This window comes from Pseudoalteromonas sp. APC 3893 (assembly GCF_030408095.1).
Classification (GTDB): domain Bacteria; phylum Pseudomonadota; class Gammaproteobacteria; order Enterobacterales; family Alteromonadaceae; genus Pseudoalteromonas.
Window position 1 is genome coordinate 57,233 of record NZ_JASDCD010000005.1, and the last position, 57,671, is coordinate 114,903.

55 protein-coding genes (2 of these 55 running past the window's edge) are annotated in these 57,671 nt (G+C 40.3%); 38 read left to right on the forward strand and 17 right to left on the reverse strand.

Annotated elements, in window-relative coordinates:
- A protein-coding gene (locus QMA12_RS08795; protein WP_290209804.1) for a hypothetical protein crosses the window boundary here: on the reverse strand, positions 1-173 show its 5' portion. It extends 142 nt beyond the left edge of the window; only the first 173 of its 315 coding nucleotides appear in the window; the start codon lies at positions 171-173; its stop codon lies beyond the left edge, outside the window.
- A 205-nt stretch (positions 174-378) separates the two neighbouring features.
- Here QMA12_RS08795 and QMA12_RS08800 point away from each other — a divergent pair, with 205 nt between their 5' ends.
- The gene (locus QMA12_RS08800; protein ID WP_087532610.1) at positions 379-972 is read left to right on the forward strand and encodes a hypothetical protein; all 594 of its coding nucleotides are present in this window, start codon (positions 379-381) and stop codon (positions 970-972) included.
- Between the two features lie 9 nt (positions 973-981).
- Here QMA12_RS08800 and QMA12_RS08805 read toward each other — a convergent pair whose 3' ends face one another.
- Positions 982-1,353 carry a hypothetical protein gene (locus QMA12_RS08805; RefSeq protein ID WP_087532609.1) on the reverse strand — a complete coding sequence of 124 codons (372 nt, stop codon included), beginning with the start codon at positions 1,351-1,353 and terminating at the stop codon, positions 982-984.
- Between the two features lie 95 nt (positions 1,354-1,448).
- On the opposite strand from QMA12_RS08805, the gene QMA12_RS08810 reads away from it, so the two are divergent.
- Positions 1,449-1,892 (forward strand): TerB family tellurite resistance protein, encoded by a 444-nt coding sequence (locus QMA12_RS08810; protein WP_290209803.1) that lies wholly within the window; start codon positions 1,449-1,451, stop codon positions 1,890-1,892.
- Between the two features lie 23 nt (positions 1,893-1,915).
- On the opposite strand, the gene QMA12_RS08815 is transcribed toward QMA12_RS08810, so the two are convergent.
- The gene (locus QMA12_RS08815; RefSeq protein ID WP_290209801.1) at positions 1,916-2,485 is read right to left on the reverse strand and encodes an NAD(P)H-dependent oxidoreductase; all 570 of its coding nucleotides are present in this window, start codon (positions 2,483-2,485) and stop codon (positions 1,916-1,918) included.
- Positions 2,486-2,606: 121 nt separating this feature from the next.
- On the opposite strand from QMA12_RS08815, the gene QMA12_RS08820 reads away from it, so the two are divergent.
- Both QMA12_RS08820 and QMA12_RS08825 read left to right on the forward strand, forming a co-directional pair.
- Complete coding sequence (locus QMA12_RS08820; RefSeq protein ID WP_290209799.1) at positions 2,607-3,503, forward strand: LysR family transcriptional regulator; 897 nt, start codon at positions 2,607-2,609, stop codon at positions 3,501-3,503.
- Entirely contained in the window at positions 3,503-3,733 is a 231-nt protein-coding gene (locus QMA12_RS08825; RefSeq protein ID WP_290209797.1) for a hypothetical protein, read from the forward strand. Before QMA12_RS08820 ends, QMA12_RS08825 begins: the two co-directional genes overlap by 1 nt.
- Positions 3,734-3,736: 3 nt before the next feature.
- Here QMA12_RS08825 and norR read toward each other — a convergent pair whose 3' ends face one another.
- Positions 3,737-5,296: a nitric oxide reductase transcriptional regulator NorR gene (gene norR / locus QMA12_RS08830; RefSeq protein ID WP_290209796.1), complete on the reverse strand. Its 1,560-nt coding sequence runs from the start codon at positions 5,294-5,296 to the stop codon at positions 3,737-3,739.
- Between the two features lie 158 nt (positions 5,297-5,454).
- Between norR and QMA12_RS08835 the strand changes: the two genes are divergently transcribed.
- The 3 genes from QMA12_RS08835 to hmpA are packed head-to-tail and all read left to right on the forward strand — an operon-like array spanning position 5,455 to position 8,153.
- Complete coding sequence (locus QMA12_RS08835) at positions 5,455-5,712, forward strand: hypothetical protein (RefSeq protein ID WP_087532603.1); 258 nt, start codon at positions 5,455-5,457, stop codon at positions 5,710-5,712.
- A complete protein-coding gene (locus QMA12_RS08840) occupies positions 5,712-6,944 on the forward strand; it encodes an NnrS family protein (RefSeq protein WP_290209793.1) in 1,233 nt (410 codons plus the stop codon). Before QMA12_RS08835 ends, QMA12_RS08840 begins: the two co-directional genes overlap by 1 nt.
- A gap of 27 nt (positions 6,945-6,971) precedes the next feature.
- Positions 6,972-8,153, forward strand: a complete 1,182-nt coding sequence (gene hmpA / locus QMA12_RS08845; protein WP_290209791.1) for an NO-inducible flavohemoprotein — start codon at positions 6,972-6,974, stop codon at positions 8,151-8,153.
- Between the two features lie 42 nt (positions 8,154-8,195).
- On the opposite strand, the gene QMA12_RS08850 is transcribed toward hmpA, so the two are convergent.
- Positions 8,196-8,849 carry an endonuclease gene (locus QMA12_RS08850; protein WP_290209789.1) on the reverse strand — a complete coding sequence of 218 codons (654 nt, stop codon included), beginning with the start codon at positions 8,847-8,849 and terminating at the stop codon, positions 8,196-8,198.
- A gap of 134 nt (positions 8,850-8,983) precedes the next feature.
- Positions 8,984-9,685 carry a hypothetical protein gene (locus QMA12_RS08855; RefSeq protein ID WP_290209787.1) on the reverse strand — a complete coding sequence of 234 codons (702 nt, stop codon included), beginning with the start codon at positions 9,683-9,685 and terminating at the stop codon, positions 8,984-8,986.
- 160 nt (positions 9,686-9,845) lie between these two features.
- Here QMA12_RS08855 and QMA12_RS08860 point away from each other — a divergent pair, with 160 nt between their 5' ends.
- Positions 9,846-10,226, forward strand: a complete 381-nt coding sequence (locus tag QMA12_RS08860) for a hypothetical protein (RefSeq protein WP_087532597.1) — start codon at positions 9,846-9,848, stop codon at positions 10,224-10,226.
- Here the strand turns inward: QMA12_RS08860 and QMA12_RS08865 are convergent.
- On the reverse strand, positions 10,223-10,666 hold the full coding sequence (locus tag QMA12_RS08865) for a hotdog fold thioesterase (protein ID WP_087532596.1): 444 nt from the start codon (positions 10,664-10,666) through the stop codon (positions 10,223-10,225). The two genes, QMA12_RS08860 and QMA12_RS08865, sit on opposite strands and share 4 nt — an antisense overlap.
- 112 nt (positions 10,667-10,778) lie before the next feature.
- On the opposite strand from QMA12_RS08865, the gene QMA12_RS08870 reads away from it, so the two are divergent.
- From QMA12_RS08870 to QMA12_RS08895, 6 genes are all read left to right on the forward strand, one after another.
- Complete coding sequence (locus tag QMA12_RS08870; protein ID WP_087532595.1) at positions 10,779-11,552, forward strand: hypothetical protein; 774 nt, start codon at positions 10,779-10,781, stop codon at positions 11,550-11,552.
- A gap of 94 nt (positions 11,553-11,646) precedes the next feature.
- Positions 11,647-12,264: a transcriptional repressor LexA gene (gene lexA / locus QMA12_RS08875; RefSeq protein WP_087532594.1), complete on the forward strand. Its 618-nt coding sequence runs from the start codon at positions 11,647-11,649 to the stop codon at positions 12,262-12,264.
- A gap of 410 nt (positions 12,265-12,674) precedes the next feature.
- Complete coding sequence (gene coxB, locus QMA12_RS08880) at positions 12,675-13,817, forward strand: cytochrome c oxidase subunit II (protein WP_290209785.1); 1,143 nt, start codon at positions 12,675-12,677, stop codon at positions 13,815-13,817.
- Entirely contained in the window at positions 13,817-15,418 is a 1,602-nt protein-coding gene (gene ctaD / locus QMA12_RS08885; protein WP_290209783.1) for a cytochrome c oxidase subunit I, read from the forward strand. Before coxB ends, ctaD begins: the two co-directional genes overlap by 1 nt.
- Complete coding sequence (locus QMA12_RS08890; RefSeq protein WP_290209782.1) at positions 15,418-15,945, forward strand: cytochrome c oxidase assembly protein; 528 nt, start codon at positions 15,418-15,420, stop codon at positions 15,943-15,945. Before ctaD ends, QMA12_RS08890 begins: the two co-directional genes overlap by 1 nt.
- 11 nt (positions 15,946-15,956) lie before the next feature.
- Positions 15,957-16,832, forward strand: a complete 876-nt coding sequence (locus QMA12_RS08895) for a cytochrome c oxidase subunit 3 (protein ID WP_290209781.1) — start codon at positions 15,957-15,959, stop codon at positions 16,830-16,832.
- On the opposite strand, the gene QMA12_RS22205 is transcribed toward QMA12_RS08895, so the two are convergent.
- The gene (locus QMA12_RS22205) at positions 16,732-17,097 is read right to left on the reverse strand and encodes a DUF2909 domain-containing protein (protein WP_356948021.1); all 366 of its coding nucleotides are present in this window, start codon (positions 17,095-17,097) and stop codon (positions 16,732-16,734) included. The two genes, QMA12_RS08895 and QMA12_RS22205, sit on opposite strands and share 101 nt — an antisense overlap.
- Between QMA12_RS22205 and QMA12_RS08905 the strand changes: the two genes are divergently transcribed.
- From QMA12_RS08905 to QMA12_RS08965, 13 genes are all read left to right on the forward strand, one after another.
- Positions 17,048-17,785 (forward strand): SURF1 family protein, encoded by a 738-nt coding sequence (locus QMA12_RS08905; protein ID WP_087532588.1) that lies wholly within the window; start codon positions 17,048-17,050, stop codon positions 17,783-17,785. The genes QMA12_RS22205 and QMA12_RS08905 overlap by 50 nt on opposite strands.
- 1 nt (position 17,786) lies before the next feature.
- The gene (locus QMA12_RS08910) at positions 17,787-18,281 is read left to right on the forward strand and encodes a transmembrane cytochrome oxidase associated protein (RefSeq protein ID WP_087532587.1); all 495 of its coding nucleotides are present in this window, start codon (positions 17,787-17,789) and stop codon (positions 18,279-18,281) included.
- 20 nt (positions 18,282-18,301) lie between these two features.
- Positions 18,302-19,291, forward strand: a complete 990-nt coding sequence (locus QMA12_RS08915; protein WP_087532586.1) for a COX15/CtaA family protein — start codon at positions 18,302-18,304, stop codon at positions 19,289-19,291.
- 9 nt (positions 19,292-19,300) lie between these two features.
- Positions 19,301-20,209, forward strand: coding sequence for a heme o synthase (gene cyoE, locus QMA12_RS08920; protein ID WP_087532585.1), 909 nt, complete (start codon positions 19,301-19,303; stop codon positions 20,207-20,209).
- Positions 20,206-20,832: an SCO family protein gene (locus QMA12_RS08925; protein WP_254911189.1), complete on the forward strand. Its 627-nt coding sequence runs from the start codon at positions 20,206-20,208 to the stop codon at positions 20,830-20,832. The genes cyoE and QMA12_RS08925 overlap by 4 nt, the downstream gene beginning before the upstream one ends.
- Before the next feature lie 280 nt (positions 20,833-21,112).
- A complete protein-coding gene (locus QMA12_RS08930) occupies positions 21,113-21,385 on the forward strand; it encodes an STAS domain-containing protein (protein ID WP_087532584.1) in 273 nt (90 codons plus the stop codon).
- 9 nt (positions 21,386-21,394) lie between these two features.
- On the forward strand, positions 21,395-21,757 hold the full coding sequence (locus QMA12_RS08935; RefSeq protein ID WP_290209780.1) for a response regulator: 363 nt from the start codon (positions 21,395-21,397) through the stop codon (positions 21,755-21,757).
- Between the two features lie 15 nt (positions 21,758-21,772).
- Positions 21,773-23,857, forward strand: a complete 2,085-nt coding sequence (locus tag QMA12_RS08940; protein WP_290209778.1) for a chemotaxis protein CheA — start codon at positions 21,773-21,775, stop codon at positions 23,855-23,857.
- Positions 23,854-24,339: a chemotaxis protein CheW gene (locus tag QMA12_RS08945; RefSeq protein ID WP_087532581.1), complete on the forward strand. Its 486-nt coding sequence runs from the start codon at positions 23,854-23,856 to the stop codon at positions 24,337-24,339. Before QMA12_RS08940 ends, QMA12_RS08945 begins: the two co-directional genes overlap by 4 nt.
- Positions 24,340-24,386: 47 nt before the next feature.
- Entirely contained in the window at positions 24,387-26,717 is a 2,331-nt protein-coding gene (locus QMA12_RS08950; protein ID WP_290209777.1) for a methyl-accepting chemotaxis protein, read from the forward strand.
- A gap of 76 nt (positions 26,718-26,793) precedes the next feature.
- Positions 26,794-27,624: a protein-glutamate O-methyltransferase CheR gene (locus QMA12_RS08955; protein ID WP_087532637.1), complete on the forward strand. Its 831-nt coding sequence runs from the start codon at positions 26,794-26,796 to the stop codon at positions 27,622-27,624.
- Positions 27,608-28,225: a chemoreceptor glutamine deamidase CheD gene (cheD, locus tag QMA12_RS08960; protein ID WP_290209776.1), complete on the forward strand. Its 618-nt coding sequence runs from the start codon at positions 27,608-27,610 to the stop codon at positions 28,223-28,225. Before QMA12_RS08955 ends, cheD begins: the two co-directional genes overlap by 17 nt.
- A gap of 8 nt (positions 28,226-28,233) precedes the next feature.
- Positions 28,234-29,265, forward strand: a complete 1,032-nt coding sequence (locus QMA12_RS08965) for a chemotaxis response regulator protein-glutamate methylesterase (protein ID WP_087532578.1) — start codon at positions 28,234-28,236, stop codon at positions 29,263-29,265.
- Positions 29,266-29,275: 10 nt separating this feature from the next.
- On the opposite strand, the gene QMA12_RS08970 is transcribed toward QMA12_RS08965, so the two are convergent.
- Positions 29,276-30,307 carry a polysaccharide deacetylase family protein gene (locus QMA12_RS08970; RefSeq protein WP_290209774.1) on the reverse strand — a complete coding sequence of 344 codons (1,032 nt, stop codon included), beginning with the start codon at positions 30,305-30,307 and terminating at the stop codon, positions 29,276-29,278.
- Here QMA12_RS08970 and dinF point away from each other — a divergent pair.
- From dinF to QMA12_RS09000, 6 genes are all read left to right on the forward strand, one after another.
- Positions 30,284-31,621: an MATE family efflux transporter DinF gene (gene dinF / locus QMA12_RS08975; RefSeq protein WP_290209773.1), complete on the forward strand. Its 1,338-nt coding sequence runs from the start codon at positions 30,284-30,286 to the stop codon at positions 31,619-31,621. The genes QMA12_RS08970 and dinF overlap by 24 nt on opposite strands.
- 99 nt (positions 31,622-31,720) lie before the next feature.
- Positions 31,721-35,734, forward strand: coding sequence for a two-component regulator propeller domain-containing protein (locus QMA12_RS08980; protein WP_290209772.1), 4,014 nt, complete (start codon positions 31,721-31,723; stop codon positions 35,732-35,734).
- Between the two features lie 598 nt (positions 35,735-36,332).
- Entirely contained in the window at positions 36,333-39,839 is a 3,507-nt protein-coding gene (locus QMA12_RS08985; RefSeq protein ID WP_290209771.1) for a hypothetical protein, read from the forward strand.
- 52 nt (positions 39,840-39,891) lie between these two features.
- Positions 39,892-40,269: a hypothetical protein gene (locus tag QMA12_RS08990; RefSeq protein WP_290209770.1), complete on the forward strand. Its 378-nt coding sequence runs from the start codon at positions 39,892-39,894 to the stop codon at positions 40,267-40,269.
- 72 nt (positions 40,270-40,341) lie between these two features.
- The gene (locus tag QMA12_RS08995) at positions 40,342-40,956 is read left to right on the forward strand and encodes a trimeric intracellular cation channel family protein (RefSeq protein WP_087532573.1); all 615 of its coding nucleotides are present in this window, start codon (positions 40,342-40,344) and stop codon (positions 40,954-40,956) included.
- A 33-nt stretch (positions 40,957-40,989) separates the two neighbouring features.
- The gene (locus tag QMA12_RS09000) at positions 40,990-42,501 is read left to right on the forward strand and encodes a YifB family Mg chelatase-like AAA ATPase (RefSeq protein WP_290209769.1); all 1,512 of its coding nucleotides are present in this window, start codon (positions 40,990-40,992) and stop codon (positions 42,499-42,501) included.
- 7 nt (positions 42,502-42,508) lie between these two features.
- Here QMA12_RS09000 and QMA12_RS09005 read toward each other — a convergent pair whose 3' ends face one another.
- Positions 42,509-43,213: a response regulator transcription factor gene (locus QMA12_RS09005; RefSeq protein WP_087532571.1), complete on the reverse strand. Its 705-nt coding sequence runs from the start codon at positions 43,211-43,213 to the stop codon at positions 42,509-42,511.
- A gap of 138 nt (positions 43,214-43,351) precedes the next feature.
- Entirely contained in the window at positions 43,352-45,847 is a 2,496-nt protein-coding gene (locus QMA12_RS09010) for a prolyl oligopeptidase family serine peptidase (protein ID WP_290209768.1), read from the reverse strand.
- Positions 45,848-45,929: 82 nt separating this feature from the next.
- On the opposite strand from QMA12_RS09010, the gene QMA12_RS09015 reads away from it, so the two are divergent.
- Complete coding sequence (locus QMA12_RS09015; protein WP_087532569.1) at positions 45,930-46,997, forward strand: hemolysin family protein; 1,068 nt, start codon at positions 45,930-45,932, stop codon at positions 46,995-46,997.
- Here QMA12_RS09015 and QMA12_RS09020 read toward each other — a convergent pair.
- Complete coding sequence (locus QMA12_RS09020; RefSeq protein ID WP_290209767.1) at positions 46,994-48,211, reverse strand: EAL domain-containing protein; 1,218 nt, start codon at positions 48,209-48,211, stop codon at positions 46,994-46,996. The two genes, QMA12_RS09015 and QMA12_RS09020, sit on opposite strands and share 4 nt — an antisense overlap.
- 144 nt (positions 48,212-48,355) lie before the next feature.
- Between QMA12_RS09020 and QMA12_RS09025 the strand changes: the two genes are divergently transcribed.
- A complete protein-coding gene (locus QMA12_RS09025) occupies positions 48,356-49,372 on the forward strand; it encodes a site-2 protease family protein (RefSeq protein WP_087532567.1) in 1,017 nt (338 codons plus the stop codon).
- 39 nt (positions 49,373-49,411) lie between these two features.
- On the opposite strand, the gene QMA12_RS09030 is transcribed toward QMA12_RS09025, so the two are convergent.
- Together QMA12_RS09030 and QMA12_RS09035 are read right to left on the reverse strand one after the other, a co-directional pair.
- Complete coding sequence (locus tag QMA12_RS09030; protein WP_290209766.1) at positions 49,412-50,725, reverse strand: TIGR00366 family protein; 1,314 nt, start codon at positions 50,723-50,725, stop codon at positions 49,412-49,414.
- A 76-nt stretch (positions 50,726-50,801) separates the two neighbouring features.
- A complete protein-coding gene (locus tag QMA12_RS09035; RefSeq protein WP_087532565.1) occupies positions 50,802-51,752 on the reverse strand; it encodes a chemotaxis protein CheV in 951 nt (316 codons plus the stop codon).
- 156 nt (positions 51,753-51,908) lie between these two features.
- Here QMA12_RS09035 and QMA12_RS09040 point away from each other — a divergent pair, with 156 nt between their 5' ends.
- Together QMA12_RS09040 and QMA12_RS09045 are read left to right on the forward strand one after the other, a co-directional pair.
- Entirely contained in the window at positions 51,909-52,976 is a 1,068-nt protein-coding gene (locus QMA12_RS09040) for a potassium channel family protein (protein ID WP_087532564.1), read from the forward strand.
- Positions 52,976-53,182 (forward strand): PLDc N-terminal domain-containing protein, encoded by a 207-nt coding sequence (locus tag QMA12_RS09045; protein WP_290209765.1) that lies wholly within the window; start codon positions 52,976-52,978, stop codon positions 53,180-53,182. The genes QMA12_RS09040 and QMA12_RS09045 overlap by 1 nt, the downstream gene beginning before the upstream one ends.
- Before the next feature lie 25 nt (positions 53,183-53,207).
- Here the strand turns inward: QMA12_RS09045 and QMA12_RS09050 are convergent, their stop codons facing one another.
- Entirely contained in the window at positions 53,208-54,239 is a 1,032-nt protein-coding gene (locus QMA12_RS09050) for a cytosolic protein (RefSeq protein ID WP_290209764.1), read from the reverse strand.
- 66 nt (positions 54,240-54,305) lie between these two features.
- Positions 54,306-54,764 (reverse strand): EVE domain-containing protein, encoded by a 459-nt coding sequence (locus tag QMA12_RS09055; protein WP_290209762.1) that lies wholly within the window; start codon positions 54,762-54,764, stop codon positions 54,306-54,308.
- 74 nt (positions 54,765-54,838) lie between these two features.
- On the opposite strand from QMA12_RS09055, the gene tesB reads away from it, so the two are divergent.
- The gene (gene tesB / locus QMA12_RS09060; protein WP_087532560.1) at positions 54,839-55,696 is read left to right on the forward strand and encodes an acyl-CoA thioesterase II; all 858 of its coding nucleotides are present in this window, start codon (positions 54,839-54,841) and stop codon (positions 55,694-55,696) included.
- Positions 55,697-55,740: 44 nt separating this feature from the next.
- Here the strand turns inward: tesB and plsB are convergent, their stop codons facing one another.
- Positions 55,741-57,671, reverse strand: the 3' portion of a protein-coding gene (gene plsB, locus QMA12_RS09065) for a glycerol-3-phosphate 1-O-acyltransferase PlsB (RefSeq protein WP_290209760.1). Its footprint extends 511 nt past the window's final position; 1,931 of the gene's 2,442 nt are visible here — the last part of the coding sequence; its start codon lies off the right edge, out of view; it ends in the stop codon at positions 55,741-55,743.

Below are 57,671 nucleotides of genomic sequence, written 5' to 3' on the forward strand. Positions count from 1 at the left end.
TTAGCTGCCACTGCACAGTGTGAAGTATCGCCTAGTGTATTTTGCGCTAATTGCTCCCACTGAGTTGGATGTGTCTGCGCTAAGTGTGTAAGTAAGGCGTTATATTTTCGATTTTGTATAATAAATAGTGCACAAATTAAAATGAACGACAGCAATGGGTAACTTCCCATCATTCCTTCCTTATTTTTGTTTATCTTTTATTAACCGAACATAAGTTGTTTTTCATTTAAGTTCAACAGTGATGGCCGCTTTTGTTTTATTTTTAGACTCGCTAACTTTTATCTCACCTACTTATAGCTGAACTGCTATTCACCGCGATTACTTCCTTTGTCTTTAGTAACAAGCTAAGGTGGGCTTTTTATCTATTAGGAACCTGCTATGAAGTTATTAACTGCTGCAACCTTATTTTTGGCATCAACTGCTGTGTTTGCACGCCCAGCACCGTTAGTGTCTATCCCTAGCCATGATGGCTTTTTTGATAATATTGCCGCCCATTGTGGTAAAGCTTACGAAGGAACCGTAACAGTTGATAATGCTGCTGGTCCTAGTTCGTTTGCGGGTAAAAAATTAATCATGCATGTTCGTAAATGCACTGATAGTGAACTGCAAGTGCCATTTCACGTTGGCGATGATGCCTCACGTACGTGGATAATTACAAAAACAGGCAGTGGCTTGAGTTTAAAGCATGATCATCGCCATAAAGATGGCTCTGATGATGTATCTACTATGTACGGTGGTCATACGATTGATGCGGGTTTTGAGAGCGTGCAGTCTTTTCCTGCTGATCAATACTCAAAAGAATTGTTTGTTAACCAAGGTATTCCACAATCAATGGGTAATACATGGCAAATGTATATTTACCCTGAAAAGTTTACTTACCGCTTGATTCGCCAAGGCCGTGAATTCCGTGTTGATTTTGATTTAACTAAACCAATTACTCCACCTGCTGCACCTTGGGGTTATAAAGATTAAAAGCAAAGACTAGTCTTTTGTGGGCTCAGTCTCACATTGCAGTAATACAGTTAAAGGTGGCTGATATTTACGAGGTTTGGTCGGGAAACGGTCATATTCTTGTACGCCGTCAGTCACTTTTAACATAAAGGTATTGCCACGACATAGACGGTTAGCATGACGAAGTAAAAACACGCTTTGGTTTTTAAAATGCTGATAGTCGTCAGATTGAATTTCTAAGTGGTAGTTATTATCGTCAATTTGAGTTTGGTAGTAATGCACTTTTTCGTCAAAGTCGTAGAGCTTTTCGGTTTCTCCTTTTTCTGCATAGGCAGTATTACACCCCGCTAATATCATAAGAATAAAGATACTTGTGAGGTTTTTGCTCCATTTTCCTGTCATAAACCTTGTACTCCATTATTGTATTGCGCACGCGATTTAACTACAGTGGTGCTTCAGCTATGAGTTAAGTCTAACACCCCAAAAGGGAAAATGTGATGTTCAAACAAATAAAACAGCTATTTTCAACTTTTAATGATCAGCCAAATCAGATGCAAGAGCATGATCTGAAAACAGCGGTCGCGGCATTATTGATTGAGGTCATGCGTGCAGATACCCAGCAGCAAGATGATGAACTTAAAACGTTAACCTTCACACTTAAAAAGTATTTTCAGTTAACGGATGAAGAAGTTGACGAGCTGATGCAAAGTGCAGGAAAAAGTTTAGATGAAGCCATCGATTACTTTCAATTTTCTAAGCAAATCAATAATCAGTGCAGTGCACAGCAGCGTATTGAGATAATTGAACTACTTTGGCGCTTGGCTTATGCCGATGGTGAGCTTGACCCGCAAGAAGAGTATGTAATACGTCGTGTTGCTAACTTACTTTACGTAACTCATGAAGACTTTATCGCCGCTAAGCTAGCCGCGACAAAGCTTTAGTTAGTTGTAGTTGTGGTGGCTAATTACTTATTTAGTTTACTGGCAACGCTTACAAGTTGTTGCGCCAAGCCTGCTACTTTGTCAGCGGTAACAGGGTCGCTAATGCGGCCAGTTTCATCAAGTACAGTATGAATGGCAGGCACCGCTAGTTGATCAGCTAACACTAAGCTACCAATACCCGATAAAATATCGCGTACATGATTCAAACCACGTAATCCACCTAAACCACCAGGTGAAGAGGCATATAACGCTGTCACCTTGTTACGAAATGCAGGTACTGCGCCTTGCTCGGTGCGTGAAGCCCAGTCAATCGCATTTTTAAGTACCGCAGTGATTGAGCCATTGTATTCTGGGCTGGCAAGTAAAATACCATCAGCCGCGCGAAGCTTGTCTTTTAAAAGTTGTGCTCCTGCTGGTGTTCCTTGTGCTTCAATGTCTTCATCAAACAATGGCAAATTTAAATCAGCGAGTTTGATTACCTCTACTTCTGCGCCGCTTTCTAATGCAAAGCGGGCTGCTTCGTTGATCAATTTTTGATTGAAGCTATCTTTACGTAAGCTGCCTGCTAAGGCAATAATTTTTGGTACAGTCATGGTGTTCGCCTTAATTAATTTAGTTTGTCTGTTAGCTACTTTAGCAAATATTTACTTGCAGAAAAGCCAAATAAACGCAAAACTTATGTGCATAAATGCACATAAGTGCAAAGGAGCTTATATGGCAATACAATTTGATGACTGGCAAGATGTAAAGGTTGCTTATGAAGTGGCGCGATTGGGCACGCTCACCGCTGCGGCGGAAAAGCTCAACGTACATCATAGTACGGTACTTAGGCGTATTAATAACTTAGAGCAAAGCGTGAATGCACGTTTATTTCATCGCCATGCTCGCGGTTATAAAGTGACAGAGATCGGCGCTAAGTTATTTACAACAGCGCAATCTATTAATAGCGAACTTGAGCGGCTACATAACGATATAATTGCGGCTGACAGCACCTTGCGTGGCAGTTTATTGCTTACCACCGTGAGTGGTTTTATTGATGTGTTAAGTGATGTGTGTGAACAGTTTCAAAGCTTACACCCGCAAGTGCAATTAGAAGTGATACTTGACCAAAAACGTTTGCGGCTGGACCATGGACAAGCGCATATTGCAGTACGTGCAGGCCCGCGTCCAGATGAAGGTGACTATATTGCTCAGCACTTAGCGCATTTATCATCAGGCTTTTATGCGTCTAAACGCTATATAGCCAAACATGGATTGCCTAAATCATTAAAGCAGCTTGAATTACATAATTTTGTCTCGGGGGTTGCAGGCTACAATGGCAAAGTACCTTACTTTGCGTGGGTTGATCAGCACATTCCAGCTGCGCAAGTGAAACTAAGAGTATCAGAAACCTCCGAGGCAACACGAGCAATTGTGAAGGGGCTGGGTATTGGCGGCTTACAGCATGATGTTGCGGCACAATATCCAGATTTAGTGTCGGTATTAGCCAGTGAGTTAAGTTGGCCCACCGATTTATGGCTTGTAACGCATCATTTAGTGCATCGTACTGCGAAAGTGCAAGCGTTTAGTCAGTTACTAAAAGCATATTTCAAGGAGCGTAAATTAGGCTGATGTGGCATTGCAAAAATTTAGGTGATGCGATGCTGTCAGGTATCGAACTTGATAAAATAAAACAACAAGCTAAAGCAGCCGATGCGCCTTTATTTGTGCGTTATGTGGCAAAACATGGTTTGCATTGTGAAGTGATTGTTTATTTTCCACCAGCGGCAAGTGAGCTGGCTAAACAGTGTTTAGCCAGTGCGTGCTTAGCGCCTGAACAGCAAGATTTAACGGCACTTTAAATATTACAGTGTCTTTTTAATTGTAATTCCGAGTCGTTTAGCAAGTCTCACTAAGTTGGCTCTATCAATATTTAAAGTACGTGCAGTTGCCGCCCAATTAAACTCATGATGCGCTAATTGTTGAGTAATTAGATGGTGGGTAAATGTGTCAGTTGCTTGCTTTAACGAAAGCTCTGAATCATGCGGTTTTGGTGTCGGTATTAATGGCGAAACCGTTTTACTGGTTGTCAGGTTTAGCTCACAATGTTCTGGCTCTATGGTGATGATTGCTTGCTGCCATTGGCTTTGCTTAGCTTTTAAAGCCGCACGGCTAATGACATGTTCAAGTTCACGCACATTTCCTGGCCAGCTGTATTGCGCTAGTGTGAGCTGTGCCTCGACACTGAGTTTGAGTTGTTCAATCGCCAATTTACGGGCGGTTTTTTCGATAAAAAATCCCGCTAACAGTATCACATCGTTTTCGCGCTGATTTAAAGGTGGAACATGCAATGGGTAAACACTTAAGCGGTGATATAAATCGGCCCTAAAACGTCCTTGTGTTACTTCATCTTTTAAATTGCGATTTGTTGCGGCAATTACTCGTACATCAACATATTTTACCTTATCTTCGCCTACGGTTTGAATTTCACCACTTTGTAATACACGTAATAATTTACTTTGCATTGCCAATGGCAGCTCACCTATTTCGTCTAAAAACAGCGTCCCTCCGTCTGCTAGCTGGAATTTTCCTTGGCGGGCACTTTCAGCGCCTGTAAATGCCCCTTTCGCGTGGCCAAAAAACTCACTTTCGGCTAGGTTTTCCGGTAATGATGCGCAATTTAAGTGGATAAGGGGTTGTTGGCTACGTTTTGAATGCAGGTGAATATTACGTGCGACGAGCTCTTTGCCTACTCCAGTATCGCCTTGAATTAATACACTAAACTCAGAGCCTGCCACGAGTTTTATATCATTTTTTAAGCTTTGCATCGCAGCGCTTTGCCCTATTATTTCAACGCCATCACGAGTAAGTGCCTCACGGTTTAGCTCTTGTACTAATGCATTACTGTGCTGCGCGTGATTTTGATATTGCTGTAACAACAAAGTGGTTTTTAACTGGGTAGCACAGAGCTGACTCAATACGGCTAACTGTTGTAAATCATACTCATCAAACGCTTTTGCATTGAGGCTATCTAGGGTAATCACTGCGAGTAAATCATCGTTTTTATCGAGTAAAGGCATGCCTAAGCAGGCGTGTACCGGAATATCTCCTTGCTTACAACTGAGCAAACCATCGTATGGGTCTGGAAGTGGACAATCTTGAGCAAATTGTAGTGGCTGGCTTGCGTTGCAAATCGCATGTAGGCGAGGGTGGTCGTTGATCACAAACCGTCGACCTAAAGTGTCAGGCATCAGGCCGTGAATAGCCATTGGTTTTAAGACGTCATCTTGGCGAATGAGTAAAGCGATAGCATCACTAGGCAGCGCTTTTTTTACACACTCAATAATATGTTGGTAGTGGCAGTGAGGTTGTTCAATAACAGCGAGCTGCATTGCTGTCTTAAGAAGTGTTTCAGTAGTGAGCATGTCAAATTGACTCTTATGTGTTTTTGCCTTTCACTACGATAGGTCATTATGACTCATCTGTCAAAGGGTTAAATAGTAACCTGTTGATAGTAAGGTTATTTTAAACTTGGCTCGCTCCATGCAGTACATCGTGTAGATATTTAAATAATGGTGATTGTATGACTGCCCACACATCGATTTATAACGATTTAACAGATTTCTATATTCGTTTACTAAGTGCTGCTAATTGGGCCTTGGTATTGAGTACAGTTAGCTTAATTATCACCGTGCTATTAAGTTATCCACTTGCAGAGTTGTTAACGATAAAGCTGCAAATTTCAGCTCATATTTCAACCATCATCGCTGCCACTATTTTAAAAATTAGTTATGTACTTCGCTGTATTGCACTCAATAGCTTAGGTAGAGAGGTACGATAATGCGACCTATTAATTTAACCGAACCCATGCCTAAACAGATCCGTTTTTATCAAGTAGGACAGTGGCCGCTTTGGGGGTTAGCATTTCGGCCTTACTTTTTAGGCGCGAGTTTACTCGCTGTTTTATCCATGGCTTATTGGCTGTTAATTTTAACGGGTAACGCGAGTTGGCAATTAAGCATGCCAGCAACATTATGGCATGCTCATGAAATGCTATTTGGTTTTGCAGGCGCCGTTGCGGTGGGGTTTTTATTAACCGCAGCACAAACCTGGACTGGCGTAGCAAGTATCAGCGGCAATAAATTGATGTTGCTAACTTTTGTGTGGCTGGCAGCCCGAGGTGTGTTCTTCATCACCGGTACTGACATTGAAAACTTTAATTTGTATGGGGTGTTATTACTGCAATTACTTTGGTGGTTAGCAGCAATTACGGCGCTGGCTAACATGTTGCTTAAAGCAAATAACAAAAATAACTATCAATTTTTGCCGATTTTAAGCGCCTTGTGTGCGTTAAATATCATCTATTTATGGTTGGTTATTGAGCAGAACATGCTGCTGGCACTTGCTGTCGTTGATACGGCTGTGTTGGTAATGACGCTACTCGTTGGTGTGGTTGCGGGGCGAGTGCTGCCCTTTTTTACCGCCCGCGGTTTAGGTTTAGCTGAGCAAGTGCGTACGCCACGTTTAGATAAAGTGCTGCTTTATAGCTCGTTGTTTGCTGTTGCGCTTTATTTTATCAGTCAGCTGTTTATATCAAGCGTTAATCCTGGTTGGGCATTGGCTGTTGTGGCTGTATTACATGTATGGCGTTCAGTATTGTGGTGGAATAATAAAACGCTCAAAGTGCCATTGCTCTGGTCGTTGCACTTTTCGTATTTAGCACTTGGCGTCGGCTTAGTATTACTTGCATTGAGTTTTTATAACCCTGTTATTTTGTTTAAAGATGCGCTGCATATGATCACTATCGGAACCATTGGCATGATGATTTTAGCCATGATGACACGTGTATCTCATGGTCATACAGGACGTCCTTTAACTATTCCACATTTTATGGCTGTGGCATTTGCTTTAGTGCTTGTTGCAGCGATTGTTCGTTCGTTATTACCCTTTGTTATTGGGCCGCATATTGCGTGGCAGCTTAGCGCTGTATTGTGGTTGGTGGCATTTGTGTTGTTTCTACTCCATTGCATTCCTATTTTAACGCGGCGTCGTGTTGATGGGCGGCGTGGTTAATTATTATTTTAGTTATAGGAAAGTAGTATGTTATCTGAAAAAACCATCAATATTGTAAAAAACACTGTGCCTTTGCTCGCACAAGCTGGGACCGTTGTTACGGAGCACTTTTATAATCGCATGTTTAGCCATAACCCTGAGCTGCAAGATATTTTTAATATGGCGAATCAGCGCAGCGGACGTCAGCAGTTTGCTCTTTTTAACGCATTGGCGGCATATGCGCAAAATATTGATAATCTGGCCGTGTTAAAAGAAGCATTAGCACGTATTAATCATAAGCATGCCAGTATGCATATTTTGCCTGAGCATTATCCGATTGTGGGCGGACATTTAATTGGTACTTTAAAGGAGCTGATCCCAGAGCAGTTTACGCCAGAGGTTGAATATGCATGGCGTGAAGCGTATGCGTTACTTGCTGATATTTGTATTACTGAAGAGGCTGTTCTTTATGAGCACAGTAAAAATAATCACGGTGGCTGGTCAGGAACACGTCAATTTATGATCACTAAAAAGCAACCAGAATCAGCATTGGTAACAAGTTTTACACTTACTCCTGTAGATGGTAAAGCAGTAATCGCCCACAAGCCGGGGCAATATTTGGGAATTAAAGTTAAGCCTGAAGAGGCACAATATAGCGAAATACGTCAGTATTCTATTTCCCAGCAAAGTAATGGTGAAAATTACCGTATTAGTGTGAAAAAAGAATTGCTACCAGCTGCAGGTATTGTATCAAATTATTTGCATTCGCTAGACGAAGGGAGCGTTGTAGAGCTCTACCCGCCAGCAGGGGACTTCTTTTTACGTGTAAATAATAAACCTGTGGTGTTAATTTCAGCGGGGGTTGGTCAAACACCTATGTTGCCAATGTTACAAACGTTATTAAGCGATACGTCGAACCAAGCCGTCACTTACTTGCATGCTTGTGAAAATGCTCAGCAGCATTCGTTTAATCAATTTTTGGCTGAACAAGCCGCAACGCATGAGCGTTTAAATTGCTATACATGGTTTAATCAAGGTGGAGAGGGAGCTGATTTTATTGGTTTAATGAATATCAGTGCAGTTGCTCAGCAGTTACCATTAGTGGACGGTGATTTTTATATTTGTGGACCTAGCGGCTTTATGGCTGCTATTAAACAGCAATTACTTGCACTTGATGTAGATGCTGCGCGTATTCATTATGAAGTATTTGGCCCACATCAAGATATTTAATTTATAAAAAGCTCAAGGCGCACACTGCGCCTTGTTTATCTTTTAAAGTGCAGCTTTACTTTCTTTTTCAGCAAAAGCTTGTTTTTGCCACGCTTTGAATAACTGCTGTTGCTTATTAGATATTTTTAATCCGTAGGTTTTTTGCATGTAAAAATAAGCATCTGCAATACGTTTGCGTGAATAGGCAGGTGGTTCAACTACCCGTTGTTTAAAATTCACCTTTACTTGGCAGCTACCATATTGAGTTGCGTTACCTGCAACCATACCAAAACGATAATTCGATCTATCTGCGTTAATTTCACCAATAGCTGGGGCTAGGTTATTAATATCGGCTTCCATTTTTCTAAATTGTTCACTGGTTTTCACGCAGTTTTTACGGCCGCCATTTTGCCAGCATTGTAACTGATGGCCGAACTCCCATGCCGGTACTATATGCTCCCACTCAATACGCACTGCCCGTGCATTTGGTTTACCTGAGCGGGTAATGGCATTACGTGGTTTATAGCCGCATGCTGAAGGGTCGGGTATTAATTTTTTACCTTGGCGTTTTATATCGCAGTCACAGTAAATGCTTTTGGCATCACTCGGTAACGTTTTTATTAAATGTCTTTTCGCTGTTGAGAAGCGGGTGAACTGCTCGCTGTGAAGGTTAAAGCTTGCAAGGGAAATTACTAACGCAATAATAAAATAAGGCATATCCAATCACTTAAGTGAACTACAGGAAACGCTATTTTAGAGTGATTGTTCTATTTGGTAAATCGGTTGAATGGGTTGAGTTGTTATAAATGCAATGATAAGCGAGGCAGAGATTCTGCCCCGATAGGGTTTATTTAGCGTTTACGACGACGAAGACGAACATTTTGCAGTAACAAAGTAATTCCTGTGAGGCAGAACAGCACACTGGTTGCCGAAAAGCTAATCAACAAAGGGTTATTAAAGTCTTCTCGTTCATCGTAGTCCATGATATGTAACATCCAGAAAAAGTCAAAAATCCGCCAAATAGTGCTACGAACAGTGATAACTTTGCCACTATCAGCCCATAAATACAGGGTTGTATTAAAATTATCATCGAAGCTAACTTGCCAAATATTTTCTTTATAGCCTACTTCTCTTGGGCCTATTTCGAGTTTAGCCGCTGCATTTACTTTGGCATCGATTAATAAATGAGCTTGTGCATTAGCAATTATTTGCGCTTTACTTGGCGCAATGAAAGGGCGGCCAGTTAAGCCGTTAAAACTGTGCTCTTCATTTTCACTCGTCACAGTAATAATAGGTGTTGTTAAAAAGTGGGTGTAATTTATTTTTATTGGCTGCGCCACCTGAGAAACAATGTTATCAAGTGATGTAGGGTAGTCGACCTGCGTAAACGGGTTTTCAAGGGAGCGCAATGCTAAATGTTTGCCATGTACTTTATCGAGAGGAATTGCACTCATCACTAAACCACCTAATAGCCATGCAAAGATTTGTAGTGCGAGTATGTAACCAAGCCATTTATGAATTTTTCGTGCATGCTTGAAAATGCGTTTGTTCATTACTTACTCATTTATTGTTATTTTTCAGTGCGATATTTTATAGGTTAGGGGGCTTTTGCCAATGTGGCAAATTGTCGCAGGTAATAGATGATTTGGTATATATACAAATTTAGGTTAAAGTTTGCGGTGTATTTAACATGGGTTAAGGGTAAAGCTACAAATGTCGGAAATTCAATTTTTAAACGTAGATCTAGAGCTTGAGTCTAAACAAGATATTAGTGCGCTAGTGGCTGACTTAAAAAAAATTGCCACAGTTTTACATTATGACCACGATGAATATCGTCAATTAGCGCGTGTAGAAGCAAATATTGAGGTATCTACACCGGATAAAGCGATTAACCACTTATGTGAGTTAATAGAATCATGCTCACGTAATGCATTAAAACAGTGGTTGTCGTGTTCTCGGCGTACATTTGATATTGGCTTTGAGTCGGGTACTTCACCGAAATGCTTTAATCAAGCACTGCAAGCAGACACTCTACTTAGAATATCTGCAATTGGTGCGGGTGTTGAAATAACTATTTACCCTATCGAAAGCTAATTTTTACGTTCAACCACTGCTGCGGTCATTCTTGATACGCAGCATAGTTCGTTGCGACTATTTGTTATTTTAATTTCCCATACTGAAGTACGTCTACCTAAATGAATAGGCTTTGCTATTGCGGTTAAAGTTCCATTGCGTGAAGCTTTTAAGTGATTAGCGTTGATTTCTTGGCCTACACAATAGAACTTAGTAAAATCAATCACAAAGTTTGCTGCATAACTGGCAACCGTTTCAGCAAGTACGACATTGGCACCGCCATGTACCATGCCCATAGGATTATGATGTTGAGGTATCGCGGGCATAGTGGCAACTAAGTAGTCATCACCAATTTCGCTAATTTCAATACCCATTGTTTTCATTAATGTGCCTTGGCCGTTAATGCCCTCATCAAGTTGCTTACACTGTTCTAAGGTGATTGGTTGATACCAAATAGTCATGGAATGTCCTTAATTGAAAATTTAAAACCAGTCTACACTTTTGTACACTTTCCTACAGTTAAGATCATCAAAATCGTTAAAATGTACCTAAAATTACATTTTGGACGTAGCAATGAAAAAAATAATAGCGATATTTATTAGCGGCTTAGCTTTTCCAAGTTATGCAGCTATAAACCATCAAGTTGAAGTGGGATTTACAGATTTAAGCGGGTTAGATAAAGCATTTCTAGGCGCGAGGTATCGTTATTTTAATGATGATTTGGACGCCTTATCGGGCCCTCAAGAGTTGAAAAGCCATTTGCATCGAGTGAGTAATGTCGCTATCGGCGGGTTTGCTAATGATAACCTGTATTATATTACCAGTGATGCGACTTATTATTGGCAGCATGGCGTTATTCTGGCGGCTGGTGTACAGCATGTGGATGATGATAGCGGTATTTGGCAATCAGATAGTTCTTTGCTCAATGCATCGATAGGTAATCAAATAAACGATCAATTGCAAATTGGCTTAACTGCTTTTTATAGTCGGGTGGAAGAAACACGTCACTTTTATCCAAGCGAGGAGCTAACTTCGGTTGAGTGGAGTTATGCGCCTTACATTCGCTGGACTAATATCAATAATAATCAAGGCTGGGATATAGAGGCAAAGCAATTGGCAGGGCGGTATCGTTACATCCAAGGCCGAGCAGCGTATTACGTTAATCAAGACTGGTCTGTTGGCGTAGTTGCTAACGTACATGGGCGAGGCGATCGAGATGATAATTATGAGTTGCAAACACAGTATTGGTTTAATGAACATATAGCGTTGAAGTTTGGTTTAGGCTCATCTTTGAAATCTGATGATGGTTTAAATAGCGCTACTTTATTGCTGAGTACCAGATGGTAATCAAGAAGGGTTAAAGCTAGCGAATTTAAAATTTGCGATTTTCAAATAACTGTATATACTCACAGTTAAATGTACTGTATGGAAAACCAGTTGTATGCGCCCATTAACGAATCGTCAAGCTCAAATTCTTGAATTAATCAAAGTGTTTATCAAAGATACTGGCATGCCACCTACGCGTGCTGAAATTGCGCAAACTTTAGGTTTCAAAAGCGCTAATGCTGCCGAAGAGCACTTAAAAGCACTGGCTAAAAAAGGTGTTATTAAAATGAAGCCGGGTGCAAGCCGCGGTATTCAGCTGGTGGAAGAAGATGAGCCAGAGCAGCTCGGATTACCATTAATAGGCCGAGTAGCAGCGGGTGAACCTATCTTGGCGCAACAACATGTTGAAAGCCATTGCCAGATTGACCCTTTAATGTTCAAGCCTGCCGCTGATTTTTTATTGCGTGTACAAGGCATGAGTATGAAAGATATTGGCATTATGGATGGTGATTTACTTGCGGTGCATAAAACCCAAGTTGCTGAAAACGGCCAAGTAGTGGTAGCGCGTGTTGATGATGATGTAACTGTAAAGCGCCTAGAAAAAGCCGGGCGTAAAGTTTTGTTGCACGCCGAAAATGAAGAGTTTTCTGCAATTGAAGTAGACTTAGAGCATGAGTCTTTTAATATTGAAGGGCTTGCAGTCGGTGTGATCCGTAATGCTGATTGGATGTAAACCTATTTTGCACCAAATTGGTGATATTTGGTGCTTTCACTTTTATATTTTTATTTAACTGCTAGTTTTAGCACTTGTCTGTAGCTACTAAAGCTCTATATAAGCTAGATACCTCCTGCTTTTAGCCATTTCTTTCCTCACCTGAATTTAAAATAACGCGCTGATTTTGTATTGTTATTTTTGCACCAAAATAGAATTTTATTTGCACTAAAACTTGCTAATTGTTCATTTTTTAACTAATTGGTTAATACACTGTGTTAACGACTGATCTTTTGGGGCCTTGCTGCAATTTATTGTTGCATGCGAAGAGATTAATTTAACCAGTTACAATAAAAATAACGAATTGGCGCGAAAAAAGCAGTGCCGCCTTTTCGCTTTGCGTTAGCAATAGCATCAAAAGGAGCCGTCACATGGGTAAACTGAGCTCTACCTTGTGCCTTATATTATTTATGCTGCCGCAGCAATTATTGGCAAATAGTCAATTTAATATGCGCGAAGGTGTAACCGATATAAGTAATAATGTTTATCAACTGCACATGACAATATTTATAATTTGTTGTGTGATTGGGGTGATTGTTTTTGCCGTTATGTTTTGGGCTTTAATACATCACCGCAAATCAAAAGGGGCGATACCTGCCCAATTCCATGAAAGCACCAAGGTTGAGATACTTTGGACTGCGATTCCGTTTGTCATTCTAATTGCAATGGCAGTGCCTGCGACAAAAACCTTAATTGCGATGGAGGATGCCAGCAAAGCTGACATTACCATTAAAGTGACAGGTTCTCAGTGGAAGTGGCATTATGAATATATGGGGGAAGACGTTAGTTTTTATTCAATTTTATCAACACCGAACGACCAAATTGCCAACCAAGCCGATAAAACAGATACCTACCTACTCGAAGTTGATAAACCTTTAGTTTTACCAATCAACAAAAAGATTCGCTTTTTAATGACATCGGATGACGTTATTCACTCATGGTGGGTGCCTGATTTTGCAGTTAAAAAAGATGCCAACCCTGGGTTTATAAACGAAACATGGACCAAAATTAACGAAGAAGGTATTTACCGCGGCCAGTGTGCTGAGTTATGCGGTAAAGATCATGGCTTTATGCCTGTGGTGGTTGAAGCGAAGTCTGAGCAAGATTTTGTTAATTGGTTAGCCGATGCCAAGCAAGCTAAACAAAAAGCGGCTGCCGCAGATGCAGCATTGATGGATCAAACCTTATCTAAAGAAGAATTAATGACCTTAGGTGAACAAGTTTATATGGCCAGTTGTGCAGCGTGCCATCAACCTACCGGTATAGGGTTACCTGGCGTCTTCCCGGCGCTTAAAAATAGCCCTGTGGTATTGGGAGATGTTAATGAGCATATTGATGTCGTAGTTCATGGTCGCCCGGGCACTGCAATGCAAGCATTTGTAAAACAACTATCGATAAAGCAACTTGCGGCGGTTGTTACCTATAAGCGTAATGCATGGGGTAATGACACGGGTGATGTGGTTCAACCTAGCCAAATTCAGGCTTTGATTGATGCAACTGCGGAGGCTAAGTAATGAGTAGCATAACAGACGAAAATAATAACGGCGCTGCGCATCACGATGCTGGACATCATCACTGCGCAACTGGGTTTAAGCGTTGGCTGTTTACGACTAACCATAAAGATATCGGGAGCTTATATCTAATATTTTCACTGACCATGTTTTTGATCGGTGGTGCCATGGCGATGGTGATCCGTGCTGAATTATTTCAGCCAGGATTACAATTAGTTGACCCGCACTTTTTTAATCAAATGACCACAGTCCATGGTTTGATAATGGTGTTTGGTGCTGTCATGCCGGCATTTACTGGGCTGGCAAACTGGATGATACCCCTGATGATTGGTGCGCCAGACATGGCATTACCGCGAATGAATAACTGGAGCTTCTGGATTCTACCATTTGCGTTTTTGATTCTATTAGCATCACTATTTATGCCAGGTGGTGGCCCCGCTTTTGGCTGGACTTTTTATGCCCCGCTGTCTACGACTTACAGTAATGACAACACGGCTTTATTTGTATTCGCCGTTCACATTATGGGCATTAGTTCCATTATGGGGGCAATCAATGTGATTGTTACCATAGTGAATATGCGCGCCCCTGGTATGTCTTGGATGAAGTTACCGTTGTTTGTATGGACTTGGCTTATTACTGCGTTTTTATTGATTGCGGTTATGCCTGTTTTAGCAGGCGCTGTGACCATGGTACTAACAGATAAATACTTTGCCACTAGCTTTTTTGATGCGGCCGGTGGCGGTGATCCGGTGATGTTTCAGCATATATTCTGGTTCTTTGGTCACCCTGAAGTGTACATAATGATCTTACCTGCCTTTGGCATCATATCGACCATAGTGCCTACCTTTTCACGGAAAAAACTATTTGGCTATGCCTCGATGGTTTATGCCACATCATCAATAGCATTACTAAGTTTTATTGTGTGGGCACATCATATGTTTACCACGGGTATGCCTGTGGCTGCTGAATTGTTTTTTATGTATTCAACCATGTTGATATCGGTACCTACAGGGGTAAAAGTATTTAACTGGGTGGCGACCATGTGGCGAGGCTCAATAAGCTTTGAAGTGCCTATGTTATTCAGTATTGCGTTTATTGTGTTGTTCACTTTAGGTGGCTTTTCAGGGCTGATGCTAGCAATTACACCGGCTGATTTTCAGTATCATGATACCTATTTTGTTGTGGCGCATTTCCATTATGTACTTGTTACTGGCGCGGTCTTTTCAATCATGGCTGGGGCTTACTATTGGCTGCCAAAATGGACTGGAAATATGTTTAATATCACCTTAGCCAAATGGCATTTTTGGCTGTCTTTGGTCAGTGTGAATGTATTGTTTTTCCCGATGCACTTTGTTGGTCTTGCGGGTATGCCAAGGAGGATCCCAGATTACGCGCTGCAATTTGCTGACTTTAACGCCATTATTAGTATTGGTGGGTTTGCCTTTGGCTTATCACAACTGCTGTTTGTTGTGGTGGTTTTTAAATGTGCCAGAGGCGGCGAGAAAGTACCTGCGAAGGTGTGGGATGGGGCGCAAGGGCTAGAGTGGGAAGTTGATTCTCCTGCGCCATATCATACCTTTGACACACCACCGGAGATCAAGTAATGAATCACGCACCTTTGTTTAAGCGCTTAGTTTTAATATGCCTTGGCATGTTTGCCTTCGCGTTTGCTTTGGTGCCTTTATACGATGTTTTTTGTGATATCACCGGGCTTAATGGTAAGCCTTCTCTTGAGCAAGCGAAGCAAAGTACGCAAGTTGTTGAGTCACGCCAAGTTGATGTTAGCTTTACCACTCATGCACAAAGTGGTGCGCCATTTGAGGTGCAATCACAAGAGTACAGCGTGGTCGTAAAACCCGGTGCAATGCGCGAAGTGTTGTTTAAAGCAAAGAACCTCAGTAATGAAAACAAAGTCATGCAAGCGGTGCCTTCAGTATCGCCCGGAAAGGCTGCCAAATATTTACATAAAATGGCCTGCTTTTGTTTTGATCAACAACCATTAAAAGCTGGTGAGGAAGTGGAATTTAAGTTGCTTTTTTATGTTGATACCGCGCTGCCCGATGAAGTAGAAGAACTCACTTTGTCATATACCGTGTTTGATATTAGTAGCCAGTTAGTGGCTAGTAATTAGGAGCAAGTGAAATGAATCAAAATTACGATAAATATTATGTACCCGCGCAAAGCCCATGGCCAATTGTAGGCGCTGTGGCATTATTTTTAATTGCTGTTGGTGCAGCACTGACTGTGATGCAAGTAAACTCAGAAGGCGGCTCTGGCCAGTATGTACTTTATGGTGGCATCGCTATTTTGCTCTATATGCTATTTAGCTGGTTCAAAAATGTGATTGATGAGTCGCACCAAGGTTTGTACTCCGCGCAAATGGATCGATCATTTCGCCAAGGTATGAGCTGGTTTATTTTCTCTGAAGTGATGTTTTTTATGGCCTTCTTTGGTGCTTTATTTTACGCGCGAATGATCTCAGTACCTTGGCTTGGAGGCGCTGGCAATAACGCCATGACCAACGAAGTGCTATGGCCCACATTTGAAGCTATGTGGCCATTAGTAACAACCCCAAGTGGTGGCACAACACAAGCCATGGGCTGGCAAGGTTTGCCATTGATAAATACCGTGATCCTGCTGATTTCATCGGTGACTCTACACTTTGCCCATGTTGCGATGGAGAATAATAAGCGTGGCCCACTTAAAGCATTTTTAGGATTAACTATTTTACTTGGCGTTGCTTTTTTAGGGCTACAAGTTGAAGAGTATATCCATGCCTACAATGACTTAGGTCTCACCTTAGACGCCGGAGTATACGGTAATACGTTTTTCTTGCTAACGGGCTTTCATGGTATGCACGTAACGCTGGGAACCATAATTTTATTGGTGGTCTTTTTCAGAATATTAAAAGGCCACTTTAGCCCAGATAAACACTTTGCTTTTCAGGCGGCTGCTTGGTATTGGCATTTTGTTGATGTGGTTTGGTTATGTTTATTTGTGTTTGTATATGTGTTGTAGGGTTGGCATTTGGGTAGATGTAACCGAGTTTAAGTGCGGCAATTACAATGATAAGTACGATGACAGAGAACATCACGCGGCGGCCTAAATAGTGTGACATTGGCCGCCCATTATCGCGACCAGAGACCATAATAAATAAAGCTCTAAATAAGTTAAAAAGTATAAATAATAACAACAGTACGATAATAATTTTAATAATCACTGGGTTCACCTTTATGCAGCTAATTTTATGGCGTAAACAAAAGCTTAGCTCAATTTTCATCATTTGCGTGGTGATAGTTGTGGTATTGGTGTGCTTACGTTTAGGTTATTGGCAAATACAGCGAGGTCAAGCGAAGAGCTTGCAATTGTCGCATATAGCTAAGGTGCAATCTAAAGGGGTTATGCCGTGGCAGCAAGTATTGGCGTTGCCCAGTGAGTGGAATAAAACTGGTATTCAAGCCACTTTAACTGGCACTGTAAATGCGGTGCATTATTGGTTGTTAGATAACCAAGTCGTGCAAGGGCAGGTTGGTTATGATGTTTTAGCATTATTTAAACCTACACATAGTCAAACGCCGATATTAGTTAATTTTGGCTGGATTAAAGCGCCAGCCTCTCGTCAGCAATTACCGTCTATCACCCTACCTAAAAACGCAATCGACATTAATATTCAGCTAAAGCAGGGCAAGCTCAGCGGCTTTACTTTAGCTAGCCCAGAGCACCAAGAGCAAAACAATGATTGGCCTAAACGCGTACAAAATATCGACTTAGCGCTATTTGCAAAACATGCACAGCAGCCCTTAGTTGATTTTATTGGCTATCGCCAAGGTATTGGTGATGCTTTTGGCATACCTCATTACCAAGCTGTAGTAATGAGTCCGCAAAAGCATTATGGCTATGCAGTTCAATGGCTATTGATTGGCTTGTCTTGCGTTGTGGTTGCCATCGTTGCTAGTAAAAGAAGGAATTAAAATGAAAAACAAACTAATGATTATTTTTATCGGCTGTTGTTTAGTGCCCTTAGTATTGGCCTATTTAGCACTAAAGTTTGAATGGATCCCTTCAGCTGCAACAAATAATGGCGTGTTTTTAAGTACAGAAATAAAACTTAAAAACTGGCAAAACTCAGAGCATAAACAGTGGACGATTGCTTTAAATCATCCTAAACAGTGCCAACAAGCATGTGCAGAGCAATTACATGCACTCGATAATTTGTATGTAGCACTGGGTAAAAACCAAGGCAAAGTCGATATGGTTATTTTAGGCAGCCCACAAAAGCAAGGTTCAACGTGGCGACAATTAGCCGAAACCGCTGAGCTGGAACCTGCGAGTTTATATTTAATAGATCATATGGGGTTGGTGGTTTTGCAATACCCCTATCAGCAAGAGCTGCAGCAAAATCGGTTGGTGCAAAAAGGGTTATTAAAAGATTTAAAAAAATTACTTAACTATTCACGCTCAAGCTAATTTTATCTAAGGGGCTGATTATGTATAAAAACTATAAATATTTAGTGGTCGTGACCTTCTTTTTATCTATTTTAGTGGTTGGACTTGGTGCATACACGCGTTTGAGTGATGCGGGGTTAGGCTGCCCAGACTGGCCCGGATGTTACGGCTTTTTAACGGTACCAAAGCATGCTGCTGATCTTGCGTTAGTTGAGCAAACTTACCCAGATATGATGTTCGAAACTGCAAAAGCATGGAAAGAAATGATTCATCGCTATTTTGCTGGCACGTTAGGGGTATTAATTTTAGCGCTATTTATTGTGGCGTTTATTAAGCGCAAGCAGCCGACTATGCCTGTGGGGTTGCCGTTACTATTGCTCATATTAGTCATCTTTCAAGCTGCACTTGGAATGTGGACAGTCACCATGAATTTGCAGCCCTTAATCGTGATGGGGCACTTACTTGGTGGTTTTAGTATTTTGTCGCTAGTGGCGCTACTGTACTTACGGCTAACCTCAAAACCTATTGATGGCGGAGATGCACCTGCGAGGCGCCATTTTAAATTAAGTTTGGTTGCGTTAGTGGTATTGATATTACAAATTGCATTGGGTGGTTGGCTTGCCGCTAATTATGCTGCACCTCATTGCAATGGTTTACCGCTTTGCAGTTATGGTCAGCCATTTTCACTGAGTAGTGTATTTCAGTTACCTATGGAGCACAGTACTTATGAATATGGCGTGCTTTCACAACAAGCGAGAATGTCGATTCATTTACTGCACAGGATTTGGGCACTGGTTACCTGTGTGGTGCTCGCGTTGATTATGTGGCGTATATATAGTCATGCGATTTCTACAAAAATTAAACACTGCTGTGTATTTGTACTCGTTGCTTTGTTTTGCCAAATAGCATTAGGCCTTGCTGTGGTGCATTGGCATTTTCCTTTGGGTGTAGCACTGGCACATAATTTAATGGCAGCCATACTGTTAATTACCCTTGTTCGTTTATGCTTTTATTTAAAAGCCCGCACTTAGGAGACTGTTATGGCACATTTATTAACGATAACAAAAGATGCACCACACCAACTGACAGAGTTATTTAAAGACTATTTAGCTATTAGCAAATTTAAAGTGGTCGCAATGCTGGTGTTAACAGCATGGGTTGGTTTAGCACTAGCCCCTGATGTTGGGCGCGGTGTTGGGGTGCAGTTTATAAGTTTATTAGGCATAGGTTTACTATCGGCAGCGGCAGCGGTAATTAATCATGTGGTTGATAGTGAAATTGACAGTAAAATGGCCCGCACTAGGCACCGGCCGGTGGCAAAAGGGCGCTTATCAAAATTTCATGCCTTAAGTTTTGCCAGTGTTATTGGAGTAACTGGTTTTGCCATGTTGGTAATTTGGGCAAACACCCTTACCGCGATATTAACGTTATTTGCTTTAGTGGGTTATGCGTTTATTTATACCTCATTTTTAAAGCGTGCGACACCGCAAAATATTGTCATTGGCGGGTTGGCTGGAGCAATGCCGCCTTTACTGGGTTGGGTGTCTGAAACAGGGCAAATGGCCGCTGCGCCTTGGCTATTAGTGATGATTATATTTACTTGGACCCCACCTCATTTTTGGGCGCTAGCCATTGCCCGTAAAAGTGATTATGAGCGAGCAAAGATTCCAATGCTACCAGTGACACATGGTATCGATTTTTGCAAAACGTGCGTGATTGCGTATTCTATTTTACTTGCTTTGGTGTGCGTGCTGCCCTATTTAATTGGTATGTCGGGCTTAATATATTTAGTGGCTGCATGTGTATTAAACGCGGTGTTTATGTATAAAGCCATAAAACTAAAAATAGCGCCGGTGGATAACACTGCAATGGATTTATTTCGTTTTTCAATTATCCATTTAATGATACTCTTTATCGCCTTATTTATTGATAAATGGCTGGTCATATGAAGTTTTTAACTCGGACACTTAGCAAACGTTTTTTTATGTTAATAAGCCTGTTGCTATTAGCATCATGCAGTGACGCGACTAAACCTGATGTAGAAGCGTTAGTCTATGAGCAAGCTAAACCACTTAGTGATTTTGCATTACTTGATCAACATAATAATCAAGTGACGAAAGCGGCTTTTGAAGGGCAGTGGAACTTAGTGTTTTTAGGTTACACCAGTTGCCCTGATATTTGCCCGTTAACGCTGGCAAAGTTAAACGCGGTGCACAAGGCGTTAAGTGAGCAATATCCACTGCAAATTTGGTTTTTATCTGTGGATCCCAAGCGTGATACCGCAGATAAACGCAAAGCCTATATTGATTATTTTAACTCTGATTTTTTAGCCGTTTCAGGTGAACATAAAGACTTATTTCCATTGGTGCGTGAGCTTGGATTAATTTATGCCATTAGTGACAGTGATGAGCAAGAGTACGCTGTTGATCACAGCGCTTCTGTTGCTATGGTTGATTCACGTGGGGCTGTAAGGGCAATATTTAAACCTGAGTTTAAACAAGGTAGTGTTCCATTAATTAATGCTAAATCATTAATTAGTGAATTTAAATTGATAGCTGACTACTATCAATAAATTGCTATTAATGAGTAACCAAAACTCTGGATAATTAATTAGTTTCTAGCTAGAGGGGACTATTAGTATTTATTTTTAAAATCAATACTTTATAGAACCCTTTAAGCAGAGTGCAGACTAAGTATATTTTCGATTGTTTTTGGAAGCGTTGGCCTCTTTTTTTACTTTTATTTCCCCCTCTATAAATAATTTCCTCTTTTTTCGATGCATATATGGCATTTTTCACAACTCAGTCTAAGCTTTTGTTATGAATTGGTAAATTACGCAAAGTGATGAAAGTATGTTGAAGCTTCCTGAAGAGTTAGCAATCACCAAAGTCGAATCTTTACATCAAGACTTGCTAAATGAGCTAAGTACTAATGACGATGTTTGCCTAGACATCAGCGATGTATCACGTGCTGATACTGCGTCCATTCAACTACTGTGTGCTTTACAAAAACACTTACTGTCTGTGCATCATAAAATAATTTGGATTGGACAGAGTGAGCCATTAAAGAACGTTATCAATCAATTAGGTTTAAATGAATATTTAATACTCGATAATGAAAATTAAGAGGTGTATATGAAAAGAATTTTAGCTGTAGATGATTCTGCGTCGATGCGTCAAATGGTGGGCTTTACATTAAAAAAAGCTGGCTTTGATGTAACCGAAGCAAAGGATGGCAGTGAGGCGTTGAATATAGCTAAGCAGCAGGGTTTTGACGCTGTGATCTCGGATGTAAATATGCCTGTTATGGACGGTATTACTTTAATTAGAGAGCTGCGCAATTTACCCAATTATAAGTTTACACCCTTATTAATGCTGACTACTGAATCAGGCATGGACAAAAAAGTGGAAGGTAAGGCAGCTGGAGCAACAGGCTGGATAGTTAAACCTTTTAACCCTGATCAATTATTAGCGGTTTTAAAAAAAGTGATTCGCTAATTTAGGGAGCGAGGCATGAGTATAGATTTAAGTCAGTTTTTTGAAGTTTTCTTCGAAGAAAGCTTTGAAGGCTTGGATGCCATGGAAGCTGAACTGCTTAATTTGGTGCCGGGCGAAGAAGATTCAGAAACAATTAATACAATATTTCGTGCTGCTCATTCAATTAAAGGGGGGAGCGGCACTTTTGGTTTTGATTCAGTTGCTGAGTTTACCCATGTACTAGAAACATTGTTAGATGAAGTCCGTGAAGGTAAGCGTACTTTAACGACAGAGCTTGTAAATTTATTACTAAAATCTGTAGATTGTTTAAGAGCTCTGCTGAGTGCTTTACAAGCAGAGCAAGCGCTAGACTTGAGCGAATCAATTGAGCTGAGAAAACAGTTTGAGAAAATTTTAGCGCTTGATGATACCCCTTCAACTCAAGCTAATACCATTACGGATACCGTAGTCGAAGTAAATACCTACCAGATTGACTTTAAACCACATCATCATTTATTCAAAACTGGCAATGAACCACTGTATATGATCAGTGAACTTGCTGAGTTAGGTGATTTAGAAATTGTTGCGTTTCATAGCGAAGTTCCAGATATAACCGACTTAAGTGCAGACGACTGCTTTTTATCTTGGCGGTTTTTTTTAAACACTGATAAACCAGAGCAAGCCATCTCTGAAATTTTTGAATGGGTTGAAGATGATGCAGATATAACCATTGCTCTGTGTGGTGGATTATTTTCAGATGATGAACAGCCTAAACAATCAAAAGAAGCTCAAACCATTGAGTCTTCTAAAGTTAACACTTCAGTATCAAAAAACACTGCCCCAGAAGTAAAAGCCGCGATTAATGCTAAGGTCTCAGCGCCTGCTACAGCTGTGGAGTCAACCTCAATCAGAGTGGGTATTGATAAAGTAGACTCATTAATAAACATGGTTGGTGAGCTTGTGATCACGCAAGCGATGTTAAGTCAATTAGGTGAGCAAGAAATTACTGAGGCAACATTAACGTCATTACAAGAAGGGCTCGCGCAACTGGCACACAACACTCGTGACTTGCAAGAAAATGTGATGCGTATCAGGATGTTACCAATTAGTTTTGTGTTTAGCCGGTTTCCGCGATTAGTTAGAGATATATCGCAAAAGTTAAACAAGCAAGTAGAGCTAAAGCTTATCGGTGAGCAGACAGAGCTTGATAAAACTGTGATGGAAAAAATATCAGATCCTATGGTGCACTTGGTTAGAAATTCTTTAGATCATGGGTTAGAAACAGTTGAACAGCGTATTGCCTCAGGTAAAGACCCCGTGGGTATTGTGACGCTTAACGCTTTTCATCAAGGTGGCAATATCGTCATCGAGATTATGGATGATGGGCAAGGTCTTAATACTCAGAAAATAAAACAAAAAGCCATTACAAATAGGCTTATCAATGAAACTGATGAGTTATCAGATAATGAAATAAACGAGCTCATTTTTATGCCCGGCTTTTCTACAGCAGATGAAGTGAGTGACCTTTCAGGCCGCGGAGTCGGTATGGATGTAGTAAGGCGTAACATTCAATCTTTAAATGGTTCTGTTGAAGTGACTTCTGCATCCGGGGTTGGTTCGACTTTTACTATTAGGCTACCGCTCACGTTGGCAATTCTAGACGGTCAGCTAGTTCGAGTGGCTAAGCATACTTATATTATTCCGTTAATTTCTATCGTTGAATCATTACAAATTGATATCACTAAAGTGAGCCGTGTAGGCAAAGACCTAGATGTATTACGGTTACGCGATGAGTACATTCCAATTCTACGGCTATATCAGATATTTAATCATCAAGATGCAATTGAAACTTTGGATAAAACCTTATTGGTTGTGGTTGAAAGTGACAATCAGAAAATAGGCTTATTGGTTGATGATTTACTATCGCAACAACAAGTCGTGATTAAAAGCTTAGAAGCAAACTATCAAAAAGTAGATGGTGTTTCAGGAGCAACCATATTGGGTGATGGTCGCGTATCGCTTATTGTTGATATTAGCGGGTTGATCAAATTATCCGGATTAAGAAAGCCAGGCAGCCAAGAGTTAATTGTTGAGTCACAAGCTAATTTGGAGGCGTCATGAGCGCACTGAGTAGTGAGTTAGACCATAATCTAGTGCTTGAAAACGTCCAGGGCGTAAAACAGTTCCTTACCTTTATTATGGCCGAGGAAGAATATGGAGTTGATATTTTAACAGTGCAAGAAATTCGTAGCTGGGAAGAGATCACCGCGATACCAAATGCACCCGACTATGTAAAAGGTGTGATTAATTTACGTGGAACTATAGTACCTATTTTAGATTTGCGGCTGAGATTTGGCTTACCCTACATCGAGTATGGTGGTTTAACAGTGGTCATTGTCGTGAAAGTCGAGTGCGCACAACAAAGTAAAATAATGGGCATGGCGGTAGATGCTGTGTCTGATGTTTATAGCATTATGGAGCAAGATGCGAAGATGGTGCCTTCATTTACAGAGTCAGATAACTCGGAGTTTGTTGCTGGATTAGTAAACGTTGGGGAAAAAATGGTTGCATTACTCGACCTAAAAAAAGCAATGGATATATGAGTATCTGTTAATCGAGCTAATAAAAACTTATATAAAAGGTGATGGACATGGGGTGGTTTAGTAATTCTCAACGGAGCAAATCACAGAGTGATTTAGTTCTAACTGCGTTGAATAAATCGTTAGCTGTTATTGAGTTTGAGCCAAGTGGAAGAATTCTTACAGCAAATAGTAATTTTTTAAATGTTGTGGACTATGGCTTGGCAGATATTCAAGGCCAACATCATTCTATGTTTGTCGAACCGGATGAAGTGGCTAGTAGTGAATATCAGCAATTTTGGCAGCGCTTAAAAGGAGGTGAATTCATTTCTAATGAATTTAAGCGCATTGGAAATAATGGCAAAAAAATATGGATTCAAGCAACGTATAACCCTGTTATTGATTCACAAGGTCAGGTTATAAAAGTTGTGAAATTTGCCACCGATATTAGTGAGCAAAAATCGGCAACGGAAGAAGCAATACGTATTGCTAATCTCGCAAATGCTCTTGAAGTGTGCCAAGCAAATGTGATGATTGCTGATAACGACTTAAAAATAATTTTCGTTAACGAGCAAGTTAAGCAAATGCTGCAAGCACGTGAGAGCCAACTTCAAACAGTACTACCTAGCTTTGCTGTTGAAAACTTAATAGGCACCTGCGTTGATGATTTTCATAAGCAACCGGCGCATCAGCGTCAGTTATTAGCGAGTTTAAATGACCCTTATAAAGCAACATTACGTTTGGCAGGTCTTATTTTTAGTTTAATCGCAACACCTTGGCTGAGTCGTGACGGTGAACGTTTAGGCACAATTGTTGAGTGGCAAGACATTACTGATAGTGTTAATAAAGCAGAAGAAGAAAAGCGAGAAGCTGAAGAAAACCTGCGAGTACGTCGAGCATTGGATCGTGTTGCAACGAATACAATGATTGCAAATGCAGATAATGACATTATTTATATGAATGAATCGGTACTAAATATGATGACGGCAGCTGAAGCTGATATTCGTAAAGATTTGCCTAATTTTAATAGCAGTAAGTTGTTAGGGCAAAATATTGATGTATTTCATAAAAACCCTGCACACCAGCAACATTTATTAAGTAAATTAACGAATATATACAGTACAGAAATTAATGTAGGTGGGCGAACTTTTGGTCTTGTTGCTAACCCAATATTCACACCTGAAAAAGAGCGCATTGGTACAGTTGTTGAGTGGGAAGATCGCACCGATGAAGTCGCTATTGAAAAAGAAATGGCTGATTTAGTTAGTGCTGCAGGTAAAGGTGAGCTGAAAACGCGTGTAAATGAAGCTGGCAAAGAGGGCTTTTATCTTCGCCTAGCGAAAGGCTTAAATAGTTTAGTCAGTATTGTTGATGATGCAGTAACTGACACTGGAATTATGCTGGATGCTATGGCTAATGGTGACTTATCTATTCGGATTGAGAAAGAATACCAAGGCTCATTTGATAAACTAAAAACAGACGCTAATGCAACAGCAGATAAACTCACAGAAGTGATTAATCGGATTAACTCTTCGGCGACTATGGTTGCCAGTGGTGCAGAGGAGATCTCACAAGGTAACGCAGATTTAAGTCAACGAACAGAAGAGCAAGCATCTTCATTAGAGGAAACAGCCTCAAGCATGGAAGAAATGACCAGCACGGTTAGGCAAAATGCCGATAATGCTAAGGTAGCGAACGGTTTGGCAGCGGAGACTCGTGACAAAGCGATGCAAGGTGGCGAAGTTGTAAACAGAGCCGTTGTGAGTATGTCAGCCATTAATGAATCAAGTAAGAAGATTGCTGACATAATAAGTGTGATAGATGAAATTGCATTTCAAACCAATCTACTGGCTCTTAATGCCGCGGTTGAAGCAGCACGAGCAGGAGAACAGGGACGTGGCTTTGCCGTGGTTGCCGGTGAAGTACGTAATCTTGCTCAGCGCTCGGCTGGTGCGGCAAAAGAAATTAAAGAGTTAATCAGGGATAGTGTTGGTAAAGTGGAAGATGGCACTTTACTGGTTAATGAGTCGGGTGCAACGTTGCAAGATATTGTCAGTTCAGTGCAAAAGGTTACAGAGATGATTTCTGACATCACAGAAGCCTCTGAAGAGCAAAGTGCAGGAATCGAACAGGTAAATAAAGCTATTTCGCAAATGGATGAGATGACTCAGCAAAATGCCGCGTTAGTTGAGCAAGCGTCTGCTGCTGGTGAATCTATGTCGGAGCAGGCGAATGATATGCGTAGGCTGCTGAACTTTTTCTCACTCAGTCAGCAAGAGATGCCCGATTTAATTGAGTCAACGCCAACCGCAAAAACACCAACACGAGCTAGTCAAAATATTCGCAGCGCTCCTCGCGGCAACGATTTTGCTGACTCTTCCGATGAATGGGAAGAGTTTTAGCTAAAGCTTAAGGGCAGCTCCATAGGTTTTGAGTTGCCGATTTGTTTTAACATTTTTGGCATTTCGAGTGCGCGCAATGAAAGAGTTTTTACTAACGGATAATGATTTTAAAAAAATTGCATCACTGGTTTATGGCGCATGTGGCATCGTACTTGGAGAGCACAAGCGCGAAATGGTTTATTCTCGTCTTGCAAGGCGTATTCGTACTCTGCGGTTAGCCAACTTCAAACAGTATCTAGATTATTTAGACGCTCATAAAGAGCAAGAATTTAGTGATTTTATAAATGCGATTACTACAAATCTAACATCTTTTTTTCGAGAAGCTCACCATTTTGAATATTTAAAGTCGCACATTGTTCCTGCGTTGTTACAAGCTAATAAACAAACAAAGCGAGTAAGAGTGTGGTCTGCTGGATGTTCGAGTGGTGAAGAACCTTACACATTAGCCATGACTTTACATGAGTTATTCCCGAATAATTGGGATGTGAAGATACTCGCCACAGATTTAGATTCAAACGTACTGAAAAAAGCGCAGCTAGGAAGTTATAGCGCAGCGAATGTTAGTGGTCTTGAGCAGCACCATTTAAAGCGCTGGTTTTTAAAAAGTAAAGACGGTGAACTGTTTAAAGTTAAACCTGAGTTGCAACAACACATACATTTCAAGCGATTGAATCTACTACAAGAGTGGCCAATGAAGGGGTCTTTTGATGTAATTTTTTGCCGTAATGTTGTTATCTATTTTGATAAAGAAACCAAAGATCAGCTTTTCCAGCGGTATTGCACTATTTTGGCGCCCTGTGGGCATTTATTTTTAGGCCACTCTGAAAGCATGGGGAAAGAGCATAGTGAGTTTAAAAACTTAGGGAGAACGATTTATCAAAAGGTGATGCATGAAGCAAAGCTTTAAACCTGTATTACCTGGTTTTGAACATGTTAAGCGGTTTTGGGATGCTGGGAAGCAGCATATGATAGTTAAAGTTTTACCGGGCGAGTTCTACGTATCTAAGAATGATGAATTAATTACAACGTTACTTGGTTCGTGTATTGCTGCGTGTATTTATGATGATCGTTTAGGTATAGGAGGTATGAACCATTTTATGTTACCCATGGAAAAAGGAACTGAGTTTACCGGCGCTCACAGCTTAAATTGTCGTTATGGTAATTGGGCTATGGAATTTTTGATAAACGAAGTGATAAAAAATGGTGGGTCTCGACAAAATTTAAAAATAAAGCTGTTTGGTGGTGGGAAAATTATTCGTTCTACAACAGATATTGGATTAGGAAACATTCGCTTTGCTCGCGCATATGCACAAGAGGAAGGGCTTGAGCTTGTGTCGCATGATGTTGGCGGACCTTGGCCAAGAAAGGTGTTATTTAATCCTCAAACAGGTAAGGCACAAGTGAAAAAGTTACGAGAAATGCATAGTGATGCCCTTAAAAAACGTGAAATACGTTACCTGCATGATATCGAAAAACAAGATTCCCAAACAGACATAGAACTATTTTAGGAGGAACTATGATCAAAGTGTTAGTTATTGATGATTCGCCTTTGATCAGGCGCCTGCTGACTGAAGTGTTGAGTCAAGCCAAGGATTTAATGGTTGTCGGTTGCGCAGAAGATCCTTACCAAGCACGTGAAATGATTAAACAACTGAACCCAGATGTGATTACACTTGATATTGAAATGCCGAAAATGGATGGGATCAGCTTTTTAAAAAACTTAATGAGATTGCGGCCAATGCCAGTAGTGATGATTTCAACACTCACAAAAAAAGGCTCGCCAATTACACTCGAAGCTCTAGAGCTCGGGGCTGTGGATTTTATTGCTAAACCGACAGTTAACATATCACAGCAATTTGCCCAATACGCTCAATTAGTGCAGCAAAAAGTACGCACTGCTGCGTCTGCCCGGGTACGTTCGTTTAAGATGAGTCAAGATAAACCTCAGGATGTTGTTAGTATTTCTGAGTTTGATTTAAAAGCCGTGGTAGCTATCGGTGCATCTACTGGTGGGACTGAAGCTATCAAGGAAGTGTTATTAAGGATGCCAAAAAATTGCCCACCCATTGTTATTACCCAACATATTCCTCCAGTATTTAGTAATTCGTTTGCTCAGCGAATGAATCGAACCTGTATGATCAATGTCAAAGAAGCTGAGCACGGTGATAAATTAACGTCAGGCACTGCGTATATAGCACCCGGCGATAAACACTTAAGTGTGATAAAACAAGGAGGAAATTTGTTTTGTGTTTTAGATGAATCTCCACCAGTTAATCGCCATCGGCCTGCTGTCGATACCTTATTTAATTCACTAGTTAATGTATGCCCAAAAAATACCATAGCTGCCTTATTAACAGGTATGGGAAGTGATGGGGCTAAAGGACTATTGGCGTTAAAGTTACAAGGCGCATATACCTTAGCACAAGATGAATTAACATCAGTTGTGTGGGGCATGCCAAAAGCCGCTATAGAATTAAATGCTGCAACAGATATTGTGCCACTAGATAAAGTGGCACATAAATTATTGCAGCGTGCGCAAAAAAATTGATATTAAGATGTTATTTAACAATTACCCAAGGTTGTGAGAACCAATAGTAACTGCCTTTGTGTTTTTTAGATGGCGCAGTGCAGTTAAACCTTGAACGCCCTCGGCTAAGCTTTTTCGAAGAATTAACAACGACAGTGTCATTACTGATCCAGTTTAGTTCTGCTTGGCCAACACCAGAGACATAACACGCCAGTTGGCTTTTGTGAAAATCCCCCATATTAAATGTAATACTAATTTGTGGAGGGTTTTGGTTTGTAACGCTGTCGTTGTAAGTCAGCTCTTTGATTGAAAAAGCCCGTGAGTTTAATTTAGTTATCAAGGTTTCTAGCTTACTGTAGAAACCGGATGCAGGAAAGCGAGGCAGGCGGGTAAAATCGGCATTTGCATCAAGCGCCCCAGAGTGTTGACCAATACCGATAAAGCCAATCTCTTTTACTAATGCTTGTAGTTTATTGTTAAACTCACCATAAGGGTATGCTAGGTATTTGTAATCATGGCCAATTTCTTCTTTTATTCGTTGCTGTGACGATAAAATATCTTGTTTGATACGTGTTTGCCATTGAGCATCACTTTCGTCGTAATATTTTTTGTGTAAATAATCATGCTGAGCACTATGATTACTGATCAGTGCTCCTTTTTTAGCAAGCTCTCTTAATTTATCCCAACCCATAACATAGCTTTTTCCTTCATCAATAAGTTTAGGGTTAACAAAAATAGTATAAGGAAAATTAAACTTCTCCAGTATAGGTGCTGCTTGTTCATAGTTATTGTTATAACCATCATCGAATGTAATCGCTACCGTTTTATCTGGTAAACTTTGCCCCGCTTGCAGTGCCGTTAATAACTCATTGAGTGGAATTACCTCAAAATCATGTTGCTGCAAATAGCTAAGGTGTTCAGTGAAGGCATTAGCACTGATACTCGTTACTGCAGGTAGCGTTTCGCTAACATGATGGTATTGTAAAATAACTGCACTTTTGGCAGGTAAAGATAACCAAAATAGGATTGGAAAAACACAGTGAAACAATTTCTTAAACGTCATAAGGCACACCATCAAAGCTTGCTGTTGTTAGCGGGTCCGATGATACTATCAAATATAACCGTGCCATTGTTAGGAATTGTTGATACTGCGGTAATTGGTCACCTTGGTAGTGCGCATTATTTAGCTGGGATTGCATTGGGAGCCTCAGTAATTTCGTTATTATTTTGGCTAGCAGGTTTTTTACGCATGAGTACCACTGGGTTGGTCGCGCAAGCATATGGTAAGCAAGATTTAGTTTTATTAGCGGGTTTATTAAAACGCAGTCTAGTATTGGCATTAATTGTCGCTTTCTCGTTATTAGCTTTATCACCCTTTATTAAGGAAGCTATCGCCTATCTGTCGGGTTCAAATAGCGAGGTTTTACAGCAAGCTTACAGTTATTTTGATATTCGAATATTCAGCGCCCCAGCCGCGTTGTGTAACCTAGTGTTATTAGCGTGGATGCTCGGCGTGCATTACGGGCGAGGGCCATTTTACTTATTGTTAGTGACCAATGTTACAAATATTGTATTAGATGTCTATTTTGTGGTCTTTTTAGATTGGCAAGTTGCAGGCGCAGCTTGGGCATCTGTTATTGCAGATTATACAGCACTGGTATTTGCGGTTTGTTTGGTGTTTAAGTTAGCAAAAAAAATGGCCGTGCCTCTATTTCTCGAAAACTGGTTCAGTGCTGCAAAAATGCTGGATTTACTCAGTTTGAATCGTGATATTTTTATTCGCTCACTCATCTTGCAGCTTTGCTTTAGCTTTATGACTTTTTACGGTGCGCGCATTGGAGAGGTCACCCTTGCAGCAAATGCTGTTTTGCTGAATTTTTTAATGTTAGTGAGTTTTGCATTAGATGGCATAGCTTACGCAAGTGAGGCTAAAGTGGGTCACGCTAAAGGGCAAAATAGCGCGCGTAAAATTCATTTATGGGTGAGGGTCAGTTTGTTTTGGGGGGGGATATTTGCGTGTGCATACAGTATTTTCTTTGCTTTGTTCGGTTCGCAAATCATTTCACTATTAACAGATGTTCCTGAAGTTATCACCGCTGCTAATAGGTATCTTCCTTGGTTAATTATATTACCGATTGCTGCAATGAGCTGTTTTTTATTTGACGGTATATTTGTAGGTTTAACGCGCGCAAAAGATATGAGAAATACCATGATTATCTCTGCGGGTGTTGGCTTTTTTGGGGTGTTCTTGTTATTCGAGGGGTGGCAAAACCATGGCCTCTGGCTAGCGATGACTAGCTTTATGTTATTACGTGGCGTGACCTTGATTATACGCTATACACAGTTATATAAAGGAAGACGTTTAACTAAAATGTGAATTAGTAAAAATTAACAGGTACAACCAACTAATTACGTGTGTTAATTTTAGGTTTCGTCTATTCTTTATCCTAATAACAAAAAGATTAAAGAGTAGTGGATGAAAGTTAAGCTATGGGTATTAGCTAGTTTTCTATGTTTCTTTCAGGTTGAAAGTGCTTTTGCGGCGTTTAAGCATTACAGTATCGAAGAGGGCTTGTCGCAAAGTGTGGTATTTAATATAGAGCAAGATCAACTTGGCTTTATGTGGTTTGCCACGCAAGATGGTCTTAATCGGTATGATGGCAACCGTTTTGACGTTTTTAAGGCATCTGCAAAAAATACTAACTCTTTAACTAATAATTATATTTATCCCCTTGCTTTAGATAATCAAAATAAATTATTTATTGGTACACGCCATGGTGGGGTGAATCAACTGAATCTTTATAACTATGAGTTTGCTGCCCCATTTTTAAAAAATAAGCGTATTACCTCAGTACTTCCAATTAAAAGTTGGTTATTTGTTGGCACATTTGATGGGGTTGTCTATCGAATAAGTCGTGATTCCACAAAAATTGAAATAATTGCAGAGCATTTAAAAAAACCAGTTTATGCACTCACAATGATTAATAGTGTTTTATGGATTGGCACTCATGGCAGTGGGCTTTTCCATTATAATTTGCAAACAAATCAGCTTGTTAATAATTACCTACATAACGTTTTTAATAGCCATAAAGTACATCCGAGCATTTTTTCAATTAAGGAGGATGTAGACTCCAATGTATGGCTAGCTACACAAGGAGGAGGCGTTTACAGGATTAATCTAACTGGTAATGAATACATAAACTGGCGTCATGATCCAAATGATCCCTACTCGATATCTAGCAACCAAGTGCGGGATATCGAGTTTGATGATACTGGGCGGGTTTGGTTTGCCACTCGTGGTGGAGGGGTGAGTATTTATGATAAATCACAAAAGCGTTTTACTCATTTAAAGCATGACCCGTTTGACAGATATAGTTTAGCTCATAACAGAGTGTACAGCGTATTTAAGGACCAAACGGGTATTATGTGGTTCGGTACTGCAAATGGAATCAATAAGCTAGATCCCGCATCTTTAAATTTTACAAAGCTAAAAAAGCCAGACCCATTATCGAGTAATGATTCATGGGCACTACATGAGGATCCACAGCAGCGGCTATGGTATGGAAGTTGGGGTGGCGGTATTGACATACTTGATGAGAAATTTAACCGATTACAGCATTTAGATACACAGTCATCACCGTTGGCTTTATCGAGCAATGCTGTCAAAGTAATTACGCAAGATAAGCTTGGCAATACGTGGATCGGTACTTGGGCTGACGGCATAAACGTGATCACCAAACAAGGCGAACTCATTAGGTATAATGCTGATGACGGTAATCATGGCTTGAGTGAAAACAGCATTTATAGCCTGTTGGTCGATAACCGTAATCAAGTATGGGTAGGCACCAATGGGGGGGGATTGTTTCGATTTGATAGAGAATTGAACTATTTTATTAGCTACGCCAAGCCTCAACAAGGCAGTGCCCTATACATCGATGCTCCTCGAGTGACCAGTTTGTATCAAGGCTCAGATGATAACCTGTGGATTGCTACAGACGGCAGTGGCGCGTATAAATTTAATATGCGCTCTGAAAATGTTACTCATTTTAGTAAATCATCGCAGGGTGAAGGCCTCAGCCATAATACGGTACGCGCATTTTTATTGCTTGAAAATAGTGATATGTGGCTTGCTACTTCTAATGGTGTGAATATTATAAAAGCGAAATCCAGTAGAATAATTCACTTAGGTATTGAGGAAGGACTGCCAAATCAGGTGGTGTATGGACTAATATCGCAAGGGCAATATGTTTGGCTAAGCACTAATAATGGTCTAGTAAAAGTGAACACCAAAACACTTAATATGGAACACTTTCAAGCTAAAGACGGCTTACAAGGGAATGAATTTAATGCGGGCGCATATTACAAAACCAGTCAAGGTAAAATAATATTTGGTGGTACCCAAGGACTCACTGTTTTTACGCCTGGTACACAAACAACAAAACAGTTATCCGCAAAGCTAGCACTTACGCAATTAAGTTTTGATGATCAGCCGTTACGCAATAGTATTGGTAGTGAGTTAGGTATGCATTATGAGGTTGATAAAAGCCGTCATTTAACTATCCCGTTCTCTGTAAATAGGGTTTCGCTAGGGGTTAATTATCTGCATTATCAAGAGCCCAAAGAAAATAGGTTTCGTTATCGCTTAACGGGCTTTGAGCAACAATGGCGATCCGCAGCAGGTAGTAATATTGCAATTGAATATACCAACTTACCTGCGGGGAAATACAAGTTAGTCGTTGAGGCAACGTCTAATGCTGGCGCAAAAGCCATAACTCCTCTAGTCATAAACTTTCACGTGATAACCCCTTGGTGGCAAACACCAATTTCATATGGTTTATATTTTATCTTATTGATTGGTTTTATCTGGTTGTGTAGTACTTTATGGACACGTCGTTTACGCAGTCAAAAGCACGAGTTAGAGCGCTTTGTTACGTTGCGAACTCAAGAAATAGCAACACAAAAAAGCCTCATAGAGAAGCAGGCTGTTGCCTTGAGCAATACCCTCGAAAATAAAGTGCGCTTTTTTACCCATGCATCACATGAGTTAAGAACCCCGTTAAGCTTACTTGTTGCACCAACTCAAGCATTATTAGCTAATGAGAGGGAGTTGCAAAAACGTGAAGATCTGAACTTAATTTTACGAAATGCAAAGCGCTTAGAAGGGTTAGTCGATAAATTATTAACTTTAACGCGGTTTGATGAAAGTGGAGATGATGAAGTCAAACAACTTTCTCTATCAGTTATCGCGCGAGAAGTGGCTGAGCAATTTAAAGTACTAGGCAAGCAAAACTTACAATTTGATTATCATATTGAAGAAGCCCTATATATCGACGCGAGCCGTGAGGGATTAATTACTATTTTTAATAACTTATTGAGTAATGCTTTTAAATATACAAAAACAGGGAAAATTGAGTTTAAGGTTTTCGCAAATCATGAACAGGCAGTTATCGAATTTATCGATACAGGTCGAGGCATAGCTGAAGTCGAACTTGATAAGGTTTATGATTTATTTTATCGCGCTACAGGAAATGTCAATATTGAAGGCAGCGGGGTAGGTTTATCAATTGTAAAAAGGCTTGTTGATAAATACCAAGGGCAAATCGATTTAAAAAGTAAGTTACGTGAAGGCACGCAGTTTACAATTAAGTTTAAGTTAATTACTGTACAAAAACGGGTAAAAGTTGAAAGTAATAAACAAGTGGTTCTCACTCATACGGTGAAAAACAAACATGCTGCAACCGTGATTATTGTGGAAGATAATGATGAATTACGCCATTATCTGAAAACGGAGTTATTGCAAAAATATAATGTTTTAACCGCTGAAAATGGTGATGCAGCCATGAAGCTTATGTTAAAACATGTGCCCGATTTATTGATAACCGATTTAATGATGCCCAAAATGGATGGGTTTGAGTTATTAAAAGCATTGCATGAATCGCGGGTTACTTGTCATATCCCTGCGATTATCTTAACAGCAAAAGGTGACCATGAAAGTAAGTTAAAAGGACTAAACCATTACGCCCTTGATGTTATTACAAAACCTTTTGACCGTGCTGAGTTATTAGTCAAAGTAGACAATTGGATAGCCTGGCTAAAAACCTATCATCAAGGAATCAACAACTATAATAAGTTGCCGACAATTGTTGCTAACCGGCCCAATCATGATCCAAAAGATGCGCAGCTATTATCAGATTTGAATGAATTCCTAGCAAACCATTACCAAGATACGCAATTAACTGTGCCGCGCTGTGCTAAAGAGCTGGCTTTAAGTGAGCGACAATTTCAGCGGAAATTAAAAGTGCTAATAAACATATCACCAACAGAATATATCCGTGATTACAGGTTGAGCAAAGCGGCTGAGTTATTAAAGCAGGGACGACAAATTAATTTAGTTATAGATGATGTAGGGTTTACGTCTCGTTCTCACTTCTCAAAATCATTTAAAGCTAAGTTTGGTATGACAGCAAAAGAGTTTCAGGTTTCTAATTGATTGAATATCAATGTTTTGTCGTATATGAGAACAATTTGGTCGTAAATGAGAGCTGCTTTTTTATAGTCTTCCCTTATGCTGTTTAGATATAGGTTGCTTATTTTTGCAATACTTAGTTTTTTCGTCTTGCTAAGTTAGCGAGTTGTTTTGAGTTTTCTCCTTCGGTGGAGGCTGGAGAGTAGGCCAGCCTCTGCTATTTTTGTTTATTCCTGTCGTTCTCTATTTTGTATAGGCAGTAAAATCACAATCCCTCACAATGATAAATATTCGCTTTAAGTTATTGAAATTTTAGTTTTTGTCGGATAAGAGTTCATTTTAGGCGTAAATTAACACGTTGTTTTATAGCGTATTCATCTACCATTAATGCAGCTAATTTGCGTTTAAACACGCACATCTACCGATACACGAAATGGAGTAAATTGTTACGTTATATGGATGTCTGACTTCCTCATTTTAGGATCGCTTAGCTCAGTATCTTATGTGCCGTTGAAAATTTACTCCCCCGTTTATCAATAAATTCACCTAATTTATCAAGCGCGCACTGATGCTCGTCTTAGTAAGCGCTTGATTTGAATTGTAGGTAAATAAGGATAATAAAATGAGTTCTTCAAATAAAATTAAAAGCCTAGGAGCTTCAGCACTACTAATTAGTTCCTTACACCTTGCTGGTTGTGGCGGCGGCGGTGATGGAGATGACAACACTACACCACCTGTGTCGAATAATAATAGCCCTACAGTCAGCATTTCTGGTGAGACAGAAGTAACAGAGGGAAATGAGTTAGCAATTTCAGCTACTGCAAGTGATAGCGATGGCAGCATTTCTAGCTACGCTTGGCAACATGTGTCAGGGCCAGACGTCATATTGACAGGCAGTGACACCGCAAATATTAGTTTTACTGCTCCTGAACTTGAAGATGATGCACAGTTAGTGCTTGAGGTGATTGTAACCGATAACGAAGGTGCAACAACATCAGCTCAAGTGACAATTGAATTAAAGCGTAAGGTACTTACAGTAACTATTACCGGTATTGTGACAGATGAGCCCATTAAAGAATCAAATGTTGCAGTGCTGGTAGGCGATGAAACTTTTGACGTTACTGCTGATGGCGATGGTAAATACAGTGTTGAAATTGAGGTAGATGACTCATTTGCGAATAAGCTTGTACGCTTAGTTGCGTTAGGAAATACCGCAATAAACCCTGAGGTGGAGTTTATTTCGCAGCTAAAATCGGTTGCTACGCTAATGAACCAAGCTGGCGAAGATGGCGAACTAACCAAAGAGGAAAACTTTGGCGTAAACATTACTAACGTAAGCACATCAGAGTTTGCACTTATTAAACGAGATAATGGCGAGATAGCAGACGAACAGGCACTTGATAACGCTTTATTAGCTGTTGATGCTGATGAAAAGCTTTTATTAGCGGCGTTAATTAAAATTATTGTCGATGAAGATAATTATGAACTGCCTGAAGGGGTTGAGTCGACCCTGGATTTGATTTCAAATGCTGATGACATAGATAATTTCATTAATACAGTAGAAAGCCAAGATCCTGACCTTATTGAAGCTACCAAAGAAACCATTAAGGAAGATGATGAACTAGTTGATACGACCGTCAGTGACGTTACGGGTGATTATATCTTGATGATGCCACAATATTATCGCGCCAACGTAGGGCAATTAGCTTTTCAAAGTGAAGGCAAAGGTTATGTAAGTTTTATCAATGTTGATGCGAGTTTCACTTGGCAACAAAATGAGCAAGAAGTAATGATCACGCTTGATGAACCGGCTGCTGTTAACTGCTCATACCAAGTACATAACGATGAGCAACAAGAGAATTGTAATTACCTTGTTGACTTAGGCATGACTATTTTGCTTGAAAATGACGCGAACAGAACTGTTGAGCTTTACAGTAAATATGAAGATCGCTGGACTGAAACTCAAGAGGTTTCAAACACAAGTGAGTCCACTTCTAACTTCAGCTTAATAGATAAACAGAAAACTATAACAGTTGCTGCTGGTGACCTTATAGGTACTTGGTTAATGGATGGCGGAAGTGATTTTTATGGCTTTAGTAATGCAGTTTCTTTTGATTTAAGCGCTGGAGGGACAGGCACATTAAAAGATAATGATAAAGATCCTGTGGATATTACCTGGTTGGTGGACGGTAATCGTTTAGTGATAACTAGTTCGGTAGAAACAGTGCCTTTTGATTATGAAATATGGTTAATAAAAGATGTTAAAGTTGGTTATCAATTTACAGCATCACTCAATGCAAAATCAGATAATGCGACACGCACTTCAACAGGCTTGCTGATTAAAGATAATAATTTGGCATTTACAACCGATGAATTACTTGGCAAATGGACTATTTTCCTCGGGTATAACTCACCACAAACAGACTTACACTACGATGTCTATGATGATGGTTTGATGAACTTTAACCTTAATCAGAATTATCGTTCATGGCAGGTAAGTTCAGAAGGTGATTTTCTTCGCTACAACTACTTTACTAATAATGGCATTCAGCCGATCTGCCCTGAAGATGAAGAATGCCAAGTATACAGTGAATTTTCACAGCGGTTGCTAGCAAGCAGTAATGAGCAGTACTTTACTTACCGTAAGTATCGCTTCTTCAACACGGATGGTTCAGAGCGTGTTGATGATTATTCATCACATTTACGTAACTTTGCAGTATCGGATAATTATGGTGTTACACGTTTTGCGCCCTATTGGATCCAAGAAAATCCTGGCTTTGATGCTGATGGGTATCCAACAAACGTTAGTTATATAGAGCTTTATACGCCGAAAAAGCAAGGTGTTGAAACAGTTAAAATAGCCACCAATTATAATGACGAAACAGAGCAAAGTGAGTACCAAATTACATTTAGTTACTTAGGAAGTGCGACGAGTAATAGCTATAGCTTAGTATCCGGTAAACTATTATTTGCCGATATGCAGGTTGAAGTGATTGATTTTGAGCGTAATTTCATCACTGTATGTATTTATGCTCAAGGAGGGGCTTGCAATGAAGCTGACGAACAGCGTTGGTACTTCGATGAGGCAATGGCAGCAGATAATATTACACAAGAGCGCCCTGAGACCACCCATCCTCTTGATGGCGCATGGCAGATTGCTGATGAGCCAGATGTAGTGGTTGTAATTCGTGATGGTAAATGGGTGCATGTTCAAAGCGAAGCTGATGCTGATGTGGATGATGCATTTCCCGGCTTTGAGATTGGTGACTTTACTTGGAATGAAGAAACTGGTGAGTTCGTTGTCACCTTAACCGAAGATACTAATGGTTCATTTGGCTTAGATGAAGATGAAACTATATTGGCAAGTGTTGAAGGCGATACCTTAACCCTGAATATTAACGGTGAAGGGAACTTTGTTTTAACTCGAATTTATGATTCAAGTAATCCGTTAGTGGGTGCTTACTTTGATGGTTCAATTGCTGATGATGACTTTTTCTTGGTGGTATTCAAAGAAGATGGCACCTTTATTGAGCTAGATCATGAGAGTGGGTATGAGCCAGGTATTACTGGTAGTATGTATACAGTTGAAAGCGATGAAAGTGGTGACCCAAGTACTTTAGCTGTGACAGTTGATTACTATATAAATCAACTAGACAGCTTAGCAGACCAAGACCCATACTTTGTTGTGCAACCAAGTGGTAACAAGATTATCTGGCATGATGGCGACGATTTTGGCGTGATGCAACGTGTAACAGAGGTAAGTAGTAATGAACTGCTGTTTACTGAAGCAGACGTTTTAGGCCAGCATATACTTCGCTATCTTACAGATGACGGTACCGGCCAAGTTGATTTAGTAGTCGATATTATGACAGACGATGCGCGCTTTGAAATTAATGGCGAACTTCGAGTGGTTGAATGGTCAATTGAGCTTGGCCAGCTTAAGCTTTATAGCCCATTAGAGCTAGAAGGTGATTCTGCTTATGGAGTCATAATTTCACCAGAGGCGATTATTAATGAAGACGAAGGTTTTGCTGTATCAGTGTTTGGCTTTGAAGCCCCAGATAACCATCCAGATAAAGAAGACCCTGAGCTTTATATTAGTGTAATGGGTAGTATGTTAAAGCAGTAGTTACTATATAACGGAGCCTTACGGCTCCGTTTTACTTTTAAGGAGCTATACAATGTATAAATTGTTATTAGTTTTTTCTCTACTAAGTATCACAGGTTGTGAAACGGTTGATTCAATGCAGCAAGATGTCACTGATTTTAGCAACGACTTATTTGCAACTGCAACTAAAGGCACTAAAGATGATGCTTCAGATGCTTTTTTTAAAGCACAAGAGGCCTACTCTGAAGCCGGAAAAGCGCGCAAGCAAAAAGTGTTACTTAATGCACAGCAGCGAAGCTTATGGGCAGAACTTGAAAGTGACTATCAAAAGTTGGTAGAAAACCCAGACACTGCTGCTGATAAAGAGTCAATTTTCTCTGATGGCACTATAGCTGACAATATCATGACACAAAGCCTAGAGTTTATAGAATTAGCAGCAAAAACAGATTAATTACCAAGATGACTTAAAACTGTGTGGTGATTGTGTTAAAACGATTACATAGATCACTTTTTAGTTACAAGCATGACTGAACTTTACCACTGGTTTGATTTAATCGGCGTAGCCGTGTTTGCGGTGTCGGGCACTTTAATTGCGTATGATAAAAAAATGGATGGCTTTGGTGTAGTGGTACTCGCAACCGTTACCGCTGTTGGCGGCGGCACTCTGCGCGACTTAATTCTAGATGTGCCGGTTTTTTGGTTACATGATCAAAGTTATTTTATCGCTATTTTAGCTGCTATTTTTGTTACTGCGCGATTAATCAATAAGCAAAAGTCTATTCCGCTCTATCATTTACATGTTGCAGATGCGTTTGGTTTAGCATTTTTTGCCGTGATGGGAGCACAAAAAGCATTATTAGCAGGCATGCCTGCTACGACTGCGATTATTATGGGAATAATCACAGGCTGCTTTGGTGGGATGATCCGCGATGTATTAGCAGGTAATATTCCGATGCTTTTAAAAGGCGAGCTGTACGCTATCACCTGCATTGCTGGTGGATTTGTGTATACGCAAAGCATCTCATTTAATGTAATGACAGAAGTTGCTATGGTTTTAGCAATGCTAACGACCTTATTTTTACGCTTAGCAGCCATGAAATGGCAACTAACACTACATATTTTCAAATATCCTGACTAGACTGTAATAAAAGTAATATTACAGGGACAAAGGATGTCATTAGCTCGTATATATTCTCGTGCACAAATAGGGATTCAAGCGCCAGAAGTAATGGTGGAAGTTCACTTAGGTAATGGTTTACCTGCTTTTCATATTGTTGGCCTGCCAGAAGCGTCAGTAAAAGAGGCGAAAGACCGAGTTCGTAGCGCATTAGAAAACTCTCAATTTGGTTTTCCAGATCAAAGGATTACGGTAAACCTCGCTCCAGCAGATTTACCTAAAGACGGTGGCCGATTTGATTTAGCCATAGCCGTGGGTATTTTAGTCGCCTCAGGGCAAGTGGTGTGTAATGAGCTCGAGCGTTATGAATTTTACGGTGAGCTTGCTCTAAATGGGGAAGTGCGTGGTGTGAATGCTATTTTACCGTCGGTATTAGCTGCGAAAGAGCAAGGTCGGTGCTGTTTTTTACCCGCGGTCAATGACAGCTTAGCAAGTTTAGTTAATGGGGTTGCTCGCAAAGCTGTTTATTCAATTCAAGATGTATGGAATGATTTACTTAACCAGCAGCCACTGCCTTTAAACATTGAGTATGCGGAACGTGTTCATAACACGCATTTTATCCATGATTTAAGTGATGTGAAAGGCCAGCCAGGTGCTAAAAGAGTATTAGAGATAGCGGCTGCGGGTGGCCATAATTTACTTTTTTTAGGCCCACCAGGCACTGGAAAGTCAATGCTCGCGCAGCGTATGCCAACTATAATGCCCGGCATGTCTGATGAAGAGGCGCTATCAAGTGCTGCGTTGTACTCTATAATTGGCCAATCTATTGATTTAACAAATTGGCGCAAACGCCCTTTTCGCAGTCCCCATCATACTTGCTCCGCCGTTGCTTTAGTTGGCGGCTCTTCTAATCCTAAGCCCGGTGAAATATCGTTGGCGCATAATGGCGTACTCTTCTTAGATGAGCTTCCTGAGTTTGAGCGAAAGGTGTTGGACTCTTTGCGTGAGCCTATGGAAACCGGTACCGTTACAATCTCAAGAGCAGCCCGACAAATGGAGTTTCCTGCTCAATTTCAACTTATAGCGGCCTTAAACCCGAGCCCCACCGGTTGTCATAATGATAAACGCGCGACGTCAGATCAGGTTATGCGTTATTTATCTAGGGTATCAGGGCCCTTTATTGATCGTATTGATTTGCAAATCGAGTTGCCGCGTCTAAGTAGCAGTCAGCTGCAAAGCACCGAAGAAGAAGAAAGCAGCGAAATTGTGCGTGCCAGGGTAGAAGCAGCCTATAATATTCAATTAGCACGTCAGGGAAAAGTGAATGCTCGACTTAATAACAAGGAAATGAGCGTGCATTGTGCACTGGCCTCAGCCGAATTGCATTTTTTAGCCAAAGCGAGTGAGAAACTATCGCTCTCGCCACGCTCTTATCATCGGGTCATTAAAGTCGCGCGGACGATTAGTGATTTAAAAGGCGCCACAAATATCAGTTTAAATGATTTAAAAGAAGCCCTGAATTACAGGGCTTTTGAGCGCTTAATTAGCCAGTTAACACAATATTGAATAAATACTATATCGACAACATATAGCCTTTACCGCGTACGGTAACAATGCGTTTTTGGTCTTTTTCGTCACTGAGCTTTTTACGTAGTCGGCCAATCAAAACATCAACTGTGCGGTCATTAGGGCTCCAATCTGGTTGGCCTATTTCTTCAGAAATTTTTTCTCTTGAGGTGGCTTTACCCGCATTGGAAATTAAGCAAATAAGTACTTTATGTTCTGCTTCTGTTAGGCGTGATTCAATGCCATTAGTTGTTATTAAAGTACGATTATCTGGATGCAGTTTAAAGTCTGCATATTCAATAAACTCTTCGCTTTCGTCATTATCATTATTGCTTTTTAAGCGCTTATAAAGCGCTCGCATACGTAGCTCAAGTTCTAACAAATCTACGGGTTTGCAAATATAATCATCAGCACCTTGCGCAAGACCTGCGATTCTATCTGCTTGCGAGTCGCGGCTAGATAGCATGATTACACCAATGTTAGTGAGTGTATTCAGTTCTTTTGCTAGATGAAGGCCATCTCGTTCAGGTAAGACTATATCTACAACGGCTAATGAAATAGCATTGCTGGCGTTTTCACGGGATTTAACAATTTCAAGTGCTTGAGCACCAGTTGCATCGTTTTCAATGTGAAACTCAGTTTGAGCAAAGTGATTGATGATGCGTTTAACTAATAATTCGTCATCTTCAACCAGTAAAACGTGAATAGTCATAGTATCTTAATTACTTTCAATAATAACCCTATGTTAGCACTCATTCGTAAAAGGATAGAGTACAGAGAGGGTTTTTTTATAGTTTTTTGCACAAACAAAAGAAAGAAAACGGGTCATTTTCTTTCTTTTGGCTAAACGTTATTTTTCAGGGTATAAATATTGCCACCATTGCGGCTCTTGTTTTAAGTGTTTGTCGAAGTAGGCGAGCATGGTGTTCCACCAATTGAAGCGCTTGTCACGAGCAAATATTTGGTGATCAGCACCTTTATATTCAATAAGGTCGACGTCTTTACCAAGCAGCTTTAATGCTGTATACATATTATGGCTTTCGCCAACAGGTACGTTAGTATCTGAATCGCCGTGTAATAATAGTAAAGGTGTCGTTACTTTATCTGCATGAAACACCGGGCTACGTTGGCTATATAAATCGCTATTGTTCCAAGGGAAGCTATTTTTAGATGCTTCGCCTGAGTATAAATAGCCCCACCAACCTTGGCCCCAGTATGAAGTAATATTTGAGATCCCTGCATGTGCGATAGAGGCACTAAACATATCGGTTTTAGTTGCTAGCAGCATGGTCATAAAGCCACCATATGAGGCGCCTAAATTGCCTAAACGGTTCTTATCAATAAATGAGTAGTGAGCAAGTAAAGCTTGAGTACCTTGCATAATATCGTCGGCGGTGTGCTCGCCCCACGCATTAACATGCTTAGCAGAGAACTCTTGGCCAAAGCCCGTCGCACCTGTGGGCTGCACAACGTAAACAATGTAACCATTTTCTGCCCATAAGTTAAACGGATAACGACCAGTAAAACCACGCGATACTGGTGATGTACCACCATAATAATAAATCAAAGCTGGATGCTTTTTAGATTTATCTAAATTTGTTGGCAGATACACGCGGCCTTTAATTTCTACACCTTGTTGATTGGTAAAGTTAAACTCTTCAAGTGTTGGGATCTTAGTCGCAGCGTAGTTTAGTGGTTTAGAATCCCATAGGGTACTGGCTCTATTTTTGTTTATGTTTAAACGCTTCAACTGTTGTGGTGTTGATGCCGTGGTTCCACTATATAAAATAGCAGGCGAGCGATTTTTTGAAACGCTAAATTGCTCAACTACATCAAGTTTGGTTTTAAGCTTTTTAAAGTGACTTTTACTTATATCAAAAAGGTAAAGCTGTTGCGTATCCTGCTCAGTGACTTTAAGCACGGCATCGCCATTCTCAAGTACCTTTACTTGCCCAATCGCAGGGTTAAATTCTTTACTTAATGCTTCAGCTTGCTTGCCTTGCTGGGTCAATAAATACAGCTGACCGTCGTAGTTATTTGCTAACATGTCAGTTGGAATATTTCGGCCTAGCCCTTCTTTAAAGTCTGGCCCTGCGACAACGTAAATCCCCTTTTTGGTATACTTTGCTTGGTTAAATGTTTTAAATTGGCCTAAAATAGTGTGTTGTGCTGATTTGATATCAGTTTCTAATAACTCTGTTAGCGGATGAGTCGTAGCTTCCATTAAGTGAGCGCTGCGACTAAGCAGTACAGTGCCTTGCTCGCTGTTATAATCTTCAATGCTATGACTGAGCGGCCCTTCGCTAAGTGCTTTACTCAAACCTGAGCTAATATCCAACAAGTATGCTTGCGAAGTTGTACGAGCATATGACCAACGATCTTGTAAGCCACGATAATGCTTTGTGAGACCTGTATCAGCTTCAGGGTATTTAGACCAAGTAAAAAGTAGGCTTGTATTGGTATAAAACTCAAAGCCGCTCGCACCTTTAAGGTTATTCGCAATTACATTTAATGCGAGCGTGTGGCGATTAAGCTTCTTCAATTGGCCATCAATTAAATAAACAATATAATCATTATCAGGGCTCCAAATTACATTACTGGGTTGGCCTGATTCAAAGCGATAAATTACTTTATCATCCTGATTTTTAAGCTCTGTCACTATTTGTGCTTGGTTAGCAGTTTTATCACTGTAATGGCGCGTACTGGTAATGTAGTGTTCGCCATCGGGTGACAGTGAAAGCATACTGATAGTTGGCGCATCAAATAATTGCTTTGCAGATAAGCTGCTACTAGGTTGTTGGCTGATGGTTATGTTATCAAGCTCTGACTTTGGACTAAAATCAATATCAACGTCATGCCAGTTAGCTACTTGCTCAGCAATGATAACGACCTGATGTTCGCCAGTCGTAAAAGCTAGTTCATAGCTGTGATCTTTAGCGTTTTGCAGTTGGCCATTGATAAAAACTTTACCTTGCTCTATACCATTAAGCTTTAGCGTACCTTGGCTGAAACGATCACTTTTAACAGTAAATTTTAACCCTTGTACGCCAGCTAAAGTTAGTGCATTTATATCACTTAGCGTTTGCCATTTATGTTGCTCGCCAAATATGGAAATGCTTTTGCTGTTTGCTTGTAAGCTAGGCAGTAAGTTATTGATAATCGCATCATGATGCTGCGTTTGGTAGGGCTTTAGCTGCATTTGTTCGCCTAGCGGGCCAATAAACGCAATATTGCTTTTATCGAGAGGAGACGCTAGCGCTGAGTTTGCAGTAGCACACAATGCTAATAAGCTAAGTGTTTTTGCAATGTATCTAGGGCATGATTTTGCAAATAAAGTGAAAGTCATAATTAAGCCTGTGAACGATAATTTGGCTAAATATAGCATGTATTGTTAGGATGCTCATTAGTCCAGCTAAGAGGGGAATTTAATGACGTTATTAATTGTTTACATGCTAGCAGCCATAGTCATATCCTTCTTATGCTCGATAATGGAAGCCGTGTTACTGAGTATTACGCCCAGTTATGTTGCTTTATTGCGTAAGCAAAAGCCAAAGCTTGCGAAACGTGTTGAAGCGTTAAAACAGAATATTGACCAGCCATTAGCGGCAATTTTAACTTTAAATACCATAGCGCATACTGCCGGCGCTGCTGGAGTTGGTGCACAGGCTGCAGTGGTTTTTTCAGATGCCGCCGTGGGAATCGCTTCCGCAATAATGACTCTATTGGTATTGGTTCTCTCTGAAATAATTCCAAAAACTTTGGGGGCTAATCATTGGCGGGCATTAACCCCTATAGTCGCAAAGGGGTTAATTTATTTAGTGGTGGTATTAAAACCTTTTGTTTGGTTTGCTGATAAGCTAACTAATTTACTGGGTAGAAATTACGACGAGGCATTTTATATTCGTCAAGAAATTGAAGCGATGGCAGATATTGGTTCAGAATCAGGTGCTCTGCATCAGGAGGAATCTGAAATAATTCGTAGCTTGCTGCATTTTCGCCATGCCAAGCTTGAGTCAATAATGACCCCGCGTACCGTGTTATTTAAGGTACATAAGGACATTACTGTTAATCAGTATTTAGCAGAGCATGGCTCATCTTCATTTTCACGTGTGCTTGTTTATGATAAAAACGGTGATGATATTATCGGCTTTGTACATAAAAACGACATTATGTTGGCTTATCACCGGATTGGGGAAGAATATAAGATAAGTAAGCTCGTCAAACCTATCTATACTGTGCCTGAAACACTTTACGTTCCTACCTTATTTCATACTTTATTAGCTGAACGTACGCATATATGCCTAGTCATTGATGAGTATGGCGAAGTGCAAGGCATTGCTACACTCGAAGACATGATAGAAGCGCTGATGGGGTTAGATATAATCGACGAACATGATCAATCAGCTAATATGCAAATGGTTGCCAAGCAACGTTGGCGCCAGCGTTTAGCTGCGTCTGACAAGTTGCTAAGTGACGACGATGAAAATAAAAATTAGCGTTGGCTACGACTCGATTTATTAGTCATTTGCAGCCATGATTTTGCCCAGCGAGTAAAGTCTTGTTTCGCTTTTGGTCCGCATATTAAAAAACCCTGCATCAAAATAAATTCTTTAAAACGATCGAGATACTCAAGTTCTTCAATGCGTTCTATGCCCTCAGCAACAATCACAATATCTCTTTGAATTGCAATATTAACTAAACTACTGGTAATAACTTGAGAAAACTGGTCTGTGTCTATGTGGCTGATTAATGTACGATCAATTTTAACTTCAGTAAAAGGTAAGGTTTTTAGCTGGTTAACATTAGTAAAACCGATACCAAAATCATCTAAAGAAATATCAAAACCGCGTATTCGTAAGCGGTTTAATGTTTCTAATTGCGCATTGCTACATAGTGCATGTTGCTCGGTTATCTCTAAAATAATTTCATTGGGCGTTAAATTATTAAGTTGTAAGATGAGCGCTAATTTATCAGGGCAGCTTAAATCTTCTAACTGGCAAGGAGATAGGTTAAATGCCAGTTTAAACATGTAACCTAGGCTATTTTTTAGCTCGTTAAAATCCGCTGTTGCTTTTTCAAACAACTGAAAAGTAATAAGGTTTATTAGATCTAATTCTTCAGCAACACAAATAAAACGCTCAGGTAAAATTATATCTCCTTTTTCTGTCATAATTCGTGCAAGTACTTCAACACTTTGTACTTTATTGGTGTGACGATTTACTTTTGGTTGGTAGTAAGGAGTTACTTCATTATGACTAATTGCATGAAGCAATTGTGATTCAGAGATTGGCTCAATTGGTTTTTCTATATGATAAGCTAAATGCTCAAGCTTTTTAAGTAAGGTGTGAACCTGGCTTAGCTGCACTGGTTTTGAAATATTGCCAATTAGATGAGTATTACTTTTTTTCGCTAGGTCAGCGGCTAAATCTATGACTTTAAGATCCATCTCAGAAATAATAACAATCGCGCCTGTGTATTTTATATCACCTAGGAGGCGAATAAGCTCCATGCCATCCATTTCTGGCATATTTAGGTCAGTAAATACAGCATCATATAAAAAAGGGGATTGCTTAACTTTATCAAGCGCTTCTTGAGCGCTTAGGCAGGTAGTAACTTGGGGTACTTCAAGTTCATTTAAAATTGCCTCCATAACAACCAAAATCGCTTTGGAGTCATCAACCACCATTATGTTACGCGCTAGTTTTGTCATCTTCATTCCTTGAATAAAAACTCATCAATTATTTAAAAGTAGTAGGTTTAAATAGAAAAGTCAGCAATAGGGCGAAAATAAATCCACTCATATTTATTCGTAAAATAGGTATAATGGCCGCAATGTTATTAAGATTAAGATACGATGATCCAAATACAACTTACTCTTGCTGAGCAATCTTTTAATTTAGTGCTAGCTGAGCAAAAAATTGTGCAAATATTCCAACAGCAACAAGCGATTGGCTTTGATAACCCAAGGGGTAACTACTTTGAGTTTGAACTTGGCGATAAAGTGATAGGTCTGGACACTTCGTTAGTCAATGAGCAAAGTTTAATGTTGTATGTGAATGATCAACTTGTACAAAAGTTGAATATTCCACCGATTGAAAAAACTAAACCTAAGCAAGGTTTACTGGGTATTTTTGCTTTGGGTTTTAAACTGTTTAAAAGTGCAAAGGTAGTTAAAGTCGCCTTAGCGGGTGCGTCAGTTGCTGGTTATGCCTGGCTGTTCACCTTTGAATTCGCCTTAATGTTGATTGCTTGTTTGGTAATACATGAATATGGGCACGTACGGGCCATGCAGTATTTTGGCATTAAAACTAAAGGTATTTACTTAATCCCTTTTGTGGGTGGGCTCGCGGTTAGCGATGATAAAATTACCACCCGTTGGCAAGATGTGGTGATCTCATTAATGGGCCCCGCGTTTGGTCTTATCACTTCAGTACTCGGGGTGGTACTTTATTACGCTACAGAAATGGATATCTTTGCGGGTGTTGCAGTACTCAGCGCGTTACTTAACTTATTTAACTTATTGCCTATTTTACCGCTCGATGGTGGCCACGTCCTAAAGAGCATTAGTTTCTCTATGCGTTCATGGGTTGGCTTGAGTGTCTGCTTACTTGGTGTGTTATTTGGTTTATGGATAAGCTATACGTTTGGCTTAATGCTACTGGTGTTTTTTCTGTTTATCGGTGCACTGGAAATCGTGTTTGAATGGCGCGGCCGTCATTTTTCACACCTTGTGCCGCTGGATAAATACGGCCAAGGTTTTTCAGCGGTAATGTACGCATTGGTGGTGGCTGGCCATGTGGCTGTGATGATGCACTTTGCTGATTCTGAAAGCGCGATATTAAGCCTACCGGTGAAGATATTGTCGAGTTGATTTATAGCGCAGGCGTAATCCACTATTACGCCTGCGGATTCATGGGTAAAAACTTAGCATCAACGCAATAAACACGCCGGTGATAATTAACTGCACTAAACAAAAACCCATAATGTCTTTGGCTTTTAAGCCGGCAATGGCGAGAACTGGTAACGCCCAAAATGGTTGGATCAAGTTAGTCCATGCATCCCCCCAGGCTACCGCCATTGCTACGCGGGGCATATCTGCGCCAAGTGCCTGTGCGGCGGGTATAACAATGGGAGCTTGTACCGCCCATTGCCCGCCACCGGATGGCACAAATATATTGACTAACCCTGCACTTAAAAAGCTCCAAAATGGCAGTGATTCAGCACTGGCTATGGCGATAAAGCCTTGGGAAATTTGTTGTGCTAAACCGGTCTCGACCATTATCGCCATAATCCCTGCATAAAATGGAAATTGGATAATAATACCTGCGCCGCTGGGGATGGCTTGCTGCAAGCTGGCGAGTAGGTTATGTGGTGTTTGGTGTAATACTATTGCGGCAAATAAAAACAGCCCTATAACACTGTTTAGATTAAGTGAGCCATTATTAAAAATAAAATAATACGTTAAATATGCAAGGCCAAGTAAGCCTGTGGTTATACCTAACACGCGGCTGTGTTCGATACTATCTGCTGGACGAGTAAAGGTGACTTCTTTATTTTTAGGTTCTATTAGTTTGCTTTTATCAACATACAAACTGTCACTATCGTGAGGAAGCATATAGCGATTAACAAGCGGCATTATAATAAACAAGCCCAGTACAATCGCAATATTAAAGCCTGAAAACAGTGTCTGCGAGGTGCTAATAACACCAATACTTTGCTCTGAAAAGTGCCCTATGGTTGCAATTGTCAAAGGTACAGAGCCTGCTAAGCCTCCGTGCCATACAATAAATCCAGAGTATGCACTAGCCACTAATAATCGATAATCTACTTTTGTTTGCCTTGCTATTGCTTTGGCAAATAAAGCACCGATCACTAAGCCGAAACCCCAGTTTAGCCAACTAGCTAACAATGAAACTAATGTGACCCAAATAATTGCTTTGGCTGGTGTACTGGAAAAGCTTGCTAGTTTTGCCAGTAAGCGGTTGATTATAGGAGTACTTGCCAACATGTAACCGGTGAGTAGTACCAATAACATTTGCATTGCAAATTGTAATAAATTCCAAAAGCCACCTCCCCAAGCATCAATTACTTCAACTGGGCTAGATGGTGTAAATAGGCTGGCAATAATAAAGCTTAAAAGCGTTAGCAAAATAACAAAAATAAAGGGGTCGGGTAAGTAGCGTTCAACTAATTGAGTAAAGGGCTTTGCAACACGGTTAAGCATAGTGAGAGTGTTTTTATTATGGTTACATAGTGCCAATTAATCATGAAATGACTTAGTTGGCAAATCGACCAAGGTATTAGCTGTTATTATTTAATACCGTTTTTAAACGGTTCTGTACTTCTTCGACTAATAAGTCAGGTTGGAACTTAGATAAAAACGCATTACAGCCGACCTTTTCAACCAGGGCTTGGTTAAAACTACCGCTTAAAGAAGTGTTAAGCACAACATGTAAGTTTCTTAGGCGCGCATCGTTACGAATTTCATGAGTTAGGCGGTAGCCATCCATCGCTGGCATTTCGGCATCGGTGATCACCATCAATAGGTCTTGCTCTACGTTATCGCCGCGATCGGCCCAGCTTTTCAGCATATTCAATGCTTCAAGGCCATTACTTGCGGGGATAATTTCAATACCCAGCTGAGACAGGGTATCACTGACTTGTTTGCGTGCGGTAGGGGAATCATCGGCATGAAGAATTTTACGACCAACAAACTCATTTACGATGCTTTTATCGAGTATTTCATCCGAGATCTGTACTTCATATTCGACTATTTCAGCCAGCACTTTTTCTACATCTATAATTTCAACCAGTTGCTCTTGGCCATCTCGTTGAATTTTTGTCAATGCTGTTAAATAGTGATTCTTACCTACAGACGTTGGCGGCGGCATAATGTCTGACCATGTCATATTAACTATTTGGTCAACCTTACCTATGAGAAACCCCTGCACTGTGCGGTTGTATTCAGTAATAACCAAATTACTATCTTCGATATTCTTAGCCGCAGGCATGCAAATAGCTTGGCGTAAATCGATGACGGGAATTGATTCGCCGCGAATATTAGCCACTCCAGATATTTTAGGATGAGCATGAGGAATAATATTTAAATGAGGTAGTTTTACTACTTCTTTTACTTTAAATACATTTAGCGCAAATAAATGGCGGCTGTGTAAATAAAATAACAGTAACTCAAGACGGTTTTCACCGACTAGTTGGGTTCGTTGATCTACAGAAGCTAATACACCCGACATAATACACCCGTCTTTAAAGTTATAATGCAATTATAGCTTACACTGTTCTAGTATAAAAATGCATCCTAGAAATAATCTTCTTTACCTAAACATTGTCATCAATAACGCATTGCAGTAACTTAATGGCTAGATGAACAGGAACTATTAAGTGGTGGTATGCCTTTTATATTTAAACGAATTTTTCTATTGGTAAGAAGCCATATAGATCAAGTGAGTTGGCAAGCGGTAGCTTTAGCAACACTGCTACATATGACAGTAACTTGGCTGCTTCTATTATTAGCAGGAGAATCAGAACTTACGCCAGTTAGCACTTTTGTGTATTACTATATAGTAACGACATCAACGGTAGGTTACGGTGATTTCAGCGTTAGCACAGATTTAGGTCGCTGGATTGTTGCATTATTACAAATCCCATTTGGGTTAGCTTTATTTGGTGTTCTGTTAGGTAAAACAGGGCAAACAGTTACATATTTAATTAGGCGTGCTATGACAGGTGATAAAAGTTTTTCGCATTCTAACAACCACATTATTATTTTTGGTTGGCATCAAACGCGTACAAAAAAGATGATTGACTATATTTTGGCTGATCAAAAACGCACTGATAGACGAATCTTACTCGCAGTAACGGAGCAAATGGAGCATCCGTTTTTAACCAATGAGCATGTTGATTTTGCGCGTTTAAGTAGCTTTACTGATTGCGAGCAGCTGGAGCGGGTTGCAATAAAATACGCCGATAAGATTATTATTGATGGCCAAGATGATGACCAAACCTTTACCACTGCGTTACGTATTAGCAAGTTGGTGAAAGAGGGCTGCCATATTAGCGCGCATTTTAACGATGAGAGTAAAGTCGAAATGCTACTAGAGCATTGCCATAATGTGGAGTGTTCAAGTGCAAAATCAGCTGAGATTTTAGTGCGTTCAATGCAAGACCCAGGTTCAAGCCGAGTGCAAGAGGAGTTGTTATCAACCCTTCATGGTGATACACAATTTAGCTTGGTTATTCCTGATAATTTAGCGCAAATGGAATTTGGGAAGTTATTCCATCATTTTAAACATGATCACGATGCAATTTTGCTTGGTGTAGCGCATAACCTGAGTGCTAAAAATATGGATTTAAACCCGCCGCTTAATTACCCAGTAAACAGTGGTGATATTTTACATTATATTGCGATTAACCGGGTGTTAAATAACGAAGTTGACTGGCAAGAGTTGGCAAAATAATGGATGAGATTGCGTTTTTACTTCTGATCTTAAGCGCTTATATTTTACCTGTGGTGTTAGTGCTTAATAGTAAGCGTACGCAAGGGCATGAAAAAAACGGTTGGCTAATTGGCATCATTTTCTTTTCGTGGCTGGGACTTATTATGTACTTTGCGATTGTGCCAAAGCATGGTCATAAAAAGAAAGGCCTAAAGAAAAAGGTCTAACTTAATATGCTGATGCACTATCGCGTTATTTTAGCTGTTTAAGTTTATGATCAATTAGTGGATCTTCTGGTGCAAGCTGTTGCGCCACTTCGAGCAGCTTTATGGCATCATTCGGATGCTCATTTTGATGTGTTATTGCTACATCAATCAGTGGTTGCACATCAATTTTATCTTTTTGCTCTTGCATATGAGCCTGCTTTTCATCAATTAAAATATTGTGTGCGGTGCTAAGCAGCTCAAGGCGGTGCTTTGAGTGAGCATTCGCTTGATTAAGACATTGGTAATAATCTTCTTTTAACCGCAGAGTTTTGGTTTGTAATCTAAACTGTGCAATATCAAGTTGTTGATGGCGAATAAAATCAACAGCCACTTGTTTGTAAAAGCCAAATTTGTTCAAGTAACTTGCGTGTGTGCCATGACCCAGACCAAATACGCGTAAATGAGTGAGTTGTGGGTAGCGTTTTGCATGTAGGCGGTCGATATGATTGGTTGGGTCATAAATAATATAACCTTTGGCATGCCCTAAATCGAGGTCATGGTAATCACTATTCCAATCAAACTGTTGTGCTATATCTGTGCTTGAGCGGTCATCCCAAGGCGCAATCACTTGATTTTTGGTACTAACTGGATGAAAAAGTAAGGCTTGATCTAATTTTAGTAGTTTAGCAAAAGCACCTACAGCAAAACCACCACGACTGAGTCCATAACCTAAGCGCTGATTGAATGGTTCAAGTAGCTGTGCAAGTTGCTCCAAAAAAAAGATTAAATTGCGGCTTCTAAACCAATTACTTCTTCCAAGGTGCTGAAACGAAATAATATTTACATTTTGTTTTTTCGCCAAGTTATAGCCCCAAGGAGCAAACGCTTCATGAAGATCGTGTTCTTTATAATTAGTGCCAGCTGGAGAAAATGTAAAAAGAAGAGGTTTTTTGAGATCTGTGAAATGGTATTTTACAAAAACATCGCCAAGTAAATCACTGCCAGACATTGGTAGTTTACTTTGTTGTTCATCGCGGGGGTGAGTTAACCATTCATCAAGCCAATACAGTAGTTTCATTAATCCCCCATAAAAAATTCGGCCGAGATCATAGCAAACTCAATCAAAAAGGGTCAAATGTTGTCGTTAATTTGCCATACTAATGATCTCATCCCAATCACTCTTGGTGACAGGCATTACTGATAAACGGCCGCCTTTTTTTAGTGCGATGTCAGTTATTGCGTCATTGTCTTTAATCGCTTTAAGGCTAACTAATTTATTTAAATGCTGTTGATAAGTTACATCAACAACCACCCAGCGCGGATTATCAGTTGTTGCTTTGGCATCGTAATAATCGCTGCTTAAATCAAATTGGGTTGGATCGGGGTAGGCTTCACGAGTCACGATAGCAATGCCTACCGCACCAACCTGTTTACAGCTCGAATGATAAATCATCACTAAGTCGCCGAGCTGTACATTATCGCGTATAAAGTTACGGGCTTGGTAGTTACGTACGCCTTCCCATTGTGTTGTTTGTTGTGGCGCATTTTTTAAATCAGCAATCGAGAATGCATCAGGCTCGGTTTTAAATAGCCAATAAGCCATTGTTATCTCCCTAAGATTTACATAATTATAGTCTATAGTATTATGTGAGCCTTGTCGGGATTGAGGATATAAAAATGAGCCAAGTTTTAGATGATTTATTGTCGTTATTAGCATTGGAAGAAATTGAGCAAGGCTTGTATCGTGGGCAAAGCCAAGATTTAGGTTTTGGTGCGGTGTTTGGTGGCCAAGTTATGGGGCAAGCACTATCAGCCGCTAAAGAAACACTCCCGCAAGGGCGTATTGTACATTCTCTGCATTCTTACTTTTTACGCCCAGGCGATGCAGCAAAACCCATTGTTTATGATGTTGAAACTATTCGTGATGGAAAAAGTTTTAGTACACGCCGAGTTAAAGCAATCCAATATGGCAAACCTATTTTTTATATGACGGCTTCGTTCCAAGGGCTTGAAGAAGGGTTATCGCACCAAGCAACTATGCCTGATGTACCGCAACCTGAAGAACTTAAATCTTCGCTGGAGTTTTACCAAACAAATGCCAGTCATATTCCAGAGGTGATCCGAAATAAGTTTATTCGAGAAGTGCCGATAGACATGCGCCCAGTAACCTTTCACAATCCGTTTAAACCTGAGGTGATGGAGCCGGTTAAGCATATTTGGTTTAAAGCCAATGGTGATATGCCAGATGATCAACGCATTCATAACTACTTATTAGCGTATGCGTCAGACTTTGAATTTTTACCTACCGCCTTGCAGCCGCATGGAGTGTCGTTTATGCAACCAAATATGCAGGTTGCAACGATTGATCATGCAATGTGGTTTCATCGTCCATTTAGACTTGATGACTGGATTTTATATACTATCGATAGCCCAAGTGCGAGCTCGGGGCGAGGTTTAGTACGCGGGCAGTTTTTTGACCGTCAAGGCAACTTAGTTGCCTCAACGATTCAAGAAGGTGTCATGCGCCAGCGTTAATATGCTAAGTGTGAGGTTAGATATAACAAACTACCTAACCTCGCTTAGTCGTTACTTTGGCTTTGCACTATATCGGTTATTGATTGCCAAATACGAGCCGGTAATAATGCTTTAAGGTGCATGTAGAGTTCACATAATTCATTACTACCTTGCAAACCAGTATCAGATTCGCTGATCAACCCTTGCTCTCTTAAGTTGCTAATAAAGCCTACCAGCACTTTTTTATCGAAAAACTCAGGGCTCTTAATGCCATGTAAGGTACCAAGGCGCTGCGCTAATACTTGGCTTTCGCGCTCTAGCTCCTCGCGATCAATGCCCGAGCTAGTTTGTATAAAGCCAATAGCAATTGCATACCGCTGTAAAGTTAAGCTAAGTGCACGGCCAAGCATTTCGAGTTTTGCTAGGCAGTCATTACTGTTGGTGATTTTTATATTATCTCCATCAATTTCAATCAGCTCTTGATCAACAAAACTTGCCAAAATACGGGTGATGTAGTTTTCGTCTAATTCATGTAAAAACCATTCTTTAGCAAATAATGGGTAAAACTTGCTGATCAGATTTTGGCATTCACTAAGCGTGGTTTTGTGGCTTTTGAATATATGTAAGGCGAGTAAGCTGGGTACTGCAAATACATGCAAAATATTATTGCGGTAGTAATTGAATAAGGTTTTTTCTTTATCATTAATGGCGATAATTTCGCCAAACTCATCACTGATCACATCAAACTTATTAAGTTTTAAGGCGTGACTTAATAGCTCATGAGCACTTTCATCAGGCGTGCTTACTTTTTCACTATAACGGGCGCTGCGTTGTAGATGCAGGTAAAAATCAAGCTGGGCCAAAAGCTTAGATTTACTCAGTGCTTGTTTATCATTCACCAGTAAAATCATCGCTAGTAGATTAACCGCATTGAGTGCTGCAGCACTATTGATGTTAACCATGACCTTGTCGGCAAGGTTTGCTACTTGTGGACCAAGCCATTGCGGTTTTTGCACATCGGTTGGATGAATAGACTCTCGCCAATCTGGCTGGTACTCATTTAAATACTGGTTAATTGAGATAGGATCGCCAAAGTTTAGGTTGCCGCGTCCATAGTTTTTTAAATTTTTAATCGCTTTGAAAATACCGAATATTGATTCGCTTTTCTTATCATTACCAGCAAGCTCTTTTAAGTAAGTATTGATTTCCATGACGTGCTCATAGCCAATATACACAGGTACAATAGAGATTGGACGGTCTATTCCGCGCATCATAGCTTGCAGTGTCATTGCCAGCATGCCGGTTTTTGGTGGCAATAAGCGCCCAGTTCGACTACGGCCGCCTTCAGTATAAAACTTAACTGAGTAACCTTTAATAAATAGCTGGCTTAAGTATTCTTTAAACACCGCAGAGTAAAGCTTATTGCCTGCAAAAGAGCGGCGAATGAAAAACGCACCACTGCGGCGGAATATGCCTCCGGCCGGGAAAAAGTTAAGGTTAATACCTGCTGCTATATGCGGGGGGACTAAGCCGAGGTGATAAATAGAGTAGGTAAGCAGTAAATAATCCATATGGCTGCGATGACACGGCATGTAAATTATTTCATGGCCTTTATTCGTTAGATCATGCAGTTGCTCGGTGTATTTAATATCAATACCGTTATAAAGTTTATTCCACAGCCAAGTAAGTACGCGCTCTGCAACCCGAATAGTTGCATCACTATAATTAGCTGCAATTTCGTCAAGTAGCTTTAAGGCGTTTTGCCTTGCTTGGTCATGGCTAATATTCTTTTCTTTTGCTTCTGTTTGAATGGCTTTTTTTATGGTCGGCGAAGCCAATAATGAACTAAATAATTGTTCGCGAGAGGGCATCTTTGGCCCTGTAGCTGCGAGTTTTTGTCGACGAAAGTGAACACGAGCCACACGCAGTAGTTTATGAGGTAGTTCATCGACATCCGCTTTCTCATTAACCAGTAATGACAAATCTAACGGTTGGC

Excerpts from the sequence above, each read along its gene's own strand:
- QMA12_RS08970 (WP_290209774.1), bottom strand. The coding sequence starts at position 30,307 with ATGACGTTTAAGAAATTGTTTCACTGTGTTTTTCCAATCCTATTTTGG.
- QMA12_RS08820 (WP_290209799.1), top strand. The coding sequence starts at position 2,607 with ATGGCAATACAATTTGATGACTGGCAAGATGTAAAGGTTGCTTATGAA.
- QMA12_RS09050 (WP_290209764.1), bottom strand. The coding sequence starts at position 54,239 with ATGAAACTACTGTATTGGCTTGATGAATGGTTAACTCACCCCCGCGAT.
- QMA12_RS08835 (WP_087532603.1), top strand. The coding sequence starts at position 5,455 with ATGACTGCCCACACATCGATTTATAACGATTTAACAGATTTCTATATT.
- QMA12_RS08955 (WP_087532637.1), top strand. The coding sequence starts at position 26,794 with ATGAAAGAGTTTTTACTAACGGATAATGATTTTAAAAAAATTGCATCA.
- QMA12_RS08985 (WP_290209771.1), top strand. The coding sequence starts at position 36,333 with ATGAGTTCTTCAAATAAAATTAAAAGCCTAGGAGCTTCAGCACTACTA.
- cyoE (WP_087532585.1), top strand. The coding sequence starts at position 19,301 with ATGGCACATTTATTAACGATAACAAAAGATGCACCACACCAACTGACA.
- cheD (WP_290209776.1), top strand. The coding sequence starts at position 27,608 with ATGAAGCAAAGCTTTAAACCTGTATTACCTGGTTTTGAACATGTTAAG.
- QMA12_RS08980 (WP_290209772.1), top strand. The coding sequence starts at position 31,721 with ATGAAAGTTAAGCTATGGGTATTAGCTAGTTTTCTATGTTTCTTTCAG.
- QMA12_RS08840 (WP_290209793.1), top strand. The coding sequence starts at position 5,712 with ATGCGACCTATTAATTTAACCGAACCCATGCCTAAACAGATCCGTTTT.
- QMA12_RS08890 (WP_290209782.1), top strand. The coding sequence starts at position 15,418 with ATGAATCACGCACCTTTGTTTAAGCGCTTAGTTTTAATATGCCTTGGC.
- QMA12_RS08995 (WP_087532573.1), top strand. The coding sequence starts at position 40,342 with ATGACTGAACTTTACCACTGGTTTGATTTAATCGGCGTAGCCGTGTTT.
- QMA12_RS22205 (WP_356948021.1), bottom strand. The coding sequence starts at position 17,097 with ATGATGAAAATTGAGCTAAGCTTTTGTTTACGCCATAAAATTAGCTGC.
- hmpA (WP_290209791.1), top strand. The coding sequence starts at position 6,972 with ATGTTATCTGAAAAAACCATCAATATTGTAAAAAACACTGTGCCTTTG.
- QMA12_RS08865 (WP_087532596.1), bottom strand. The coding sequence starts at position 10,666 with ATGACTATTTGGTATCAACCAATCACCTTAGAACAGTGTAAGCAACTT.
- QMA12_RS08925 (WP_254911189.1), top strand. The coding sequence starts at position 20,206 with ATGAAGTTTTTAACTCGGACACTTAGCAAACGTTTTTTTATGTTAATA.
- QMA12_RS09025 (WP_087532567.1), top strand. The coding sequence starts at position 48,356 with ATGATCCAAATACAACTTACTCTTGCTGAGCAATCTTTTAATTTAGTG.
- QMA12_RS08930 (WP_087532584.1), top strand. The coding sequence starts at position 21,113 with ATGTTGAAGCTTCCTGAAGAGTTAGCAATCACCAAAGTCGAATCTTTA.
- lexA (WP_087532594.1), top strand. The coding sequence starts at position 11,647 with ATGCGCCCATTAACGAATCGTCAAGCTCAAATTCTTGAATTAATCAAA.
- QMA12_RS08870 (WP_087532595.1), top strand. The coding sequence starts at position 10,779 with ATGAAAAAAATAATAGCGATATTTATTAGCGGCTTAGCTTTTCCAAGT.
- QMA12_RS08945 (WP_087532581.1), top strand. The coding sequence starts at position 23,854 with ATGAGCGCACTGAGTAGTGAGTTAGACCATAATCTAGTGCTTGAAAAC.
- QMA12_RS09005 (WP_087532571.1), bottom strand. The coding sequence starts at position 43,213 with ATGACTATTCACGTTTTACTGGTTGAAGATGACGAATTATTAGTTAAA.
- QMA12_RS08800 (WP_087532610.1), top strand. The coding sequence starts at position 379 with ATGAAGTTATTAACTGCTGCAACCTTATTTTTGGCATCAACTGCTGTG.
- tesB (WP_087532560.1), top strand. The coding sequence starts at position 54,839 with ATGAGCCAAGTTTTAGATGATTTATTGTCGTTATTAGCATTGGAAGAA.
- QMA12_RS09040 (WP_087532564.1), top strand. The coding sequence starts at position 51,909 with ATGCCTTTTATATTTAAACGAATTTTTCTATTGGTAAGAAGCCATATA.
- QMA12_RS09000 (WP_290209769.1), top strand. The coding sequence starts at position 40,990 with ATGTCATTAGCTCGTATATATTCTCGTGCACAAATAGGGATTCAAGCG.
- coxB (WP_290209785.1), top strand. The coding sequence starts at position 12,675 with ATGGGTAAACTGAGCTCTACCTTGTGCCTTATATTATTTATGCTGCCG.
- QMA12_RS09055 (WP_290209762.1), bottom strand. The coding sequence starts at position 54,764 with ATGGCTTATTGGCTATTTAAAACCGAGCCTGATGCATTCTCGATTGCT.
- QMA12_RS09045 (WP_290209765.1), top strand. The coding sequence starts at position 52,976 with ATGGATGAGATTGCGTTTTTACTTCTGATCTTAAGCGCTTATATTTTA.
- QMA12_RS08860 (WP_087532597.1), top strand. The coding sequence starts at position 9,846 with ATGTCGGAAATTCAATTTTTAAACGTAGATCTAGAGCTTGAGTCTAAA.
- QMA12_RS08905 (WP_087532588.1), top strand. The coding sequence starts at position 17,048 with ATGCAGCTAATTTTATGGCGTAAACAAAAGCTTAGCTCAATTTTCATC.
- QMA12_RS09030 (WP_290209766.1), bottom strand. The coding sequence starts at position 50,725 with ATGCTTAACCGTGTTGCAAAGCCCTTTACTCAATTAGTTGAACGCTAC.
- QMA12_RS08950 (WP_290209777.1), top strand. The coding sequence starts at position 24,387 with ATGGGGTGGTTTAGTAATTCTCAACGGAGCAAATCACAGAGTGATTTA.
- QMA12_RS08910 (WP_087532587.1), top strand. The coding sequence starts at position 17,787 with ATGAAAAACAAACTAATGATTATTTTTATCGGCTGTTGTTTAGTGCCC.
- QMA12_RS09010 (WP_290209768.1), bottom strand. The coding sequence starts at position 45,847 with ATGACTTTCACTTTATTTGCAAAATCATGCCCTAGATACATTGCAAAA.
- ctaD (WP_290209783.1), top strand. The coding sequence starts at position 13,817 with ATGAGTAGCATAACAGACGAAAATAATAACGGCGCTGCGCATCACGAT.
- QMA12_RS08935 (WP_290209780.1), top strand. The coding sequence starts at position 21,395 with ATGAAAAGAATTTTAGCTGTAGATGATTCTGCGTCGATGCGTCAAATG.
- QMA12_RS09015 (WP_087532569.1), top strand. The coding sequence starts at position 45,930 with ATGACGTTATTAATTGTTTACATGCTAGCAGCCATAGTCATATCCTTC.
- QMA12_RS08815 (WP_290209801.1), bottom strand. The coding sequence starts at position 2,485 with ATGACTGTACCAAAAATTATTGCCTTAGCAGGCAGCTTACGTAAAGAT.
- QMA12_RS08895 (WP_290209781.1), top strand. The coding sequence starts at position 15,957 with ATGAATCAAAATTACGATAAATATTATGTACCCGCGCAAAGCCCATGG.
- QMA12_RS08940 (WP_290209778.1), top strand. The coding sequence starts at position 21,773 with ATGAGTATAGATTTAAGTCAGTTTTTTGAAGTTTTCTTCGAAGAAAGC.
- norR (WP_290209796.1), bottom strand. The coding sequence starts at position 5,296 with ATGCTCACTACTGAAACACTTCTTAAGACAGCAATGCAGCTCGCTGTT.
- QMA12_RS08805 (WP_087532609.1), bottom strand. The coding sequence starts at position 1,353 with ATGACAGGAAAATGGAGCAAAAACCTCACAAGTATCTTTATTCTTATG.
- QMA12_RS08850 (WP_290209789.1), bottom strand. The coding sequence starts at position 8,849 with ATGCCTTATTTTATTATTGCGTTAGTAATTTCCCTTGCAAGCTTTAAC.
- QMA12_RS09020 (WP_290209767.1), bottom strand. The coding sequence starts at position 48,211 with ATGACAAAACTAGCGCGTAACATAATGGTGGTTGATGACTCCAAAGCG.
- QMA12_RS08915 (WP_087532586.1), top strand. The coding sequence starts at position 18,302 with ATGTATAAAAACTATAAATATTTAGTGGTCGTGACCTTCTTTTTATCT.
- QMA12_RS08825 (WP_290209797.1), top strand. The coding sequence starts at position 3,503 with ATGTGGCATTGCAAAAATTTAGGTGATGCGATGCTGTCAGGTATCGAA.
- QMA12_RS08855 (WP_290209787.1), bottom strand. The coding sequence starts at position 9,685 with ATGAACAAACGCATTTTCAAGCATGCACGAAAAATTCATAAATGGCTT.
- QMA12_RS08810 (WP_290209803.1), top strand. The coding sequence starts at position 1,449 with ATGTTCAAACAAATAAAACAGCTATTTTCAACTTTTAATGATCAGCCA.
- QMA12_RS08990 (WP_290209770.1), top strand. The coding sequence starts at position 39,892 with ATGTATAAATTGTTATTAGTTTTTTCTCTACTAAGTATCACAGGTTGT.
- QMA12_RS09035 (WP_087532565.1), bottom strand. The coding sequence starts at position 51,752 with ATGTCGGGTGTATTAGCTTCTGTAGATCAACGAACCCAACTAGTCGGT.
- QMA12_RS08965 (WP_087532578.1), top strand. The coding sequence starts at position 28,234 with ATGATCAAAGTGTTAGTTATTGATGATTCGCCTTTGATCAGGCGCCTG.